Here is a 57,671-nt window from a genome sequence, read left to right on the forward strand (position 1 = left end):
AAATGAAAAAGAGTAAGAAATAGACAATGAAATAAGGCACTTTCTGTTCAAATCGAACAGAAAGTGCCTTATTTTTATCTAAAAAATCAACTCGTCATAAAAAACGTAAGTTTTTCAGTGCCCTCCCATTAAATTGGGTATTATTTCAATACCCAATTTAATGGAGGTGTTTTAGTTTGTCTTATCTTTTTAGGTCGGTTGTAGTACTTTTTTCTATGGTCTTTGTTTAATTAGAGTGGAAAAATGCTGGTAAATCAATGGAGCAATCAACTTGATTTAACGCGACTAATAGTTTTAATCGTGCTTTTTGTCCATTGATACCTGTTGTATAAATGGCGCCGAGATCTTCGAGCATTTTCCCGCCACCGACATAGCCATAAACACCTTGTGCGATACCATTAAAGCAACGAGAAACTACTACGACAGGTATACCATTAGCGAGTAGTTTTTTGATACCTGGTACGATGCTCGGTGGTACATTCCCTTGACCAAGCCCTTCAATTACAACGCCATCATAGTCTGCAAGGCTTATTGCCTCAACGATATCGGCATCCATACCAGCATATGTTTTTAACATCGCGACACGCTTAGTTAGTTGTTGTACCTCGACATATTCACGGAAAATAGCTGAATGGTGAAAGTGGATAGTAGAGACTGTTATTAAACCGATTGGACCATATTGTGGTGATTGAAAAGTCGCGACGTTACTCGTTGATGTTTTTGTCACATTAGCAGCGGCATGAATTTCATCATTCATCACGACAAGAACGCCTTGTCCATGTGCCTTATCTTCGGAAGCGACCCGTATAGCTGCGACTAAATTATATATACCATCTGAACCGAGTTCATTTGAAGAGCGCATAGCCCCCGTTAAAATAATGGGGATAGATGTATTCAAAGTGAGTTCTAAAAAATAGGCTGTTTCCTCCAATGTATCGGTACCATGTGTAATCACCACACCATCAAATGTATTATGATCAAGCGTATTCATAATGATCGTTCTCAGTTGTAACATATGATCAGGCGTCATATGTGGGGAGGGGAGATTGAAGGCATCTATTTCCGTCGTATTTGCGAATTTTTGCAATTTTTCACTTTCCCTTGTCAACGGATTGATGTCATCGGGTACAACAGCACCTGTTTCTTCGTTCACATGCATGGAGATTGTGCCGCCTGTATGGATGATTAAAATATTTTTTTTCATGATTACCCTCCTATAATTGCTAAGGAACAAAGTGTTATAATTAACCTACTAAACCGAGGGGAGTTTTGTCATGATCGTATTATTAACCGTAGCAATTGCTCCTGGTTTAGCTCTTTTTAGTTTTTTCTATCTACGGAATCAGATGAAAACAGAGCCGCGTAAAACACTGCTACAAACATTCATCTATGGGGCAATTTTAACATTTCCTATCATGTTTTTACAGTATGTTTTTAAGGAAGAGCAAGTTTTTACACATCCAATTATTCAAGAGGTTTTTTTTACAGGAATAATTGAAGAATTTTTTAAATGGCTAATTTTATTACTTGTATTATTTAATAATGTTGAATTTGATGATCCATATGATGGCGTCCTTTATGGTGCAGCGATTTCATTGGGATTTGCCACTGTTGAAAATATATTTTACCTCATGTCTTACGGTGTGCATACTGCGTTTTTGCGCGCTATTTTACCGGTATCGAGCCATGCGTTATTTGGTGTTGTAATGGGTTATTATCTCGGTCGGGCCAAATTCGACGTGTCCTCGTCTAGCATACGCTTCAAAAGTTTAGCGCTTCTTGCACCTTTAACTTTACATATCGTTTATAATTTAATCTTTATTTCACAAAAACATTGGGTCTATATTATGATTCCATTTATGTTATTCCTTTGGTGGTTTAGTCTGAAAAAAGTTAAAACAGCTCATATGGCTTTAGTGGAACTAATCGTAAATAAAAATAAAGATTCACCTTATAGATAGTACTTTTTGATTAGTATTGATAAAATAGAAATAATTATTACCATTTTTTTGAGTCTTATTGTTGATTTATGAGAATTATTTCTGTAGCAAAAGATACGAAAAAATGTAATAATATAGTTATAATTTTGATTGCGTAGGAGAGAAAAATATGGAGATAAAGCTAGGAACAAACCTTATACTACAACCTTATGATGAAGAAACGGATGACAGGTTTAAATGTAAGGTCGTCGATCAACGTGATCAAGTCATCCTAATTGACTATCCGATCAATACTGCATCTCATCGTACCGCTTTTTTGATGGAAGGTACACGTTTCCGCGCATCGTTTATTGATGATCAAAAAATTGCCTATTCTTTTAGAACGCATGTAACGGGTCGTGAAAAAGGGAATATCCCTATGATTATGTTATCGATACCAGCTGAAGATCAATTCGAAAAAATTCAGCGTAGAGAGTATGTGCGTGTGATGACGCCAGTTGATGTAGCAGTGTTAAAAAATAATAGCTATGAACAAGTTGTAGCGGAAGATATTAGTGCTGGCGGTTTAGCTATTATGTGCAATGATGCCAAAAAATACAAAGAAAATGAAGTCATCGAAATTATGATTGCTTTGCCTTTTGAAAATCGTGAAGAAGGCGTACGTTATGTAGAAACGACTGCGCAAGTTATTCGTATTATAGAACGTGATGGTACGTATGTTATACCATTGAAATTTACAGAAACAGATGAAATAGACAAGCAGTTGATTATTCGTTTTTGTTTTGAACGCCAACTGTTAATTAGGAAAAAAGAGTCTACAATTTAATTTTTAAAAAGACGTTTAATAGAGAATTTAACAGTAGCATTTTGCATGATTTTTTCGTGCAAAATGTCTTTTTTGTAGATGATAGAAACGAGCGGTGTAGTGCTCAATATGGTATAATGGTTGGGAAGAAAGAAAGGATTGAAGAACTTGGTTAACAATATTCAAATCGCAATTGATGGGCCAGCTGGAGCAGGTAAAAGTACAATTGCTAAAATTGCAGCTGAAAAATTAGGATTCACATATATAGACACTGGTGCGATGTATCGTGCTCTAACTTTGAAAGCCTTGAAAGAAAATATAGATTTATCAAGTGAAGCGCAAGTAACAGCTTTACTTGAAGAAAGCTCGATCGAGTTAAAACCTTCTCAGCAAGGTCAACTCGTGTTTCTGGATGGTGTTGATGTGTCGCAGGAGATTCGTTCAAATGAAGTGACTAATAATGTCTCGAAAGTAGCAGCGCATGCAGCTATGCGAGCAATAATGGTCGAACTTCAATATGCTATGGCTGCTAAAGGTGGCGTGATTATGGATGGTCGAGATATCGGCACAGCGGTATTACCTAAGGCTGAGCTTAAAATCTTTATGTCTGCAACAGTAGATGAAAGAGCAAGAAGAAGATATGAAGATAATAAACAACGTGGTATTAACTCTTCATATGAAGCGTTAAAAGAAGAAATTGCACTGCGTGATAAGATGGACAGTGAGCGTGAGGCTTCGCCATTAGTCCAGGCTACAGATGCAGTTTTTGTTGATACTACGGAGTTAAACATAGAACAGGCTGCTGACGAAATCTTGAAGCTGGCGAGTGAAAGGATGGCATAATATGGACTTTTATCATTTTGCAAAATCCCTTGTTAACACGGCACTAAAGCCACTATATAGAATGGATATTATCGGTAAAGAGCACTTTCCAAAAGAGGGCGGCGTACTGTTATGTTCCAATCATATCCACGAATTGGACCCACCAATGGTAGGTATTACTTCGCCAAGGCCAGTAAATTTCATGGCCAAAGAAGAATTGTTTAACATGCCTGTTTTAAAGGGTATATTACCGAAAGTACATGCGTTTCCAGTAAAACGCGGATTTAGTGATCGACAAGCCCTACGTACAGCTGTCAATCTTTTAAAAGATGGACAGGTAGTTGGTTTATTCCCCGAAGGCACTAGAAATCGTACTGGTACGCTAGGTAAAGGTTTTTCAGGGGCAGGTTTTTTTGCATTACGTGGCAATGCGGTTGTCGTACCGTGTGCGATTATCGGACCTTATAAAGCTTTTAAACGCTTAAAGGTTGTTTATGGAGAACCAATTGATATGGAACCATATCGTGAACGAAAAGCAAAGCCTGAAGAAGTAACTGAAGTGATTATGGCTCATATACAACTTCTGTTAGATGAACATCACCCTGATAATAAAAAGTAAATCGGAAGGGTCATTTCATCTATTGCTTTGTTTCTACTAAAATGCAGGTAACTGATGCGAAGGAGGATTACATATGTCTGAAGAGATAAATGTTAATGGAGTACCGGAAATTCATGAAGGTGATGTTGTGAAAGCAACAGTTGAATCAGTGGAAGATAACCGTGTTATTGTCTCAATCCCTAATGCAAAATACGATGGAATCATTCCAATTAGTGAGCTATCTAGTTTACATGTTGAAAAAGCGTCTGATGTAGTATCAGTAGGTGATCAGTTTGATGTCATTGTGACGAAAATTGAGGAACCAGCTGAAGATGCCGTTGACAACACGGGAAACTACGTATTATCAAAACGCCAAATTGATGCACAAATAGCTTGGAAACAGCTAGAGCAACAATTTGCAGATGGTACGATTATCGAAGCCGAGGTGAAGGACGTCGTAAAAGGCGGACTTGTTGTTAATTTAGGTGTAAGAGGTTTCGTACCAGCATCGCTAGTGGAAGACCATTTCGTAGAATCCTTTGAAGATTATAAAGGAACGATGATTACGTTTAAAATTGTCGAGATGGATCAAGAAAAAAATCGTTTAATTTTGTCTCATCGAGCTGTTGTTCAAGAAGAAAAAGAATTGCAAAAGAGTGAAGTTATCAAAACGATTCAAGCTGGAGATATTATCGAAGGAACCGTTCAAAGAATTGCAACATTTGGTGCTTTTGTAGACCTTGGGGGAGTGGACGGCTTAGTCCATATTTCACAAATCGCACATGAGCATGTTGAAAATGTATCGAGCGTACTAAAAGAAGGACAAAAGGTTAATGTTAAAGTACTGTCTGTTGACCCTTCAGAAGAAAGAATTTCGTTATCGATTAAAGACACATTAGCCGGTCCGTGGGAAAACATCGAAGAAAAAGCGCCTAAAGGGGCAATCTTAAAAGGAACGGTACGTCGTCTCGTTACTTTTGGTGCTTTTGTGGAAATTCTACCAGGTATTGAAGGACTCGTGCATATTTCTCAAATATCACATAAGCATATCAATACACCTCACGAAGTACTACAAGAGGGGCAAGAAATTGAAGCGAAGGTACTTGAAGTTAACGAAGATGAAAAACGTATTGCTTTAAGTATAAAAGCTTTAGTGGAAGAAGAAGACTCAGGAGAAAATGTGACTGACTATGAACTTCCTGAACAGGAAAATGGCTTTTCATTCGGTGATTTACTTGGTGACAAGCTAAAAGATTTTAAATCTGATTCTAAATAAAAAATTTAAAAGACAGGTGCTTCCTCAGACCTGTCTTTTTTGTTCTCTCAACTCTATACGTCAGGTTTAAAAGGGTGACTGCATAAGCGCATAAGTAAAATCGAGTCAACCGGTAAGTAAATCAGGCTAACCGGTAAGTAAATCAGGTCAAGCGGTAAGTAAATCAGGTCAACCGGTAAGTAAATCAGGCTAACCGGTAAGTAAATCAGGTCAAGCGGTAAGTAAATCAAGTCAACCGGTAAGTAACACCTGTATAAGTTAAAAATATAACTTTTAAATCAAACATTCATCATGGTCCGCGCGAAAAAATCGCATGATCACGAAGACTGATGCCGCGAGTAAGGGAGTAATCGATCTTCGATGAAGCAACCCACAGCTACTCCATGGTCCGCGCGAAAAAATCGCATGATCACGAAGACTGTCGCCGCGAGTAAGGGAGTAATTCAAGCTAGTTAGGCTAAGCGGTAAGTAAATCGAGTCAAGCGGTAAGTAAATCGAGTCAAGCGGTAAGTAAATCGAGTCAAGCGGTAAGTAAAGCGGGTCAAGCGGTAAGTAAATCAGGCTAACCGGTAAGTAAAGCGGGTCAAGCGGTAAGTAAATCGGGTCAAGCGGTAAGTAACGCCTGCTTACGACAAATGTCTAACTTTAAAAGCGCATAAAGAGAGATTGGTCGTTATAGAAGCGTTGGTCGCAATTAGAGAAGATCTTATCGTGAAGTAGCTGAAGATGCTTAAATTTGTCGAATAAAGTCAAAATAACTTTATTTAAAGTGGATAAATGACGGTTTTTCTTTTCTTTATGACCTATTTTTGATAAAATGAAGATACTATAAACAATGAGTTGTTAGGTGATGGCGACCCCATCATCTTTTTTATTGTATAATAAGTAATAAATTGAAGTTGGAAGGATGAATTTTTATGCCGAAACCGGTTTTAGCAATCGTCGGCCGTCCAAATGTCGGTAAATCGACTATTTTTAATAGAATTGTTGGAGAACGCGTATCTATCGTTGAAGATATTCCAGGCGTAACACGCGACCGTATCTACAGTTCAGCGGATTGGTTAACACACGAATTTAATATTATTGATACTGGCGGTATCGATATGGGCGATGAGCCATTTTTAGAACAAATCCGTCAACAAGCAGAAATTGCAATTGATGAAGCAGATGTAATTATTTTCATGACGAATGGTCGTGAAGGCGTAACGACAGCTGATGAACAAGTTGCACGTATTTTATACAAAACAAAAAAACCTGTAGTTCTTGCAGTAAATAAAATTGATAATCCAGATATGCGCGAAATGATGTATGATTTCTATTCATTAGGTTTTGGTGATCCATTCCCAATCTCTGGTTCTCATGGTTTAGGACTTGGGGATTTATTAGATGAAGCAGCGAAGCATTTCCCAGATACAGAGGATATTGATTATGGTGAAGGGGTTATTAAGTTTTCACTAATCGGCCGTCCAAATGTTGGTAAATCTTCATTAGTAAATGCATTCTTAGGTGACGAACGCGTTATCGTAAGTGATGTTGCAGGTACTACACGCGATGCAATCGATTCACCATATACTTTTGAAGATCAAGAGTATGTCATTATCGATACTGCTGGTATGCGTAAAAAAGGTAAAGTGTATGAATCAACAGAAAAATACAGTGTTCTTCGCGCATTACGAGGCATTGAACGTTCTGATGTTGTTCTTGTGATCATCAATGGTGAAGAAGGCATTCAAGAGCAAGATAAAAAAATTGCTGGCTATGCTCACCAAGCAGGTAAAGGTGTCATCCTTGTTATGAACAAGTGGGATGCTGTTATTAAAGATGAAAAAACAATGAATGAAAAAACGAAAGAAATCCGTGAGAATTTCCAATTCTTAGATTATGCTCCGATTTTATTCACTTCAGCTACAACAGGTAAACGTGTGCACAATTTACTTCCTGTAATAAATAGAGTATTTGATAACCACGCAATGCGTATTCAGTCATCTATTCTAAATGAAGTAATTTCTGATGCCGTTGCTCGTAACCCAGCTCCAACTGATAAGGGTAGAAGATTACGTATTTATTATGCGACACAGGTAGCGATTAAACCACCTACATTTGTTGTCTTTGTAAATGAACCGGAACTTATGCACTTTTCGTATGAACGTTTCTTAGAAAACCGTATTCGTGATACATTCGAATTTGAAGGTACACCAATCCGTATTATAACTAGAGCACGCGACTAATTAGCGTTGAAGGGGGATTTTGCTATGAGGAAAGTTACTGTATTTGGAGCCGGTTCGTGGGGAACAGCGCTAGCTACTGTCCTTGCCGAAAATGGTCACGACACACTAATTTGGTCACATAGAGAAAACCAAGCTGACGAAATTAATAATCAGCACACGAACGAAAAATATTTACCAGGAACGGTTTTACCATTGACACTAAAATCGACATCTAATATGGCACAAGCTGTAGAACATGCTGAAATCGTTGTTATGGCTGTACCAACTACTGGTATCCGTGAAACATGTCAAAAAATGATGCTTACTTTAAATAAGAAGTTGATTTATGTTCATGTTTCTAAAGGGATTGAACCAGATTCATTAATTCGTATTTCACAAATAATGGCGGAGGAATTGGCATCTGAATATGTTGAGAGCATTGTTGCATTATCTGGCCCAAGCCATGCTGAGGAAGTTGTGAAGCATCATCCGACAACAGTAGCAGCATCTTCACCAGATTTAGAAGCAGCAAAAGTTGTTCAAGATTTATTTATGAATCAATATTTCCGTGTTTACACGAATGAAGATATTTTAGGCGTAGAACTTGGTGGTGCATTGAAAAATGTAATTGCCTTAGCAGCAGGTGTATCGGATGGTATCGGATACGGTGACAATGCCAAAGCCGCATTAATTACACGTGGCTTAGCTGAAATCACACGACTTGGTGTTAAAATGGGTGCTAACCCGCTAACTTTTATGGGCTTAGCTGGTATGGGGGATTTAATCGTGACATGTACATCAGTTCATTCACGCAATTGGAGAGCCGGTAATCTATTAGGTAAAGGTTTAAAACTTCCTGAAGTGCTTGAACAAATGGGAATGGTTGTTGAGGGTGTTCGTACGACGAAGGCAGCTCACCAACTGGCAGCTAAATACGATGTCGCCATGCCGATTACGGAAGTACTCTATTCAGTATTATTTGAAGAAAAGTCTCCAAAAGAAGGCGTAGAGAAATTAATGCTTCGTGTGAAGAAAACAGAAATGGATGCACACTACGATAATTAACGCGTAAATACAATCTATTTCATTTAGCCTCACTGTCACAATTATTTGTGATGGTGGGGCTTTTTTTCATTTAGCCCAGATGTACACCAACTTCTTTATACTTTAATGTTATTAATTCCTTCTAAAAAACCATTTGAATAACCACAAGCGAAACGATTCCAACCTATTTTCACTTCATTTATACGCACTTTTCACCTGAGAGGATAGCGCGAACGGTAACGATTTAGTGAATCTGTACTTTTTTCTGTCTCTTTTTAGGTATATTCATCATGATTAAAAGAAATGGCGAGGACTCCTGCCGAAAAACAAGTAGGAAAGCTTTCGCTATTTCTATTTTTCTAAAACATGAATTGTTTTAATACCCCAACATATATAATAGAACCAAAAATAAAAGGTATATAACTTTGGACTTTCACAGGGAATGTATCAAGATAAGGGAAATGACAAATACAGTTATATGCTAATGGCTGATGCATAATTTTTTGCGACAAAGATGGCTTATCTACAGAGCCTGAGGCGACAGCAGTGACCCGGCGAATAATACAATAACAGAAATGAAGACAATACTTGGAAACTATTTTTCAACATCAAAATATGGAAAGAAACCTCAGGAGGACGCCATTTTAATTGACATTATTTCTCTCTTTATTATTACAAGAGATGGTAATATACCCACCTCTTGTTTTTTATGCTATAATTTCCCTATAATAATGATGAAAGGTGGTTGACCGATTAAGTGAATCAGTTCGTATTATCAGCCGCGATTTCACCGATGAATATGATGTGGATATCCTTTTATTCTATGGGGTTTATGGCATTGTCAATGGCATTGATGTATATAAGTCGTCATAAAATTTCCAATGGCATCATCAGCGGTGTAATAGCGCTCATAGCCTATAGCTTTTTATTGATTGGATTTCTAACGATGATATTCGTTATATTTACATGGTAACTATACATAAAAGAGGGATACGTATGAAAAAATGGATTACTACAATAGTTGTTCTGTGTTTTACCGTAATCATTGCAGGCTGCTCCACATCACCAGAAGTGACAAGAGAGCGTATAACAGCAGATGAGGTTAACTTAACGTATATACAAAAAGCAGTCGATGAATACCGAGAGAAAACGGGTGGATTACTACCGATAAAAAATAAGGACCAGGTTGTCGACAAATATATTAAATATCCAATTGACTTTGAAAAATTAACACGTGATCATTATATCGATGTATTGCCGAATAATTCTTTTGAAAAAGGTGGTATTTATCAGTATGTCATTTGGCATGCGGAGAGTAAAAATCCTGTTGTGAAGTTAATTGATTTGCAACAAGCAGAGATTATTCGTGATCTTGTATTGAAGAAAACAGCGAATGGTTTTGTACCAATTGGTGAGCATATTATCGGAAATTACTACTATTTTAACTATAAAAAAATGGGCTATAAATCGCAACCTGTCGTAAAAAGCCCATATTCTAACGTGAATTTACCGATTATATTGAAGGGGACGGGTGAATTTTTCGTCGATTATTCTATAGATTTACAAAAAATAGTGACAGAAAAAAAACCGATTTTGAAAAAAAATCAGGATATTCGCTTTTTATTAGAAGAAAAACATCCGATTTTACCAGCCTATTCAACAAAATATATCGTCAATTCTGCTGGTGATGTAGAAATTTACGATGATTTTAAAAAATAAATAAAGTTTTTTATTCATATTTCCATTGGAAATATGAATTTTTTTTTGAAAAAAAGGCGTATAAAATTTGTAGTAAATATTGTATAGTTCATATTTACTATGATAGAGATTTCCAAAAAAATACCTTTCCAATCTTTAGGGAATTTTTTTAAAAAGTGATTGTTACTTTACAAATGAGATGTGAAACTTAAAAAAAAGTGTGTTTTCATCAGTGAATAAAAAAGTCAAAAAAACGATATTATGACGTATTATTGCATAATCATTCGTCTTTATTGTAGTCGAAATAAGTCGTTTTGGAAGAAAGGAATACTATATAAATAATTAGTAAATGGGGCTTTGTAGAAAAAAAGGAGAGGGATCTAGAGAAAAAAAGACACGATTAACGATAAAATTATGATTATTTTACTTGAAAAAGAAGATTTTTCTAGCGAAAATAAATATTTTCTTAAAATGTGTTTAAAATAGTGAAAGAAAGGAAATCTATATGATGTGAACGGAAAAATGTGGCAAATGTTGTTGTGACAACGTTTAGATGGTAAGACTAAAATAATTTATACATTATTCGTATAAACATGAATTGTGAGATTGTTTATATATTCATATTTCATCATTTTAGTATGCAGCTCATATACATAACTTGTCTCACTTCATATTTCCGAATTACTTACTAATTTCAAATAAACCCCATCTTCCACTTGTGTGAAAGACCATGATATAGCGCTATTGTTGATAGAGCAGCTTTATAGGAAATAGGTCTAAGTAACTAAAAAAATCATTCAAGGATAAAAGTTGCTTAAAGTTGGTAAAAGAAGTATAAATATTATTGCATAGTAAATAGGGTTTGTGATAATCTTTTCACATGGTTTCAACACAAGCCCCCATTGAGAGGAGGTGAATGGTATGAACAAAACAGAACTAGTAAACTCAGTTGCAGTAGCTGCAGAACTTTCAAAAAAAGACGCTTCTAAAGCAGTTGAATCTGTATTTGAAACAATTCAAGCTGCTCTTGCAAAAGGTGATAAAGTACAATTAATCGGTTTTGGTAACTTTGAAGTTCGTGAACGCGCTGCTCGTAAAGGTCGCAACCCACAAACAGGTAAAGAAATCCAAATCGCTGCAAGTAAAGTACCTGCTTTTAAACCAGGTAAAGCACTTAAAGATGCAGTGAAATAATTGCATTGGCAGTACATAAGAGCAGTTAATCTTCGGATTAACTGCTCTTTTTGCGTATAAAAAAGTCAGATATAAAAGGCATTCATGCTTTGCTTACAGGGCCGTATATGCTAACATCTAACATAGAAATGGATAGCAAACAATGGAGGATACATACAGTGACTAAAACAAATACGCAAGCAGTTGACATAGAAAAAATTCAAGAGGCAGTAAAAATGATTTTAGAGGCAGTTGGCGAGGATCCATCTCGTGAAGGGTTGCTTGATACACCTAAACGCGTTTCGAAAATGTATGCGGAAATGTTCGAAGGCTTACATATGGACCCGAGAGACTATTTTGAAACAGTTTTTCACGAAGGCCATAATGAGGTTGTACTCGTGAAGGATATTCCTTTCTTCTCCATGTGTGAGCATCACCTCGTACCGTTTTATGGTAAAGCACATATTGCGTATATTCCCCAAGATGGCGTTGTAGCGGGTTTGAGCAAATTGGCACGCACAGTAGAAACGGTTGCTAAAAGACCTCAGTTACAAGAGCGTATTACAACAACAGTCGCTAATACAATGATGGAAATGCTTAAACCACAAGGTGTTTATGTCGTGATTGAAGCAGAGCATATGTGTATGACAATGCGTGGAATCAAAAAGCCGGGTGCTAAAACGATTACGACTGTGGCAAAAGGTATTTTTGAAAATGACGATGTGAAACGCAATGAAATATTATCATTCATTCAAATGCCTTAATTTTAAGGTGTATTTATGCTATTATAGAATGAGCAAATTCGAATGATGGGGGAACTGTCTTATGTCACAAAATGATTTTATTGTTATTAAAGCTGAAGAGGATGGCGTTCATGTAATTGGTTTAACTAGAGGGGACGATACGAAGTTTCACCACTCTGAAAAACTAGACAAGGGCGAAGTCATGATTGCGCAATTTACAGAGCACACATCCGCTATGAAAATTCGTGGCAAAGCAATGATTCAATCAGCGAATGGTACTGTTCAAAGCGATTCAAAAAAATAGTAATTAAACGATTAAATCAGTATGATAGATTGATAAAGGATATACATCAGGAATTGATTGGAGATTTTTTTTATGAATGCAGCTAAAACCGAGCTACTCGTAACGGAATTAAAAGATGAAATTTATAGCAAATTACATCATAGAACACTCCAAGAGTACGCAGGTCAACCGATTATTTGGGAGGATCAATTGTTTTATTTGTTACTGCCAAATTTTAATGGCGGGCAATGGACAGCACATCACCAGGTCGCTGCCTCTTGTGTAGCAATGATTCAAACAGCCCTGACGACACATGACCTTGTAATGGAGCATAATGCCACAACGAAAGCACAGCAGTTAACTGTGCTTGCTGGGGACTATTATAGTGGCATGTATTATGCAACGCTTGCTAGCTTACCAAATATCCAGCTCGTGCAAGCATTATCTACGGCCGTAGCGGATATTAGCGAAAGAAAAACAGCGCTATATGAGCCAAATGATAAAACCTTTTCTAAGTGGCTTGAACAATTTGAAGTGATTGTTAGTAAGGCAGTTGAACAATTTTACCATCATTTTAATTTTGGGTCATATACGCCATTGATGAAAAAAGGAATGCTTATAGGACGTTTATTTGATGAATTAAAAGCACTTGAAAATAATAGCTCTACTATTCGCTTTGATGACATCACCAGTGACGAACCGCTAAGTAACGAGCAAGTAATTGCCAAGATTCATCATGTGATTCAACAAGAAGCAACATGTTATACGACACAAATTCATGCTTCAAGTCTATTATCAGATGAATTAAAAATAGTAATGCTTAGTCGAGTTGAAGCACTCATTAGTGAACAACAATTGACGAGAGAAGGTTAATAAATGGCACCACAACAACAATCAAAAGAAGAACGTGTACATGAAGTATTCGAGAATATATCAGGTAGCTATGACAAAATGAATTCAGTCATCAGTTTCCAAATGCATAAAACATGGCGCAAGGATACGATGGAGCGCATGGCAATTAAAAAAGGTTCCAAAGCACTCGATGTCTGTTGCGGTACGGCAGATTGGACAATCGCGTTGGCAGAAGCAGTCGGTAAAGATGGTCACGCTACGGGATTGGATTTTAGTCAAAATATGCTGAATGTCGGCATTGAAAAAACAAAAGATATGCCCAATGTAGAGCTTCTGCAAGGTAATGCAATGGCGCTACCTTTTGAAGATAATAGCTTTGACTACGTAACAATTGGTTTTGGTTTGAGAAATGTGCCAGACTATATGCAAGTATTACGCGAAATGAATCGTGTTGCAAAACCAGGTGCAACCATCGTATGTTTAGAAACTTCACAATCTGAAATACCAGGTTATCGTCAACTATTCAAATTTTATTTTAAATTTATTATGCCGATTTTTGGTAAATTATTTGCCAAGAGTTATAAGGAATATTCATGGCTACAAGAGTCAGCAGATGGCTTCCCCGGCATGAAAGAATTAAAGCGTATGTTTGAACAAGCGGGTATGGAAAAAGTAAGTTATAAAGCATATAGTGGTGGAGCAGCAGCGACACATATAGGCTTTAAAAAAGAAAACTAGGTGGGAGAAGGTTTATTCACGTGGAAAAGATGAAGCTAAAGATGCTCTACTCAGGTTTGAAAACTGAAATTGACATCATCGAAAGAGAATTAGAAACAGCGCTGAATTCGTCTTCACACTTTTTGAATGAAGCTTCTTTGCATCTTTTAAAAGCTGGGGGAAAAAGAATTCGCCCAGTTTTTGTTTTGCTCGCAGCAAAATTTGGACAGTATGATATTCAGCGTATAAAAAATGTGGCTGTGCCATTGGAACTTATCCATATGGCATCACTCGTCCATGATGATGTTATTGATGATTCTGACCTACGCAGAGGAAGACCAACCGTAAAGGCGCAATTTAATAATCGTATAGCGATGTATGATGGCGATTTTATTTTTGCGCGAGCGCTCGACTATATGACGAATATAGAAACGCCTCAAGCACATAAGGTGCTCTCGAATACAATGGTGGAAATCTGCGTCGGAGAAATTATTCAAATTGAAGATAAAAAAATAGTCGATCAAACGATTCGTGATTATTTCCGTAGAATTAAGCGTAAAACAGCTGTATTAATCTCTTCTAGCTGTGAGCTTGGCGCTATTGCGGCTGGCGCACCAGAAGATGTGACACGTCGTCTGAGTCGCTTTGGTTACTATGTTGGTATGTCATTCCAAATAATCGATGATATTTTAGATTTCACTGCAACGGATAAACAACTTGGTAAACCAGCCGGCAGTGATCTCATGCAAGGCAATGTCACACTACCCGCCTTATACGCTTTGGAAGACCCAATGATTCGTCCACTAATAGAACAAACAATTAATGGACCAATCACAGAAGAGCAGCGTCAACAACTTTTAAAAGCGATCCGTAAATCATCAGCTATAAAGCGTGCGGGTGATTTGAGTGATCAATATTTAGCAAAAGCGTTAAAAGAAGTAGAACGTTTACCTGACAATCCAGTGAAAAAGTCACTCGTAGATATTGCCTTATTCATGGGGAAACGTAAATTTTAACATAATATGTACAGAATTAGTTGTACTTTAAAGCCGTCTAATGATAAAATTTTACGGTAGGTATAAAACCTGTAGATAATTTTAAGGAGTGTTTTTAATAATGGCTATCCAACAAACATTTTTAATGGTTAAACCAGACGGCGTTGAACGTCAACTTGTAGGTGATATCGTAGATCGTTTCGAACGTCGCGGTTTCGTTTTAAAAGAAGCTAAACTAATGACAATTTCAGAAGATCTTGCTAAAAATCACTATGCAGAACACGCTGAGCGTCCATTCTTCGGTGAATTAGTAGAATTCATCACTTCTGGTCCAGTATTCGCAATGGTATGGGAAGGCGAGAACGTTATCGCTTTATCACGCCTTATGATGGGTGCTACTAACCCAGCTGAGTCTGCTCCAGGAACAATTCGCGGAGATTACGCTACTACTGTAGCTGAAAACATCATCCACGGTTCTGATTCTTTAGCATCTGCTGAACGTGAAATTGGATTATTTTTCGGTAAATAATTTCTAATTTCTTACAAAGCATTCCACTAATCATTTCGATGATTTGTGCGAATGCTTTTTTTTTAAGGTTCTGTTATATATGTTGGGTGGGGTATCGAAATAATTCATGTTTTAGACATTTAAAAATTGCGAAAGCTTTCCTATAAATCATCTCTATTCAAATCAATTGCTGATACAAAAACACATGAAGCGATTGATGTCTTGCCGAATCCTCGAAAAAACACGACCAAACATTACGTGCAAATATTCGATGATCAAGTAGAAATCATTGTAATGGATAGGAATCAGCGTTTTAAAACAGCCATATGAAATGCAGTGAAAATAGGCTACCATCCCAATATTTAATCAAGTGGTTAAAACGATGAAGAATGGGCAAACCGAGATTTTAAATCGTTTTGCTTGTGGTTATTCAAATCGCTTTTCAGAAGGAATTAATAACAAAACGACATGCATATGACTATAAACGATTGGATCGATTTAGAGTGAAAATCTTATTCATATTAACGCATAAATAAGTTGGTTTGCATGTGGGCTAAATGAAATTAAAAATTCAATTTCATTCACCCCACTATTCGATACAGAGCTTTTTAGGGTGATATCATGTAGATAAATGCCTGAATTATCTTTATTTAGTGATAAATGTATGACATGAAGCCGATTGATAACGCTTTCTTCATGTAAAGGCTATTTCGTAATAATGAGAATTCCTATATAATAGGAGTATGAATAGTGAGAGGGGCAAGGTAAGTGGCTGATTATGAAATTTTCGTTGATCGTGTGAAAAAGAAGACTGGGATTGATTTAGCCCTCTATAAAGAAGCTCAAATGAAAAGACGTTTAACTTCGTTATATGAAAAAAAAGGTTTTGCAAACTTCGTTGATTTTTATTCGGAAATGGATAAAAATAGAGAATTGATGGATGAATTTTTAGATAGAATGACTATCAATGTATCTGAATTTTATCGGAATGGTAAACGTTGGGATGTTTTAGATAAGAAAATATTTCCAAGATTGCTACAATCAACTTCAAGATTAAAAGTATGGAGTGCTGCTTGTTCAACGGGGGAAGAGCCATATTCACTTGCAATGGTACTCTCTAAGCATATTGCATTAGCTCAAGTTACTATTCAAGCGACTGATTTAGATGATAATGCTCTAGCAAAAGCAAAAGCAGCTGTCTATCCAGAACGTTCGTTAGCGGAAGTTCCAGCAGATGTGAAGTCAAAATATTTTGAAGAAGAGGGCTCATTTTTTAAAGTGCAACCTGCTATAAAAAAAGCAGTCAATTTCTCTAAACATAATTTATTAAAAGATACATATGATCGCAATTTTGATTTAATTGTCTGCCGCAATGTGATGATCTACTTTACTGAAGAAGCCAAAGAACAAATTTATACGAATTTTAGTAAGGCATTAAAACCAGGTGGCGTATTATTTGTTGGTAGTACAGAACAAATTTTTAACCCAGCAAAATATGATTTTGAAGTAGAAGATACCTTCTTCTACCGTAAAAAAGGGTAGTAATTAAAAAAGAACGCTTTTCGCATTATACGTGAAAGGCGATTTTTTATAATGAAATATAAATTCTAAAAACATGAAAAAATCAGTTAATTAAAAAATTCACTGAATTTTTTTCACAGATATGTTATAGTGAAAAACATATACTTTAGCGAGTTGAAGGGAGAAAGCGAAAAATGCGATACTTAACAGCAGGCGAGTCACACGGACCGCAGCTAACGACAATTATTGAGGGACTTCCTTCTTTGTTACCGATAACTGCAGAACAAATTAATCATGAACTAAAAAGAAGACAAGGTGGTCACGGACGAGGTCGCCGCATGCAAATAGAAACAGATACCGTAGAAATTACTTCCGGTGTAAGACATGGTAAAACATTGGGATCACCAATAGCTATGGTTGTGACAAATGATGATTGGACACATTGGACAAAAATAATGGGAGCAGAACCTCTACCAGAAGATGTTGATCCAAATGATATTAAACGTCAAATTTCGCGTCCACGACCTGGTCACGCGGATTTGGTTGGTGGTATGAAATATGGTCATCGCGATTTACGAAACGTCTTAGAACGTTCCTCAGCTCGTGAAACAACGGTGCGTGTAGCTGTTGGGGCTGTAGCAAAGGTATTATTACAAGAATTAGGCATTACGATTGTGGCACATGTTGTTGAAATTGGCGGGGTTGTTGCCGATCCAACTTCCACGGCAGGTAAAACGCCAGACGAGCTACGTGCAATTATTGAAGCAGATGCTGTTTACTGTGCTGATCCAATTGCCTCTAAAAAAATGGTGACATTAATCGATGAAACGAAAAAAGCAGGAGATACTCTAGGCGGTGTAGTAGAAGTAATCGTTGAAGGAATGCCTCCTGGTGTGGGTTCATATGTTCATTATGATCGCAAATTGGATGGCAAATTAGCGCAAGCAATGCTCAGTATCAATGCTTTCAAAGGTGTAGAGTTTGGTATTGGTTTTGATGCAGCACATGTACCAGGTTCGCAAGTGCATGATGAGATCATCTGGGATGAAGAACATGGTTACACACGCAAAACGAATCGCTTAGGTGGTTTAGAAGGTGGAATGTCAACAGGCATGCCAATTGTCGTTCGTGGTGTCATGAAACCAATCCCTACATTGTATAAACCGCTACAAAGTGTTGATATTGATACGAAAGAACCGTTTAAAGCAACTGTTGAACGCTCAGACCCGTCAGCAGTTCCAGCAGCATCTGTTGTAGCAGAACATGCCATTGCTTTTGAAATTGCTAAAGCGATTTTAGAACAATACCATGCAGACCAATTTCCACAATTAAAGCAACAAATAGATGAAATCAAACAATACGCGAAGGAGTTTTAATGATGAGAATTCCAGTCGCAACACCTTCTCATAACTATGACGTTGTTATTGGCGCACATCATATAACAACTGCTTTGTATGACTTGCAAGATAAAATTGATGAAGCAGATCAGTTAATCGTCTTTACCGACGAAAATGTTTGGGCATTACATGCCAAACACTTCACGGAAGCTTTTCCTTTTGATTTTACCGTGCATATTCTACAAGCGGGTGAAGCATGTAAAACTTTTGACAGTTATTTTGCAGCACAAACGTTTTTATTGCAGCAAAAGTGTACAAGAAAATCGATGCTCTTTGCTTTTGGTGGTGGTGCAGTAGGTGATTTAACTGGTTATGTTGCAGCTACTTTTATGCGCGGTATACCTTTCGTTCAAATTCCCACGACCATATTAGCACATGATTCAGCTGTTGGTGGTAAAACAGCTATCAATCATCCATTGGGTAAAAATATGATCGGTGCATTTTATCAACCGCAGGCCGTTATTTATGATGTTGACTTTTTAGCAACATTGCCAGAGAAGGAAGTTCGTTCAGGAATGGCGGAAGCGATCAAACATGCACTGATTTCGGATGAACAATGGTTGCAACAATTGATGAAGCAGGATATTACGCATTTAGATACGGCCATTTTAGCTGATTATTTGCAACGAGGCATTCGCGTTAAAGCAGCGATTGTAGCAGCAGACGAAGAAGAACATTCCGTACGAAAATACTTGAATTTTGGTCATACGTATGGTCATGCAATCGAAGCGGCTTCTGGTTTCGGTAAAGTAGCACATGGTGAAGCGGTAATGATTGGTATGGTATACGCGCTATTACTAAGTGAAAAATATGGTGATTTGACACGTCAATTCACGCTGGATTTCCTACAGTTTGCACAGGCGAATGGCTATGTTTTTGAGCCGGTCAGTCATTTTAGTTTTGATGATTTACTCCCGTTTCTTTTAAAGGATAAAAAGGCGGAGTATGGCGTTTTACAATTTGTCTTATTAACAAAGGTAGGCATACCCTATGTACAAAAAATATCCGTGGAAGAATGTCGTGAAGTAGACGCAATTCTTCGTACAATTATTTAAATCAAATCGGCTATTTGGAGGTGTCTTTTATGATACGAGGAATGAGAGGTGCAACGACAATCACATCAAATGATGGGGAGTTAGTTGCGACGGCTACAACACAATTATTAGCAGAAATAATCGCACGTAATAATATTACAGCAGATCGCGTATCCTCTGTAATTATTACAACCACACCGGATATTACATCGGCATTTCCAGCTAAATCTGTTCGTACTTATGAGGGGTGGAATTATGTCCCTGTCATGTGTATGCATGAAATGAATGTGACAAATGCACTGCCATTATGTATTCGTTTATTGGTGAATGTTGAAACATCTGTAAAGCAGCAAGAAATTGTTCATGTTTATCTACATGAGGCGATGAAATTACGACCTGATTTAATTAAATAATACATGCAAGAAGGAAGAGGCGACTGTAGGATGAAGTGGAAAGAATCAGTAAAAGGATTAAAGGCATATCAGCCTGGAAAATCAATCGACGCGGTTAAAAAAGAATTCGGTTTGGATGAAATTGTGAAGCTTGCTTCCAATGAAAATCCATTAGGTTGTTCGCCAAAAGTTACGGCTTATTTACAGCAGTTAACGACAAATTTTGCATTGTATCCTGATGGCTATGCAACAGCTATGCGCGAAGCAACAGCAAAACATCTTGGTGTGGAAAACAACGAATTAATCTTTGGTAACGGTTCAGATGAACTGATTAGCATCATCACGCGCGCTTTACTACAGCCAGGTACGAATACTGTCATGGCTACACCAACCTTCTCACAATATAAATTAAATGCGATGATCGAAGGTGCAGAAGTACGTGAAATTCCATTAAAAGAACGCGCACATGATTTGGATGCGATGCTTGCAGCAATTGATGAGCATACAGCGGTCCTCTGGATTTGTAGTCCAAATAATCCAACTGGTGGAATCGTAGAGGATGCGCCATTACAACAGTTTCTAGCACAGGTACCAAGCGATATTTTAGTAGTATTAGATGAAGCTTATTTTGAATATATTTCACATGATCAACATGTCGATACAATATCATTATTAAAAGAATATAATAATATTATTATTTTAAGAACATTTTCTAAAGCATACGGTCTTGCTGCGTTCCGCGTAGGTTATGGAATTGCAAATGCTGATTTGATTGCAAAATTAGATCCAGTTCGTGGGCCTTTTAACAATACGGTATTAAGCCAAAGTATCATACCCGTTGCTTTAGCAGATCAACAGTATCTTGCTAAATGTCGTGAGGTAAACGCGCAGGGAAAAAAACAATACATCGACTTCTGTCAAAAACATCACTTGGATTTTTACCCAAGTGACACAAACTTTATTTTATTTGAAGTGAAAATGGACAGCGATCTCGTATTCCAAGAATTAATGTCACGCGGTTATATTATTCGTAGCGGTAATGCATTAGGTGTTCCTTCGTATATTCGTGTCACAATTGGGACAGAGCAACAAAACACAGGCTTACTCGCACAGCTTGAAGCAGTCATGACAACATATGGAGTATTCGTTTGAAAAATCGAGTACTCGTTGTCGGACTTGGTTTAATTGGAGGGTCTATTGCACTTGCACTTCAAAAATCACCTGACAACGAAATAATCGGCTTTGATGCCAACGCCGATACTTTACAAAGTGCGAAAGTGTTAGGGGTAATTCATGAAGTTGCGAGCTCTCCCGGGGACATCATGCCGACAATTGACATCGTTATTTTTGCAACGCCGGTCAACGCGACGCTTCAATGGATGGACCAATTAAAAACATGGATTACAAAACCATCACTTATTGTTACTGATACAGGAAGCACGAAAAAACTCATAATGGATAAAGCATTGGAACTGAAGGAATGGGGGATTACCTTCATAGGTGGTCATCCGATGGCTGGTTCTCATAAAAGTGGCGTATTAGCAGCAAAACCTATTCTTTTTGAGAATGCGTATTATATGCTAACACCGTTACAAGGGACATCGTTACAACCAGTTGAAGAGTTGAAAAAACTTCTACAATTAACGAGTGCAAAATTGATGGTTATTGATGCCGTAGAGCATGATCAAATGACGTCAGTTGTTAGTCACTTTCCCCATATCGTGGCAGCATCCCTCGTGCATCAGCTAGCCAATGAAAATGAGGACCATCCATTTACCAAACGTTTAGCAGCAGGCGGTTTTCGAGATATTACACGAATTGCTAGTTCAAATCCGACCATGTGGACAGATATTACGATGCAAAATCGTCAGCAAATTACGCAACAATTAGAAAATTGGCAGGTAGAAATGATGCGTGTAAAAAAAATAGTACAAACAGGTACTAAAGAAGATATTCAACAATTTTTTGCGCAAGCGAAAAGTTATAGAGATGAATTACCTTCAACTTCTGGTGCATTATTTACAACATATGATTTATATATTGATGTACCTGATTATCCTGGTAGTATTGCTGAAATTACAGGTTACTTTGCTGAAGAACAAATTAGTATTACCAATATTCGTATCGTAGAGACACGCGAGGATATTTTTGGTATTCTTGTCGTCAGTTTCACTTCAATTGGCGATCGTCAACGAGCTGCTGAATGTATCCGCAGTCGTAGTCCCTACGAATTTTATATTTCATAAGGAGTGAGTTGTATGGTCAATAAATCGATTGCGTTACACAATAAAGTATTAAAGGGTACGATTACTGTTCCCGGCGATAAATCGGTATCACATCGTTCAATTATGTTTGGTAGTATTGCGCGAGGAATCACAACGGTCAGTGGTTTTCTACCTGGTGAAGATTGCTTACGTACGATTGAAGCGTTCAAACAACTGGGTGTTAACATCGAACAAAATGGCTCGAATATTCGAATAGAAAGTGATGGTATGGATGCTTGGAAGGAACCGGAAGATATTTTATACATGGGAAATTCAGGTACGACGACGCGTTTAATGTTAGGTTTATTGGCTGGTTCGAAAGTACATGCCGTGCTGAGTGGGGATGCTTCTATAGCAAAACGACCAATGAAACGTGTTATTTTACCATTGCGCGATATGAAGGCGCACATAACAGGGCGTCAAGATGGTCAATTTGCGCCTTTAGCGGTAAAGGGTAGCGAGTTACAAGCTATTGACTACACGATGCCTGTAGCGAGCGCACAGGTCAAATCAGCCATACTATTAGCTGCTTTAAATGCTAACGGTACGACAGTTGTCCGGGAACAACATGCGACACGTAACCATACTGAATTAATGATGAAACAGTTTGGCGTCAACATCGATGTTGCTGATTTAGTTATTTCACTACAGGGTGGACAAAAATTAACGAGTTGCCATGTGGAAGTGCCAGGAGATCTATCATCAGCTGCGTTTTTCCTTGTAGCAACAGCCATTGCTAAAAATAGTGAAGTAGTTCTTGAAAACGTAGGATTAAATTCCACACGCACAGGAATTCTTGATGTCCTTCAAGCGATGAATGCTGATATGACAATTGAGCCATATGAAAGTGATGCTGTGGAAAAAGCGGGTAAAATAACCATACGTAGTTCTTCGCTACAAGGGACAGTAATTGGAGGCGATATCATACCACGCCTTATCGATGAAATTCCAATTATTGCTTTATTAGCAACGCAAGCACATGGTACAACAATTATAAAAGATGCGGAAGAACTAAAAGTAAAAGAAACGAATCGGATCGATGCCGTCGTTGATGAACTTAAAAAACTGGGTGCCACTATTACGGCAACCGAAGACGGTATGATTATTGAAGGACCTACAACATTAACTGGCGCAGCGTTACGCACGTATGGTGACCATCGTATTGGCATGATGAATGTTATTGCCTCATTGGTGACGACAGGGACCATTGTAATTGATGATGCTGATTGTATTGCCGTATCATACCCCACTTTTTTTGAGGATATCGCAATATTAACAACAAAATAATCTACAAATACTCGAGATAAAACAAACGAATCGCTATGTCAGCAATAAATGCATGATCGGTTTGAGCAAGAAAAAATGATGCTTCTAGAAATAAAGTAAGTTGAAATCTAAATAAAATGAAAAACGTGTAGGATGTTGTACTGCACTCCAATTAGTAGGTCTATCTAATTGGAGTGCAGTTTTTTCTATGTTACCAGTCATAACGCAAGAAAAATGATGAGCTGTTTGTAGGTACGTAGAAGATAGAGCAAGCTTTATACAGCCAAATATTAACAAAACACACTATATTAAAGGATGCAATCTTCCTTGAAATCACAACTATTATTCGTATAGTTGCACAACCAATCGCCCTTCAACTATATAAAATAATGAGTAAAATGCCTCGAAGTAATTTTGCACAGCCAACTATTTGACAACGAGCCATAATATATCGATTTTATAAGCGTTTTTTCTTGTTAAACGCTTATATGTCATGTAGCATTATGAATGAAATAATAAAAGAAATAGGTGGATGAATGATGGATATCCAACAGAAGATGATTGATGCGATTCAACAAGGTGATTTAGAGACAATCCATGCATTAATGGAAGAATTTAAATTAGCCGTTGATCCTGACATGCAATATGAAGTAGCAGGTTATTTTACCAATCTTGGTTTTGTAAGTGAGGCGGCTGATTTGCTGGAACATTTACAATTTATATTCCCGGATGAAGTTCAAATAAAAATTGATCGTGCCACTTTATTGATGGACGCGAACAATGAAGACGAAGCATTGAATATTTTTATGTCTATTCCAAAAGATGCTGAAGAATACCCACAAGTATTGCTAGCATTAGCGGACTATTATCAAATGCAAGGTTTGTATGAAGTGGCTGAAAAGCATATTAATGAAGCAATCGATCTATTGCCAGATGAACCGCTGCTATTATTTGCGAAAGCAGAGTTATTGATGGAAATGGGACGTTTTTCGAGCGCAGCGAGATTATACGATACATTGTACAAAAAACAAGAAGAAATTGCAGGGATACGTCTAGTAGAACGTCTTGCTGAAGTGCATCGTGCGGGTGCATCGTATGAAGAAAGTTATCATCATTATTTAGAAGCATTAAAAGTAAATACGTCACCAGATTTACTGTTTGGTGCAGCATATAGCGCTTTCCAATTAGAAATGTTTGAAGCGTCTATTCGCCATGCAGAAGATCTTCGTGCTCTTGACCCAGATTATTTCGCAGGCTATTTACTACTAGCACAAAGCTATGACATGCTTGAAGATATAAATAAAGCTTTAGAAGTTATTAAAGAGGGTATAAAACGAGATGAGTATGATAAAGAGTTGTATCTCTTCGCAGGGAAGATGGCCATTAAAAACAACTTACCTGAGGAAGCAGAGCAGCTTTTAAGAGAAGCGGTTGCACTGGATCCAGAATATATGGAGGCGGTGTTGACGTTGATCTCACTACTCTCACAAGACGAACGAGATGAAGAAGTTATCGAAATTATTGAGGGCCTACACCGAGATGATTTTGAATGGACTACTTTGTCGACATTTGCAGCCGTAGCTTACGATCGTTTAGAAATTTTCGATAAGGCAAACGAACATTATGAACATGCTTTTGAAGATTATAAAGAGGATCCTGAGTTTCTTGAGAAATACGTCTATTTCTTAATTGAAGACGGCAAGCGTGATAAAGCTTCAACTGTGCTCAATATACTACAAAAATTACAACCAGACGAGCCACAATGGATTGACTTGCAACAAAGCTTCGACGCTTAGACGATTTGCCCATTCAAGCGAGTGATTTAAACATTACTTACTAAAGGAGGGTTAAAATGAAAACATCAGTAACAAATTTGGAAAAAAAGACATTTGTAAGGTGGTTTCTAAAGCGTTATGATATGAAGAGAAGAGAATGTGTGTGGATTTTAAATTATATCGTCGGTCATGATGATCTTTTAGAACGAATTCACTTTGTAGAAGAAGCTCATTTTTGCCCTAGAGCAATGGTGATGTCGACTACTGACTCCTCTGGTATACCGTTTAGATTTTATAAAGGAAATATTATGACTGCAGATGCAGAAAAATCTTTCCATGATTTGCGCCTTCACCCCGATGAAGATATGTATATCCAATTGAATTTTCCAAAACTCCCTCCAACACCGTCTTACTTAGCCGTTCTTGAAGACAATCCACATATTCCGAAATATTTACAGAGCAATGTGGAGGATCGAGAAGTGGCTGAACAACTGTTGGAAGCAAGTATGCAGGAATTCCATGAAGAATTACTTATGAAGCAAATTGATACCGCGCTCGACACGGGCGATAAAGAACAATTTTTGATACTATCGCAAAAACTGCAAGAAATTCAACGTAAATAATTCACTATAGAAAAGGGACTACCTCACAGTGAACAATCTATATTCTGGTAACGGAATGGATTGGACATTAAGAGGCAGACCCTTTTATTTTAAAGGAGACTGGAAGATATGTACTGGAATGGAAAAGATATAGAGATTTTTACTGCGCAAAAGGAATTTATTGACACAGCAATTGTACCATTAACTAAATTATCAGGAGCGCTTGACCAGATCAAACAAAGTGCTTCATCAGCAGAATTTCTCATGTCATTAACCGCATTTGTTGAACAACAATTTAAAGGGCGTATTGTCATGTTACCACCGTTATTATATACGGCGGCAATGAATCAGGCTGATTTGTTGGAAAAAATCCATGAAGAATTACAAGTTGCAGGATTTAAATACATATTTTTCATGACAACAGATCACAGTTGGACTAGTTTAAATGATCTATACGATCTATTATGGTTGCCATCCATTCCCTTAGAATCTATGGATCAAAAAATGAAACAAGCAGTACTTGGAGATCAATTGCGTCAAATCATCCCTATTTTATCGCAAAAATGGCGCTAGAAAATACTGGTAAATTAGGTATTTCTTTAAATGTTCACAAATTTATCCAAAAGTGTAAGTTGTATTGTTGAAATTCCATTTTTAATGAGATATCATTGAATTGTCCTAGTAATTACTATTTTGTATAAGTTTACCCAATTTTGGGTCAGCCTTTTAAAGCTAGAGGGGGGAAAAGAATGAGTAACAATCGCGTTTCAAGACGTCAATTTTTGAACTACACTCTAACTGGAGTCGGTGGTTTTATGGCTGCCGGTATGTTAATGCCCATGGTTCGTTTTGCCGTTGATCCGGTGCTAGCAAAAAAAGGTGGCGGAGAATATGTCTTAACGGAGAAAAAAGTATCAGATTTAACAGAAAAACCCGAAAAAGTAGATTTTACTTATGAACAGGCAGATGCGTGGTACAAATCAGATGTTACGGACAATGCTTGGGTGTATAAAGATGGAGACAAAATTATTGCTATATCACCAGTATGTAAACATCTAGGGTGTACGGTGAACTGGGATGGCGATCCAGCACATCCCAATCAATTCTTCTGCCCATGCCATGCAGGACGCTACGAGAAAAATGGTAAAAATATTCCGAAAACACCACCACTAGGACCGCTAGATCAATTCCAAGTAAAAGAAAAAGATGGTTTTCTAATGATTGGGAAAGTAATACCAAATACAATGGTTAAACAGTAAGGGGGGAACATTAAATGCTAAATAAACTCTATGATTGGATCGATGAGAGATTAGATATTACACCTATTTGGCGTGATATTGCCGACCACGAAGTTCCAGAGCATGTTAACCCCGCCCATCATTTTTCTGCATTCGTATATTGTTTTGGCGGTTTAACATTTTTCGTAACAGTGATTCAAATCCTTTCGGGGATGTTTTTAACGATGTATTATACACCAGATGTAGTCAATGCTTGGAAGTCCGTTTATTATCTTCAAAATGAAGTAGGTGCCGGAGAAATTATCCGAGGTATGCACCACTGGGGTGCGTCACTCGTTATCGTTATGATGTTCCTTCATACTTTACGTGTATTTTTCACCGGTTCTTATAAAAAACCTCGTGAGCTTAACTGGATTGTCGGCGTATTGATCTTTGCGGTCATTTTAGGATTAGGTTTTACGGGTTATTTATTACCATGGGATATGAAAGCGCTATTTGCCACGAAGGTTGGGATTGAAATTGCAGCCTCCGTACCAATAATTGGCGAAGCTATTAAAATATTATTGGCTGGGGATACAACTATTCTCGGTGCGCAGACATTGACACGATTCTTTGCGATTCATGTATTCTTCTTACCAGCTGCATTGCTTGGGTTGCTAGCAGCTCACTTTATCATGATTCGTAGACAAGGTATTTCAGGACCATTATAAGTGTCACTAATTATCTTCCAGAGGAGGCGACAATATGCATAAAGGAAAAGGGATGAAATTTGTTGGGGACTCACGCGTTCAAGATAAAAAAGGGCAAAAAGTGTATCCACCTGACTATTCCGCGTACCCTGGTAAAAATGAACCTTTCTGGCCTGACTTCCTACTTAGGGAGTGGATGGTTGGTGCGGTTTTCTTAATCGGTTTCTTAGTATTAACGGTAGCACATCCTTCACCATTAGAAGGACAAGCGGATCCAACGAATACAGGATATATTCCACTTCCAGACTGGTACTTCTTATTCTTGTATCAGCTATTGAAGTATGAATTTGCTTCAGGTCCCTACAATATTATCGGTGCCATGGTCGTTCCAGGTATCGCATTCGGTGCTCTATTATTGGCACCATTCTTAGATAGAGGACCTGAGCGCAGAGCCTATAAACGTCCATTACCAGTACTTTTCATGCTATTAGCATTAAGTGCAATGGTGTACTTAACTTGGGAATCAGTAGCTAATCATGACTGGGCAGCAGCTGAAAGACAAGGTAAAATCACATCAGATACTGCTTTTGATAAATCAGATCCAGGCTATGAAGTCTATGCCAAGCAATCTTGTATTGGTTGCCATGGTGACCAGTTACAAGGGGGAGCCGGTGTAGCATTTGATGGCTTAAAGCTAACGCCTGAACAAGTTGCAAAAGTAGCTAAAGAAGGCTATAAAACGATGCAACCTGGTGCTTTCAAAGGCTCTGATGAAGAGTTAAAAAAACTAGCGAATTTTATTGCTGAATACTCAAATAAATAAATGATAGAAAGAGCCGCTTTAGGGGCTCTTTTTTCTATCATTTCAATTGTCACTTTAAATTTTTGGGTGAGACGATATAATATAGTAAATCATACAAAGGGGGATTCGAAACGATGTGGTATTGGATTTGGCAAATATTAACGAATAAATTATTTTTATTAGCTTTATTAGCAGTAAATATTTTTGGTACGATTTATGGATACATATGGTATGGAGATCAACTGGCAGAAACGAAACCCCTTTTTTATATATTTGTGCCAGATAGTCCGACAGCTACCCTATTTTTTTCACTCGCAATAATGGGTTGGTTATTAAATCAACATTGGCGTATATTTGAAGTATTAGCCCTTGTAACACTTGTGAAATATGGTCTATGGGCTGTAGTGATGAATTTATTGGCACTCAATGAACTGGGCACGATTGGCATAACAGGTTGGATGCTTGTATGCAGTCATTTCCTCATGGCTGTACAGGGTGTATTATATTTACCGAAATACGATTTCAAAGTGATTCATATTATGATTGCAGCTATTTGGACACTACATAATGATGTCATTGACTATGTATTTGGGCAAATGCCACGCTACTCAATGTTATCTGACTATTACGCGGAAATAGGCTATTTTACATTTTGGATGTCTATATTATGTCTATTATTAGCTATTTACACTTGGCATAAAAAGCGTATGAGTTGCTCGAATTATCATTTCACCTTAAAATAAAACTACGTACAAAAGTAGGAGGATGGTTAGATTGTCATTAATGATGTATATCGTTTATTTTGCTGTATTAATGCTCGTACCATTATATGCGCAACGCAAAGTCAAAACAACGTATGTTCGCTATTCAAAAATAGCATCAACTTCAGGCAAAACAGGTGCACAAGTAGCACGTGAAATACTAGACCATAACGGTTTAGGCAATGTTCGTGTAGAGGCAGTAGATGGTTTTCTAACAGACCATTATGATCCATCGACAAAAGTAATTCGTCTGTCTTCAGATAATTACTATAATGCCTCTGTTGCAGGTACTGCAGTTGCAGCCCATGAAGTGGGACATGCAATTCAAGATAAGGAAGCATACTCGTTTTTAAATATTCGTGCTAAGCTCGTACCAGCAGCGAATATTTCTTCGAATGCCTCGTGGGTTTTCATTATGATCGGGATGATTGCAACATATCAACCGCTCATGTTAATTGGTATTATTTTATTAGCAATTGGTGTTGTATTCCAACTCGTTACATTACCAGTTGAGTTTGACGCTTCAAAACGTGCGATGAACCAAATTGTAGAATTAGGTATTATTCGTAATGAAGAAGAAAAAGATGCTAAAAAAGTATTAACTGCAGCAGCATTAACATATGTAGCTGCCGCTGCCGTAGCAGTAATGGAATTAGCTCGTTTACTATTAATCTATACAGGTATGGGAAATAGAGACTAAATAATCCAGAAAAATGCCATCTGATTACAAATCAGATGGCATTTTTTAGATTAAAATAATAATTATCTGATTTTATTCGTAATAAATTGTAATATTTTTGTAATGGTACTGTCGCTTCTTCGTAATTTGAATCGTGTATTGTAGTGTTTATAAGAGAAACAGTAATCATACGAACGACCAAAATAAAAAATTAGTAGGAGTGTTTATATATATATGCGTAAAAATAAAATAGTGACAGCAATCATAACGGGTGCACTTGCACTTACAGTAGCTTTCACAGGTGTTACACCACAAGAGGCCTCTGCCGCTTCAAAATCGACAAAGGTTTCAAAAAGCTATTATACAACTGCAGCACTCAATATGAGAACAGATGCTGGCGCTAAGAAAAAACGCATTTTAACAGTTCCTAAAGGTAAAAAATTACATGCTACGGCAAAAAAATCAGCTTCAGGTACTTGGTATAAAGTATCATATAAAGGTAAAAAAGGCTGGGTATCCGGTTCATATTTATCATCGAAAAAAGGAAAGAAAATTAAAAAAGTATCAAGCACATCAGGTAATTCAATCATCAACGCAGGTCGTAAATATATCGGAACACCGTATGTATGGGGCGGTTCACGTCCAGGCGGCTTTGATTGTTCAGGGTTCACTTCATATGTATATAAACAAGCAGGTATGAAATCATTACCACGCACAAGTCGTCAACAACAAGCAGCAGTAAAACGTGTGAGTTCACCTAAAGTAGGAGATTTAATCTTTTTCTCTGCAAGTCCAGGTGGTAACTATATTACACATGTTGGTATTTACGCAGGCAATAACCAAGTATTACATGCAGCAGGAAACAGCGTGAAATTCCAATCACTTAGCGGTTATTGGAACCAACGTGTAGTCAGCTATGGTACAACACGTTAAGAATTATTTGACTGAGGAGATCAAATAATTGTTAAGAGCAGCACATCCACAAATGTGCTGCTCTTTTTTGTGGTTCTACAATAAATAACGTTGGTGAAGAAAAAAGGGTTCTATTATATATGTTGGGGTATTAAAATGATTCATGTTTTAGACAATTATAAATAGCGAAAGCTTTCCGCCGACAAGTAACGCACTCTTTATTTTCACCGTAGGTGAAAATAAAGGATTGCTTACTACTTGTTTTTCGGCAGGAGTCCTCGCCATTTCTTTTAATCATGATGAACATACCTAAAAATAGATAGAAAAAAGCACAGGTTCACCCAATCTTCTATACTTAAAATGCTGAATAATAAGTAAGAGTAGAAAGGTGAGCTGTGCTATATGAAGTCCATCATGAATATTCCAGGATTAAAACGATGAAGAATTGGCAAACTGAGATTTTAAATAGCTTCGCTTTTGGTTATTCGAATGGCTTTTTAGAAGGTATTAATAACAAAACGAAAGTAATGAAACGAAATGCATATGGTTATAAACGGTTTGATCGATTTAGAGCAAAGATCTTACTAACATTAAAGTATAAAGAAGTTGGTTTACATCTGGGCTAAATGAAAAAGGTGAATGAAATTGAAAATCCAATTTCATTAAACGTAACATTTTCCATTCACCCAACATTTGACACGGAGCCGAAACAAGCACCTATCTTAAAAAAGAGATGCGGGAACTTCGCTAACGTTATTTTTATGCATAGAAATAGAAAACAAGTGAGTTTCTCATTAGAATAACTGCTGACTAAAACCAGATTCAAAGGAGAGAAAGCCATTTTCATAATATGCAGGTTATTACTATGATGAAGAAACGAACAACTACTATTTACAAGCCCGTTACTATAACCCAACAAACGGTGCATTCTTAGCAGAACATCGACTAAATTCCGCACGTCCTGTGCGAACGTCGATGGCACTCACATCGTGTGAGGCCCACATCCAGGTTATGATGACGAACCATTATCGCAGAACGGATATAGTTATGCGAATGGCAATCCGGTGATGAATGTGGATCCAGATAGAGAAAGAGCTAGGTTAGTTATTAAAGGCGGTAAATGGGTTTGTCAAACAACAACGGCGGCAGGTAAATGGGTTTGGAGTAAGGGGAAAAAAGTTTGGCAAGGTGCAAAAAACTTCTTCAAGCCTAAAAAAATTAGTACAAATATAGGCAGTTTAGATGCCAATAAAAAAATACACATATTAAAACCAAAACATGATTGGCATAAAGTAACGAAGAATCCAGACGAATTTGGATCTGTATCAAAAATTATGATGAAAGTTATAAAAAAAGGAAAACATTCAAAGTATAAGAGTGTCAATAAAGCTACTATGAAAATACAAGGACAAACAGTCGTTGTGACATATAAAAGAGTAGGTGATAAATTACTTATTTCTAATGCTTGGGTAGCAAGGTAGATTGTAAAGCAGAATAAAGAGGTGAGAAAGTGGATTTAATCGTACCGGAAAGTGATTACTTTGAAAATAAAAAAGAGTGGCAACGTGCTTTTGAAGTGTTAAAGCAAGCAGTGGAAGAACATCCGAATGAATCTAAGTATCTTTGTAAATTAGCATTTCTTTGTTGGTATCATACTTCTGAATCGGATGGAGATCGAGAAAATTTGAAGGAGAGTTTATTAGACCGTACTTTACTGGCATGTTTTGTAGAAGGAAAAAAGAAATTTAGTGAAGAGGTTAATTTCCTCGTTGTATTTGGTCAAATGATGCACCTTACCCCGTATCTTTTTGAACATGAGAGTTTTGATTATTTCGCTATTGAAAAGCTGGCGTTGGATTATATTGAGAAAGCATGTATATTGGAACCTGATAATATTTTTATAAAATTATTATTTCTAGATACTCGAGAAGTAACCGAAAAAAGTTTAAGTGAGAAACTTTTTGAGGGCTTTAAAAAGCTACTGAATATAGAGAAAGTACAAGAAAAAGAATATAATAAGTTAAACAATAAAGTAGCGCATGACATCTCGAATTTTGGTTTTTCAGGGCTGATGTTAGAGTTTTGCAAGGATATGAATCTCCCAAAATAGTTAGTGAATGGTTAATTATAGAAAGGGATATTTAGCCCACCACTGAAGAAAATTTCAGACTTTAATTTGAACTAAAGCATTATCAGTGGGTGTTCCTTTAAAAAGAATACTCTTGATAATGCTTTTGGTTCTGTTGCAAAGTTTCTCAATTAGCATGATATCAGGTAGAATTAAGTGAAAATAAACGATAGGAGATTTCAAATGACTCATTTTAAGGGGAAACAATTCAAAAGAGATATTATTACAGTAGCCGTTGGCTATTATTTGAGATATAACCTGAGTTATCGAGAAGTTTCTGAAATTATGGCTGATCGAGGAATTGATGTTTGTCACACCACGGTCTATCGGTGGGTGCAAGAATATAGTCAAATTATCTATTGTTTGTGGAAGAAAAGAAATCACGCTGTAGGTGATTCTTGGCGAATGGACGAGACCTACATTAAAGTGAAAGGGAAGTGGTGTTATTTATACCGTGCAATCGATTCTTCAGGACTGACTTTAGATAGATCGTTACGAAAAAAACGTGATAGTCGGGCAGCGTATGCATTTTTTAAACGCTTAATCAAACATTTTGGGAATCCTAGAGTACTTGTGACGGACAAAGCTCCTTCATTAACGTGTGCCTTTAATCAACTTAAAATAGCAGGATATTTTGATTCAACGACACATCGAACCAATAAATATTTGAATAATATCATTGAACAAGATCATCGGCCAATCAAGAAAAGACACAAACTCTATCAGTCCATAAGGACTGCCTCATCTACGATTAAAGGAATTGAGACGATACATGCCTTATACAAGTCTAGCCGAAAAGAATTCAATCTTTTTGGTTTTTCAGTGACACAAGAAATAAATCAACTACTCGGAGTTTCTGCCTAAAGGACGAAACCTAATGGCAAATCATTTGTTATTTTAAACTTTGCAACAGAACCAGTAGATGTAAATTAGGAAAGTACATCTACTTATTTTTTAGAATAGGAAGTGTTATTTACTCGTTTGAAGAGTTAAGTCCATTAAGTAATCTATGAAAAGTAACTGTTCTTTTGTATCTTCATTCTTTGTTTTTGATAGCAATTTTGAGAGTGTAGAATTTTCATTTGGTTCAAATGCTGTCACATCTATTAACTCATCTGGTGAGATGGATAAAGCACGAGCAATGTTTTCAATATCACTTTTATTTAATGCCTTCTTCCCACTTAACAGCATTTCAAAAGTCTGATTACTGATATTAAGTGAGGTCATAAAATCAGTTTTGGACAGCTGTGATTCTTTTAATTTAAGCTCAATATTCTTTCCAATATGGATAAATAGAGAAGTCATTTAAACACACCTTTCATATTTTTTGAGTCTTATTTTAATAGTATACCTTAGTAAAGAAGAGTATCTAATATTTAGTTTAAGCTGATCTTAATGAGAATAATGAATAAACCTATTGCCGAATACAAAACCGTTCATCCAGAGGCTAAACCATTAAAATATGGACCAGAAATGAAACGCCAATGGCGAATCACATTGGATGAACAAGTCATCCCGTTAGATGATGAATTACGTTAAATGGGCTACTTTAGAAGTGAAAATTAATTAGTTTTTTAAAAGGAAATAACGAAGAGAAAGTAGAGAGAAGTATTAAAGTTCTCTCTACTTTTTAATTTGTTAAAATTACCAAATTTCCAATATATTTATGCTAAAATATAAAATAGTGTAATTTTGTTGTTAAAGCTATTTTTTTGCGATTTAATTTAAGAGAATAGACGGCTTACCAAAGTCGAATAGATGTACCGAACAATAAAACGACGATTACATTGAACAATGATTTATGGAAACTAGTGACGCAAATGAACGATGCGAATTTACTTAGTTCACTGACGTACACAACAAAAGCGCAGCAACCATTTAAAATTGCATATGACTATACGAAGGCTGGCAATATTGCGCAAGCCGATGTCAATGGTCAAGTAAGCAGCTTTGTTTATGATGCCAATGACCAATTAGAAGAAGAAACACTGCCAGATGGTACGATGAATACGTATGAATATGACGAAGTTGGGAATCGTACAGCATCTAAAGTGAATGGCGAGAAAGCAACTTTCACGTATAATGATGCGAACCAAATTGCGATGAAAAATGAAACAGTTTATACGTATGACAAAGATGGTAATTTACTGCAAGATGAACACTATGAACACTATAAAAGGAAGGTGAGCCAAAAGCGCAACGTCCTGTTGCAAGGCTCACCCAACTTGCGTCCAGCAAGCAGCAGCAACAGCGTTTAACAAAGGTAACGACGCTAGACGACCAAATCATTGCATCGTACACATACGATGAAAACGGTCTACGTTTAACGAAAACAGTTGGCGACACAACACATGAATACTTCTATAACGACGAAGTATTAGATATGGAAGTCGTAAAAGTAAAGGATACTGTAACAGAATATCGTTCATATGAATGGAATGGCTATACACCGCTTGGTATGATTATCAAGAAGCAAAATGAATCAGGTACATTTGAAACGAAAGCGTATCAATTCATTACGAACCATCGTGGAGACGTACTAAGTATTCGTGATAAAGATGACCAAGAAGTCGGTGCATACACATATGATGCCTATGGAAATGTGTTAACGGTCGAAGGGGACCTAGCGAAAGAAAACCCAATTCGTTATGCAGGTTATTACTATGATGATGAGACGAAGAATTACTATTTACAAGCACGTTACTATAACCCAACAAACGGTGCATTCCTAGCATTAGACCCTCATCCAGGTGATGGTGACGAACCATTATCACAGAATGGTTATAGCTATGCGAATGGCAATCCAGTGATGAATGTGGATCCAGATGGGGAATGGGCATTTTTATGGTGGATGGCTAAAGGTGCTCTTTTGGGTGGTTTTGTATCTTATATACAATATGAAGTAGAAGTTAGATTAGGAATTCAAAAGAGAAGTAAATCTAATGCTATTGCAAAAGTCAGTTTTGGTGCTTTAAGTGGAGCTGTACTGGGTGGTATAGGAGTGTCAGCAAGAGGAATAAAACACGTTAAAGGTCTTTTGAAAATAGCTAAGAAGAAAAAATACTTATCTAAAAAAGAATTAAAGATAGCTAATTATATAATTTATGGACAATATAATTTATTAAAAAAAGTTGTTAATCATTTTAATACAACCCCCGGTAAAAGAAGCTGGAAAGACGTTATTTATAGCAATTCAAAAAAATATTTTTAGAAAGGAGAATTGAAAAGTAACAATGAGGATTTTAGTAATAGTTTTAAGTTTGGTAATAATATGTACAACATTATTTTCATTTATTCGTGCTTTGAAAAATACACCAGCAAATAAAGATAGAATCATGATGATTTATATGTTTCTAAACCCATTAGATATTTTTTCATTAATATTTTACGTGGGTGTATTTGGTTTAATTGCTGGGCTATTACTTTTGTAATTTGAGTTTATTTTATATGTACAAAAAATTTGGATAGGCAACACTTATTTAAACAGAACTTATACTTGCTGATATGAGACCTAATTTTATAACTGAAAATAGTTTGGAATATAGCATGAAGTGTAGTGATTCAAATTGAAGCATTATCAATGGGTATTCCTTTAAGAAGGATGTTCATGGTAATGCTTTTTCCGTAGCTACTTAAAGAATCTAGGCCCTTGATGTACACAACAAAAGCGCAACAATCATTTAAAGTTGGCTATGAATATACGAAGACTGGTAATATCGCACAAACTGATGTCAATGGTCAAGTGAGTAGCTTTGTATATGATGCCAATGACCAATTAGAAGAAGAAACACTGCCAGATGGTACGATGAATACGTATGAATATGATGAAGTTGGGAATCGTACAGCATCCGAAGTGAATGGTGAGAAAGCAACTTTCACGTATAATGATGCGAACCAAATTGCGACGAAAAATGAACCAGCTTATACGTATGACAAAGATGGTAATTTACTGCAAGATGAACACTATGAACACTATAAAAGGAAGGTGAGCCAAAAGCGCAACGTCCTGTTGCAAGGCTCACCCAACTTGCATCCAGCAAGCAGCAGCAACAACGCTTAACAAAGGTAACGACGCTAGACGGTCAAATCATCGCATCGTACACATACGATGAAAATGGCTTGCGTTTAACGAAAACAGTTGGCGACACAACACATGAATACTTCTATAGTGGTGAAGTATTGGATATGGAAGTTGTGAAAGTAAAGGATACTGTAACAGAATACCGTTCATATGAATGGAATGGCTATACACCACTTGGTATGATGGTGAAGGCAAAAAATGAATCTGGTACATTTGAAACGAAAGCGTATCAATTCATTACGAACCATCGTGGAGATGTACTAATTAAGGAACATCGACTAAGTTCCGCACGTCCTGTGCGAACGTCGATGGATCTCACATCCTGTGAGGCCGTGATAGTGAAGATCAAGAAGTCGGTGCATACACATATGATGCTTATGGAAATGTATTAACGGTCGAAGGGGATCTAGCAAAAGAAAATCCAATTCGTTATGCAGGTTATTATTATGACGAAGAAACGAAGAACTATTATTTACAAGCCCGTTACTATAACTCAGAAAATGGTACATTCTTAGCATTAGACCCGCATCCAGGTGACGATGACGAACCATTATCTCAGAATGGATATAGTTATGCGAATGGCAATCCTGTGATGAATGTGGATCCGAATGGGAAAATAGCATGGTGGATAGCTTCTGCTCTTATAGGAGGAGCTGTTAATGCTTTACCTATGTTGGGAAGTTACTTTTACAAACATAGAAGTGTGAAAGGGTTTAATTGGTGGAGATTTGGTTTTGCTTTTGTAACAGGTGCTGCAACAAGTGTGTTAGGCGCTAGATTATTTAATTATTTATTGAAAGTAGAACCCAGTAAAATTTACCGATTTATTGCAATGGCAAGTTACGCACCAAAAGCTTATATCCTTAATACATTATCCAAAGGTAAATATCCTACATTAAGAGGAGTGGTACAAGCGTATACTACTTCAAGTATAGTTAAAGAACTTACTAGATTGAAGAAGAAATAAAAGGAGGTAGAATGATGCTTGTATTGAAGGTGATTTTATGGTGTTTAGTTGCGATTTTATTTTATAGTAGTTTCAAGTATAAGAAATCTACTCACGAAAAATATTTCGAAAAATTCATGACTAAAATAGGTACAGGTTTACCTGGAGGAACTGCGGATTTTTTTGGGGTGGTTGTCGATGTATTTTTCTTAATAATTGATTTTACTTTAGGTAAATTACCTTGGTATGCGACTAAAATCTTTATTTTTTTAATAGGAATCATCTTTTTAATTTTGGTATTATTATTGTGAGGAAGCTGCGTTCACGTATAATGAGGCGAACCAAATACAAGCACGTTACTATAACCCAACAAACGGTGCATTCCTAGCATTAGACCCTCATCCAGGTGATGGTGACGAACCATTATCACAGAATGGTTATAGCTATGCGAATGGGAATCCCGTGATGAATGTGGATCCAAATGGAGAAAAATCTCTTAAATCCCGTATTCGTTCCTCTGTAAAAAAGCACCTAAATGGGTTCAGAATACTTTAAAAAAATGTTTCCAAATAAAAAAAATTGGGTTGCTAAGCAAGTTGCAATGAAATCAGTACAATGGGGAGTAATAGGTGGAGTAACTGGACAAGTTATGGTGTCAGTTTCATATTTAGGAAAACCTAAAGTATTAAAAGAGTATGGCCCTATAGGGTTCGGAGGAGGATTTTTAGTGGGTAGTCATATGGGCGCGATTTCCAGTATCTTGCCTACAACTGCAAGATATAGTATTGGTGTTTATTTATTCGGGTAGTGGAAGTAGAGGGGTAAAATGGAGACTTTAATAGGTTTTGGATTGATAATTTTTTTTCTAGTTAATTTTTTTGTAATGATTAACCAGATATATAAAGAAATTAAAGAGAATAAAAAAAGCTTCTTTAGAATGCTAATTTTTGTTCCTCTTGAGTTATTACTAGGAACTTATGGTTTTTATGTAGCCATTGTTATGGGGTCATTAATAATTGGAATAATTTTAGTTTTTTATAATTAATGAATGACAGATAAAGAATGTTGAAGTAAAAGAAGCGACAACATTTAAAGAAAATAGCGCGATGATGTTGACCATATTAAAATCCGTGCAGATCAAATTTCACATGATTACCAAAGTGAGATCGATGTACCAAACAACAAAATGATGATTACATTGAACAATGATTTATGGAAACAAGTGACACAAATGAACAATGCAAATTTACTCGGTTCATTGACGTACACAACAAAAGTGCAGCAACCATTTAAAATTGCATATGACCAACTAAAAGAAGAAATATTGCCAGATGGTACAATGAATACGTATGAATATGATGGAGTTGGAAATCGTACAGCATCCGAAGTGAATGGTGAGAAAGCAACTTTCACGTATAATGATGCGAACCAAATTGCGACGAAAAATGAAACAGCTTATACGTATGACAAAGATGGTAATTTACTGCAAGATGAACACTATAAAAGGAAGGTGAGCCAGTACACAAGTGGAAGATAAGTCAAAATCGCAACGTCCTGTTGCTGACTTATCCAACCTACATCGTGTAGGCAGTGTTGCAAGGCTCACCCAACTTGCGTCATGCAAGCAGCAATTCATTACGAACCATCGTGGAGACGTACTAATTAAGGAACATCGACTAAGTTCCGCATGTCCTGTGCGAACGTCGATGGATCTCACATCGTGTGAGGCCGTGATAGTGAAGATCAAGAAGTCGGTGCATACACATATGATGCCTATGGAAATGTATTAACGGTCGAAGGGGACATGGCAAAAGCGAAGAAGATAAACGCTAGAAACGACGTCCTGTCGTAGCGTTTATCCAATCGTCGTCCAGACGACAGCGTTATGCAGGTTATTACTATGATGAAGAAATGAAGAATTACTATTTACAAGCTCGTTACTATAACCCAACAAACGGTGCATTCTTAGCAGAACATCGACTAAATTCCGCACGTCCTGTGCGAACGTCGATGGCACTCACATCCAGGTTATGATGACGAACCATTATCGCAGAATGGTTATAGCTATGCGAATGGGAATCCGATGATGAATGTGGATCCAGAAGGAGAAAAATGCTTGGTACAATTCAAGAACATTTTTAAGTAGTTCCATAAACGCAGCAATATTTATTACGCTAACAGCAGTATTTGGTTGGAGTTCTGGTTTGGTTATTAAATTGGGTAAAAAGAAAATAAGTGAATCAAAAAACATATTTTCAGTAAAAAGTTAAGAAACCTTTTAAGGAATAAGGGTATTTCTCTTGTTATTACAGGTTATATTATGAATGTTGTTGAATGGGCAATTAATATAACTGGATTTTTTAGTAATCCAGGAAGTTATATTTTTAATTATTTAGATAATAGAGATAGAAAGCCGAGAAATGGTTATTTTAATGGATTCTAAGAATTAGAGGTGAGAGTTATTATTCAATTATTTTTAAAAACACGAATTTTTAGCATAGTAATGTTTCTTATTACTTTTATAGTAGGATTGGTAGCTTCATATATTTATATAGGGGGACCTAAAACTATAATTATACCAATTAGTATAATTATCGGTTTTTGTATATCGGAACTCTTAACGTATATATCGTTCAAAAAAAATATTTTTAAGTGAGGCGAATTCATCATTCTCTTCAGTTATATTTATCTATGAGTTAATTACGATGTATGAGAGAAATTCAAATGAACGATGCGAATTTCCTCCGTTCTATGACGTACACAAAGAAGGCTCGACAACCATTTAAAATTGCATATGATTCCAATTATCAATTAACAAAAGAAACACTGCCAGATGGTACAATGAATACGTATAAATATGACGAAGTTGGGAATCGTACAGCATCCGAAGTGAATGGTGAGAAAGCAACTTTCACGTATAATGATGCGAACCAAATTGCGACGAAAAATGAAACAACTTATACGTATGACAAAGATGGTAATTTACTGCAAGATGAACACTATAAAAGGAAGGTGAGCCAGTACACAAGTGGAAGATAAGTCGAAATCGCAACGTCCTGTTGCTGACTTATCCAACCTACATCATGTAGGCAGTGTTGTTGGCTCGCCCAACTTGCGTCCTGCAAGCAGCAATTCATTACCAATCATCGTGGTGATGTACTAATTAAGGAACATCGACTAAGTTCCGCACGTCCTGTGCGAACGTCGATGGATCTCACATCTTGTGAGGCCGTGATAAAGATGACCAAGAAGTCGGTGCATACACATATGATGCCTATGGAAATGTATTAACGGTCGAAGGGGACATGGCAAAAGCGAAGAAGATAAACGCTAGAAACGACGTCCTGTCGTAGCGTTTATCCAATCGTCGTCCAGACGACAGCGTTACGCCGGTTATTACTATGATGAAGAAACGAAGAATTACTATTTACAAGCTCGTTACTATAACCCAACAAACGGTGCATTCTTAGCAGAACATCGACTAAATTCCGCACGTCCTGTGCGAACGTCGATGGCACTCACATCGTGTGAGGCCCACATCCAGGTTATGATGACGAACCATTATCGCAGAATGGTTATAGCTATGCGAATGGCAATCCGGTGATGAATGTGGATCCAGATGGGGAGTTTGCTAAATTTATTGCTCAAGTCCTACTTGCCTTAGCAAAGCCATTAATAAAAAAATATGGAGGACCTGCTTTAACTAAAGCAAGAAAGTATATGGTTAAAAAAGCCTCTCAATATTTAAAAAAATTCAATTCCAAATATAAAATTGAATCTAATGGAGGCGTATTAATTAAGGTTATTGAAAAAGGAAAGGGAAGAGTTTTTTCTATAGATTTCCATAAATTTTCGAAGGTAGCCTATCTTAAAAAGTGGGGGAAGAAAACTAACAAACAATATGGAGAAGGTATGGTATGGCAACACTTTTAGACAACTTTTATGAGGGGTGCTCCAAGGCTTATGGAGCACAGAATCAGCTTGACATGGAGCCTCTCTGTGCATGACTTTTTATGACAGAAATCCAGCTATATTAGGCTGCATTAGCCAAGAAAGGCTATCATGCACATTGCTCCATATAAAGCGCTTCTTAATTGAGCGGATTAGAAATCGCCCTCTAAACCTTATAATTTCTGTCCAACTAAGTGTTACCTATCCATATTTGGCATTATCATTATAAATCTAATGTGCACTATATTATAGGTGAACTCATACCGAGAAATGTGTATATAAAAACATCAAAAGATTATAAGGTGGTATGGTAGTGAAGATTACATTAAATGATTTTTTATTTGGAGAAGACTTTTCATATATTTTTAAATCTAAAAAAAAGGGCATAACTCGTTTCTATTGTCACGTCGATTCCGAGGGAAACAATCTGAGTGCCATTGATATTGATATTGACATTGACCTAGATAGTTACAGTGATGTTGATAGTTATATTGATATTAAAAACGATATTGATAGTATATGTTTAAAAATTTTTTTAGAGAAATTAAATGTATACCCATTGTATATTCACGGAATTAGCGGTTCAAATGAAATTAATATATCTAATAAAGAAGAGATGACGAAATTGAGTAATGGAAATTATTATTATGTGGTAGATATTAATAATATAGAAGAACTCAAAACCCATTTTTCTGAGGCTTATTTAGATGCATTTAATAACGAAAGTATCTTATTTTCTAATGAACGAACATTAGAAATGGACTTTCATAGCGATATTGGTTTAGCTAGATTTATTTTAGACTATACTGAAGATAATTATAAATATCATTTATGGGTAAGTCATGACGGTATAGGTTTTGACTTCATATCTAATTTTTCAGATCACCCATATCAAAATCTACCTATTATTAAAGAGGAAGACGAAGACGAACTATGACGCAGTGGGGAATCGTACAGCATCTGAAGTGAGTGGCGAGAAAGCGACTTTTACGTATAATGATGCCAATCAAATTGCGACGAAAAATGAGACGACTTATACGTATGACAAAGATGGTAATTTACTGCAAGACGAACATTATAAAAGGAAGGTGAGCCAGTACACAAGTGGAAGATAAGTCAAAATCGCAACGTCCTGTTGCTGACTTATCCAACCTACATCGTGTAGGCAGTGTTGCAAGGCTCACCCAACTTGCGTCATGCAAGCAGCAACAACAACGTTTAACAAAGGTAACGACGCTAGATGATCAAATCATCGCATCGTACACATACGATGAAAATTTCTTACGTTTAACGAAAACAGTTGGCGATACAACACATGAATACTTCTATAGTGGTGAAGTATTGGATATGGAAGTCGTGAAAGTAAAGGATGTTGTTACGGAATACCGTTCATATGAATGGAATGGCTATACACCACTTGGTATGATGGTGAAAGCAAAAAATGAATCCGGTACATTTGAAACTGTAAAGGAAGGCGAGCCAGTACACAACGTCCTGTTGTTGGCTCGCCCAACTTGCGTCCTGCAAGCAGCAATTCATTACGAACCATCGTGGAGACGTACTAATTAAGGAACATCGACTAAATTCCGCACGTCCTGTGCGAACATCGATGGCACTCACATCGTGTGAGGCCCACATCCAGGTGATGACGATGAGCCATTATCACAGAATGGTTATAGTTATACGAATGGCAATCCGGTGATGAATGTGGATCCAGATGGGTATTTAAGTATCAGATTGAGAGACGTTAAATATACAATTAATGCAATCGTTGTTACTATTCCAGCTTTAAAAGTACTTCGTATGGCATTAAAAAATAGAGCAACTAAGAAGTTTAATAAATCTTTAAAAACGCCTCATATTAGAAAAGCTTTAGAAAGTAGCATTGATAGTGGCCTAAGTCAGGTAAATGTCAGAAAAAAAAAGAAAAACTATTACAGTCACAATAATTAATACTATAGTTGCTTTAACAGGTGGATATTCAGTGGGCGATGCTGTAGTAGCAGCAGCAATTAAAAAAGTTTTTAAAAATAGAACCTATAAAAAGAAAGGTAGAACATTTTACTTTTTTGGGAAAAAACAAACTTATGATTATCTGAGAATTTATTAGGAGATGGTAGTATTTTTTCTTTACTATGGAATATAAGTATAGTTGTAACTTTTTTAAGCGTAATTACTCATTTTTTCAATAATAAAAAATGGTTGGATATATTTAAGAGAATTATATATACATTAAGTATAGTTTTAATAATAGGGGTAGTCATAGTTAATTTTTTGGCTGAAAGTAATTTATTATTTTCTATAAAAATATGTAATTTATTATTTTTTGGTTGGAATGGCAACAGTAAATTGAACAAAAATTATATGGGCTGTAATTTAAATTCCATGGGCGTTAAATACCCTAAAGTTCCATGAATACGGATGTTGTTAAACCAATGAACGTAATCATTCAACTCAATCTCCAACTGGTCTACAGTAGAAAAGTTAGACTGGTTTGCGAATTCTGTTTTAAATACTTTAAATGTCGCTTCTGCTACAGCATTATCGTAAGGACACCCCTTCATACTAAGCGAACGTTGGATATTAAATGTTTCAAGTGCATCGTCAATCAACCTGTTATCAAATTCTTTTCCTCGATCCGTATGAAACATTTGTATATCATTCAAATTTGCAGAAATACTTGCTAATGCTTCATAGACAAGACTTGCAGTCTTGTTTTCTCCAACACTATGGCCTATGATTTCACGATTAAAAAGGTCTACAAATAAACATACATAATGCCATTTCCCATTGACACGAACATATGTTAAATCACTGACAACGACAGCTAATTCTTTTTCTTGAATAAATTCACGCTGTAGCTCATTTTTTACGAGTGCCTCATTTGAACATGATTTATTCGGTTTAAATTGTGCCACTGTGTAGTTTGAAACCAAACCTAACGCACGCATTATGCGACCAATACGGCGCCGTGATACATGTTTCGGTTTATCTAATTTTAATAACTCTCTTTTGATTTTACGCGTACCATAGTTATTACGACTTGCTTTAAAAATGCGTTCAATCTCTTTTGAAAGCGCTATGTTCTCTGTTTTTCGCTGTGAAGTGGCATCTAAATTTATTTGGTAGTAATAAGTGCTTCTTTTAATCTCGAGGACGGCACACATTGCTGATACCGAATATTTGTGAGCATTATTACGAATCACATTTATTTTCGTCCCATGATCAGCGCGGCTTGCTTTAAAATATCGTTTTCCATTAATAAACGTTGATTTTCTTTGCGTAGCTTCTCCAATTCAATTTCTGCGTCTGTTCGATTATCTTTAGCAGCAAATGAATCTGTAGCTCGATGATTCTTAATCCATTTATCTAATCCCGAAGGGGTTAAATCATACTCACGAGCGATGTCAGCACGTGATTTCCCATTTTCATAAAGCTTCACCATTTGCAGTTTAAATTCGGGTGTAAAAGTTCGACGTTGACGTGGCATAGTAGCACACTCCTTTTAATTGTTAGTCTAAGTTTACAAGCCTTCATTTATTCTGTCTAACTTAGTGTAGCCTATCCAGGTGTATTAATTTTAAATATGTATGATGTTGAGAAAAATAATAAAAGTTTAGTGCTTTGGATTGTCTTTTATACAATAACAGTCTTTATTGGACTTATATTGACTGTAGTATAGATATATGGACACATCTTGGTTAAGTCAGGATAGCAACGAAATTGCAAAGAAAAATGAGACGATTTCAAAATAAAGTAAACGCCAAATACAACACACCTTCAACAAATTCAGCGGTCATGAGACAATCTAGCGATGATGTTGACCATATTCAAATCAGTGTAGATCAAGTTTCACATAATTACCAAAGTGAGATCGATGTACCAAACAATAAAACGACCCTTACATTGAACGATGATTTTAGAAATAGAGATAAATCAAACAATCTAAAAAACCATCGTTTTCGAGAAACATAGACTCAAATATGTATATTATAATTTTAAGGCCCATTTTTTAAAAAAATTGTAACGAAATAGATGTTAACGAGTTATATATGTAAAGGAGGTAGATTAGTGTCATTCGAAGAGCTTTATCAAAAATATTTTCAAGAGATTTATTTCTATGTGAAATCACTCAGTAGAAATGAAAAAGTTGCAGAAGAGATTACACAAGAAACTTTTTTTAAGGCTTTTAAACATTTAGATTCATTTGATGGCTCAAAAGATATTCGAGCATGGCTTTTTACAATAGCCAAAAATGCATATTACTCTTCCTATAAAAAAAGTAAAAGAGAAATTAGTGGAGAATTCCAATCGGAACCTATTGTAGAAACAATCTTTATGAATCAATTAGTAAACAGTGATGCTGCTTTTAAAGTTCACCAATTTATTCATGAGATGGACGAACCCTATAAAGAGGTTTTTACACTTAGGGTTTTCGGGGAGCTTCCGTTTGAAAAAATTGGACTACTATTCGGAAAAAGCGCTAGTTGGGCTAGAGTAACCTATTATCGAGCGAAGAAGAAAATAGCACAAAAAATGGAGGAGAATGATGGATGAAGAATGTAGAATGTCCGATTATTCAAGACATACTGCCTTTGTATGTCGATAAAATTACAAGTGTAGAAACAAATCAATTAGTGAAAACCCATTTACAAAGTTGTGATGCCTGTAAACAGGAGTACGAAGCAATGATGAATACGTTACATATTCCAAATGAAACAGCGATTGAAGGATTTCAAACTGTAAAAAAGGAAATGAAACGAAAAAAGCGTGCATTATTTCTTATCACATTAATAGCAACTCTTTTTATTACACTAGGTGCCGTTTTTGCTGTTTTTGCATATCAAATTCCACTAAACTACGAAGATATTTCACTTGAAATCGAAAAAAATAATGATGAATTTCTAGCAATTTATTCTGGCCCAGATATCATAGGTGTGAGAATTTCTGAACCAATCGAAGTAAATGTTGAAGGTGTAACGAAAAAAGTTATTTTAGTGTGCTATACGAAATCAGTAGGTTATAGCATAGTCAATGATGATTTAGACAACATCAATTTGAGAGTAGCTAAGGCAGACGGTATAGATGCGATTTACTATGGAGAATACAATCGTTCGAATGTTTCTTCTGAAACGGCAAAAAATGTCATTCAAAATGGTCATCTTATTTGGGAAGAATAAGCCCATTATAGATTTTATAATTGAAAAACGAAGTTTAAAGTCCAACATTAAATTGACTAATGTTGGACTTTATTCTGATTGTAGAAAGAAGGAAATAAATTATGAAAACATCCAGAGGACGCGAATTATTAACTGACAATCAACGAACTGAACTCATGCAAATCCCAACGGATGAGTGGATTTTAGGGACATACTATACGTTTTCAGAGCGGGATTTAGCCATCATTTTAAAGCGAAGACGTGAGGACAATCGCTTAGGCTTTGCTGTGCAGCTGGCGGTTTTGCGCTTCCGGGTTGGTCTTATACGCATCTTAAAAGCATTCCACATAGCGTTATCCAGTACATCGCTCAACAAATCAATGTCCCAGCAGCAGCCATTCATTCTTATGGGCAAAGGGAAAATACGTTATGGGATCACTTAAAGGAAATTCGCAAAGTGTACAGTTTTCAAGAATTCACAAGTAAGGAATATCGGCAGCTTTCCAAGCATTTGCTGTCTCTAGCCTTAGAGAACGGAGATTCGATGTATTTATTAAATGCATGCTTTGAATACTTACGCCAACAGAAAATCATTTTCCCTGCTTTAACAACGCTTGAACGGGTTGTATGGGAAACACGTAACCGAGCTGAAGAAAAAATATTTAATCGGATTTATCATGCATTAACACCTACGCAAATAGAAAAATTAGAAACCTTGATTGTACCAGCGAGTGCAACCGAATCGAATAAAACACCACTTGGCTGGCTAAAAGAGCCGATGGGGTTCCCTTCACCAGATACCTTTTTAAAAGTTATTGAACGGCTAGAATTTATACGAGATATGGCGTTAAATGACCGTTCATTACATACGATTCATCGAAACCGGTTAAGCCAGCTCGCTCGACTTGGGACATGCTATGAGCCGTACGCATTTCGCAATTTTAAAGAAAACAAACGCTACGCCATTTTAGTTGTGTACTTGCTACAGCTGGCACAAGAATTAACCGATAAAGCCTTTGAAATTCATGACCGACAAATTTTAAGTTTATTATCAAAAGGACGCAAAGCTCAGGAAGAAATACAGCGGAAAAACGGAAAAAAATTGAATGAAAAAATTATTCATTTCACAAATATTGGACAGGCACTTATTAAGGCAAAACAAGAGAACCTGAATGTTTTTGATGTATTGGAATCCGTTTTAGAGTGGGACACATTTGTTACGTCCATTGAAGAAGCGAAGGAGCTTGCACGACCATCGGATTATGATTATTTAGATTTGCTACAAAAACGTTTTTACGCTCTTCGTAAATACACACCAACGCTGTTACGTGTACTTGATTTTCGTTCAACAAAAGCTAAGGATCCTTTACTAGAAGCTGTTGAGCTATTACGTGAGATGAACGATGCTGGGAAACGAAAAGTACCCATCGATGCACCCATCAATTTTATTTCTACACGTTGGAAAAAGTATTTATATGAGGAAGACGGCTCCATTAATCGTCACTATTATGAAATGGCGGTTTTAACCGAATTACGTGAGCATGTACGAGCTGGTGATATTTCCATTGAAGGCAGTAAACAATACCGTGATTTTGAGGGATATTTATTTACAGCAGAACAGTGGCAGGCCGACAAACAACAAACGCGACTCGCTGTTCCCATTGCTTATGAAGAATACTTGCAAGAGCGAATGACAAGCTTAGAAGAACGGTTGAAATGGTTAACCACGAATTTAAAAGATTTAGATGGCGTTTCACTTGAAAAAGGACGCTTATCGTTAGCACGATTAGAAAAAGATATTCCCGCAGAGGCACAAGCGTATAGCGCAAGTTTATATAAGCTGTTACCACGTATCAAATTAACCGATCTCTTAATGGACGTTGCACATTTAACAGGCTTTCATGAGCAATTTACACATGCTTCATCAAATCGGAAACCCGACAAAGAGGAAACGGTGTTACTCATGGCTGCTTTAATCGGCATGGGGACGAATATTGGTTTAAGTAAAATGGCTGATGCAACACCAGGTGTAACCTATAAACAGTTAGCCAATGTCGCTCATTGGCGTATGCACGAAGATGCAATGAATCGCGCACAAGCGAACTTAGTGAATTATCAGCACCGGAAAAAGCACAACCATTTATCGCTTTACAAGTGACCAGTTTTCATCGTATTACACTAAAATCATTCATACCAATTCAAGAGATGCGATTCATGTATTAGATGGTTTATTACATCATGAAACAGATTTAACGATTGAAGAGCATTACACTGATACAGCGAGCTATACCAATCAAATTTTTGGTTTAACGCACCTATTAGGCTTCAAGTTTGCCCCAAGAATTCGAGATTTATCGGATGCCAAACTATTTACTTTTAAACAAACGAAAGAGTATCCCAAATTAAATGCGCTCTTACGTGGTCAAATAAACACAAAAATCATTCAGGGAAATTACGAGGAATGCTTGCGTTTAGCACACTCTTTACGTGAAGGAACGGTGTCTGCCTCGCTCATCATGGGCAAGCTAGGCTCTTATGCAAGACAAAATAGTTTAGCGACAGCTTTAAGAGAAATGGGACGGATTGAAAAAATGATTTTCATTTTAAACTATATTTCAGATGAGTCACTACGAAGAAAAATTCAAAAGGGCTTGAACAAAGGCGAGGCAATGAATGCACTAGCACGTGCAATTTTCTTTGGGAAACAAGGCGAACTGCGTGAACGAACAATGCAGCATCAATTACAGCGTGCCAGCGCCTTAAATATCATTATTAACGCCATTAGCGTATGGAATACGATTTATTTAACAGAGGCACTCGAACACCAAAAGAGCCAAGGTCATTTCAAAGAAGAACTATTACCTCATATTTCTCCACTCGGTTGGGAGCATATTAATTTCTTAGGTGAATACCACTTCAGATCAGAAAGTAGCCACAATCCAAAGGAACTTCGCCCATTACGAATTCCTTAACGTTGTTAAAATAGGCGTTTCCGTCAGAAAAAATCCCTTAACGTTGTAAATCCGCATTTTTCTGACGGGACCCCTATAAGGGTATAATTACCACAAGTTCAGATAAAAAGCTAAATTAAAACAAACGTTTTAAATCCTACAAATTCAAAGAAAATCATACATTTATTATACTTATATTTTTATTATTTTCATTGTGTATAAAGTATCAAATTTGTTTTTTTGTAAAAAATAGGATATATTTGGTTCGTTAAAAATATAAAATAAACGAGGTGATAAAAATGAGGATTGTTATACAACTAAATATAAAAAATATACCACAGCAATATCGAATGGTTTTGTTGGCATTTGTTAAAGAAATGATTCGTAAAGGCGATGAAGTGGTTTATGAGGAATTATATGGAGGAGAGAAAAAACCAAAGGCATTAACATATAGTATGTATATGAAAAATTTCAAACTAGAAAATGGTATGTATGAAATGGACGGTGCTACATTCATTTTTTCTACATCGGATGCTACTATCGGTGTAGCATTTATTAATGGGATTACATCTACAAAGACATTTAAGCATAAGGGTAATGTTTTTAATATTCAATCTATATCACTAGCTAATGAAGCTAATATTCAATCTTCTGAGGTGAAATTTAAAATTTTAAATGCGCTCCTTATTGAAAATTCAGAAGGTAAACCATTATTAATTGAAGATCATGATTTCGAAAAAGAATTAAATTATATTATAAATCAAAAATTTCAGTATTTATATGGTCGAAACCTTCATAGTAATATTCAAATTATAGATTCTCAATTGAAAAAAATCGTTGTTCAAGAAACGAATCGTCACGCAGATGGAAGGAATTTATATTATACGGGTCAAAAAGGTACCTTTACGCTACGTGGTCATGTAGAAGATTTAAAGTTAATTTATAAAGATGGAATTGGTTTAAGAAGTTCAAGTGGATGGGGGACATTGGAATATGTGAATGAGAGGAGGAGAGTGCATGAATAAAATAATTCAAATCAATGATTGGTTATTTAATATGGGAGCCACAGCTTTATTGCGATTAGATAAATCTAATTCAATAAAAGTAGATGCGAATCGATTAGAAGTACCAATTGAATGGATAGAAGGTTTACCAGAACGACTATTTACTTATTTAATTCAGAAGTATTCTCGCGGAGAAAACACAGTGAATTGGCTAGTTAAAATGAAGGATTATGCAAAAAGTAATAGCAATGAAGAATCAAAGAAAGAACAAGAGAGATACAAAGATGCGACTAAACGATTTCTGTCAACTGTTAAAGAGAGTATGCAGAAAGTAATAAAGTATTTTCCAGATGAAATAGATATTACTGAAAATTTAGAGAAAAAGTGTGAACTCGCAGTTGAAATGAAAGACTTTGAAGAACTAGTTAAGACAATAGATGAAATAAAATTAATTTTATTAAGAAGTGATATTAATGAAAAACTCACATTGAATTATGTAAAAGCAATGATTTTGGCACCAGCGTCAGGCCAAGTGTCCTTTCTGAATGTTACTAAAAATAAGATGACAAGAGAAGAACAGCAGAATTTATTTTTTAGAGATTTTATTGAACCTATAATTCTAGAGAATACGTTGCGAAATTTATTAAAAGAAGCAAATCAAGAAGAACTCCAGTCTTTTTTACATCAAAGTGAATATCTAATCGCAAAAGAGTGGAGAAAGGAACATAAGAAAGTAAAAGAAGTTGAAATTAGTTGGTTTGAAAGGTATCCCAAGTGTGCCGCCCTTGGTAATGAATGGGGAACATTACCTTATGAAGAAAAAATGTTTATGCCTCTCGGATCTACTAGTTTAAATGATCGTTGGGATGGGCAAGAAAGCAATATTCAAATGATTAGTCCACTTGCGCGATTACTGTTATTTTTATCTCCTTTAGGATGTGTGAACTATAAAAAGAAAATGCATAATACAATGGATGAAAATGTTTTTGCTTTTCTTCATATAGAGGGAGATTGTTTAGAAACATTAGAACGAAATAATAGTTTTTCTTCTATCATTAAAGCAGAAAATTCATTGGTAGATGCTTTACAAGGAACGCATAAAAAACAGTTAAAGGTTGAAGATGAAAAGCGTATGGCGACAGTTCTAGTGGAGTGGTGTACAGAAAGTAAAGTGAAAAAAACATTATTAGAATATCGTTGGATTGAAGAAAAATTTTATCTATACGTATTAAATGAGGATTATATTTCGAAAATTTTTCCTTCTAGCTTTAGAGAACAACTGATTCAGCAACATTTACGAAATTATGATACAAAGATGATTCTTCAAAATGAATTATATGAACAGTTACGTAAGGGGAATTTACGCAATACATTCAGTGTGAAACAAGGATTGATTATAAGAGAATTAATGATGGGAGGAAAGAATATGTCTACAGAAAAAGGAAAGAATTTAACGGATCAGATGTATAATACAGGATTTTCATTAAGAAAAGCATTAACTGGAGATGGATCAACTGAACAAGTTACTGAACAATATAAAGCTCCAATCAGTAAAAAATTAGATTCAACAATATATCGGATTTTAAATGCGGCAAAATCAGGGAATCGTAAACTCTTTTTTGAATTGGTTATTCGATTAAATATCTTAGCTGGAAGAAAAGTAAGTAAAGAATTCACGCAATGCTTAGATAGTACCATTGTAAATGATGCGAAATTTTCGACAATTTCATTAGCTTTTGTTGCAGGATTAATGGGTGTAAATTCAAATAAGGGGGAGAAAGAAAATGGGGAAAACAATTAGTTTAACAATCGTAACAGAGGCGAGTCCATTAAATTATGGAGAAGGTTTTGGTAATGTCTCGGAGTTGAAAAAAGTGAATCGAGGCGATGGAAATACATATCCAGTCGCATCTCGACAAGCTTTACGTTTTGATGTAGTACGATTAGGCAATGAACTTTTTGGCTGGAATCGTGATACAGTTTCTAAGACAAAGGGAACAGTCCAGTTCAAAGATGAAGTGACAATTGAAGATTCTGTAGAAATGGATTTGTTCGGTTATTTAAAGACAGGTAAAAAATCTTTGAAACGCGCAGCGGTAGCTCGTTTAAGCCATGCAATTGCTTTAGAACCGTATACAGGAGATTTTGAATTTTTAACAAATATGGGATTAGCCGAACGTATAGGTGAAACTGCAAATTTGGCAAATATTGAAAATCATATTAGTTATTACACATATACAATAACTATCGATTTATCAAAAGTAGGTATTGATGTAAATAATGAAGTGGAATTGGAAGCAAAAGCAAAATATGAACGTGTATCTCAATTACTTGATATTATCAAGCTTTTATCACGTCATATTCGCGGTCGTCAAGAAAATCTAACACCAAAATTTGTGATTGGTGGTCTATACCCGATGGCTAATCCATTTTTCCAAGGACATATTAAATTAGTTGGAACAAATTTAGAAACAGCTGCATTAAAAGAAACAATGAAACTAACATTTGGTGGAAAAGCGGTTGGAGATTTTACACGCATGGGCTTAACATCAGGCACATTTGCAAACGATGTGGAACTACGTGAAGAGTTTGATGAGAAAGTACAATCTGTTGAAGAATTTTTCGTAGAAACAGCGAAGCAAGTGGCATCGTATTATGGAGTTTTAGATGAAATTACTGAAAATTAAAATATTTCAAGAAACAGCATGTTATTTAAAGCCATTTGCATTCAAAGTAGGAGAAACGTATCCACTTGTGCCTTTTTCTACGATTAAAGGAATGCTACATGCTGTTTTACATGCAAAAGAATACATTCCTATGAAGATTTCCATTCAAGGACAGTATGAGAGCATTTTTATTGATTATCAAAAAAAGTATATGTATAAAAAACGTGAAGTTCCTGCATTGCTGATTACGAGCGGTTTAAAGGAAAGCGTTGAATTTGATAAAAATTTAGTAACAACAATGCCAATGTATCAACATTTATTATTTAATGTGGAACATGTTATTCATGTGGAGGCAGAAGAAGCAATATTAGAACAACTTCATCATAATTTACATCATCTTGACACAACATTAAGTTTAGGGCGTTGGGAAGACCTTGTAAGGATAGATGAAGTTGAATTCACAGAAATTTCTAAAGGTAAAGTGAATGCTACACGATTTACTCAATATATTCCTATCGAACAAAAAGAAGATTATGAATTAGGATTGAATAATCCGTTTTATCGCTTGCCTCGAAAATATGAAATTGTGAGAGGTAGACGGGAATGGGATTATATTGAAACGATGTTAATTCCAAAAGGTACAGAAATTGAAGACGAAAAGACAGTATTTGATGATGAAGGGCTACCCATTTTTCTCTTGGAGGGATGACGATGTTTTATGCTAAATCAAAGCCGGAAGTGTTATCGATTGTTGAACATACAGAGGACGTTGTTCAAGCAATCCAAGTATTAAAAGATGTGACATCAAATTTTTTACCGTTGAATGAAAAAGACTGGGAGTTGCTGAAGTTAGCAGCTCTTTTTCATGATACAGGAAAATATAGTGAGGGGTTTCAAAATCGTATTAGTCAATCAATAGATAAAGCAAAGAGAAAACCAGATGGGCTGATTAATTACCCTCATAATTATTTATCGCTGTTATTTATTCCTTTTGATAAACTACGTGCTGATGGATATACAAAGAAAGACTTAATTTTATTAGCACTTGCTGTTGGTTTTCATCACGAAAGAGAAAAATTACCAAATAAGAGCAATATAATGGCTGTCTATAAAAAACAAATCTATCCTAATTATGAAGAAATAAAGAAAGATTTCTCAAATCTATTGAGTGAAAAACCTAATGAGTCAATGGTGACTCACTTAGAAAAAAGAACGCTAATTTATAGACAGTTAAATTCTGAGCTGAAAAAGAAATATACATTAATCAAAGGCTTACTTCAAAGAGCTGATCGCTCAGCCTCGGCTAAATTACGACATGAAAATATTAAAGAATTTGTTGAAAAAGCTGTCGATTCAAATGTAGGATACCAAACAGAACAATTTTTAAAAAAGAATTTTACAAATTTAAGACCGTTGCAACAGTTGGCATTAGATAATCAACGGAAGAATATTGTATTAATTGCGCAGACAGGTAGTGGGAAAACGGAAGCTTCACTTTTATGGATAGGTCAACGAAAAGGATTTATCACCTTACCATTACGTGTTAGTTTGAATGCTATGTATGATCGAATAATTGATACAAATGGAATTAATTATTCGCATGTTGGTTTACTACATTCCTCTGCGATTGATCATTTAATGTTGCAAAAGAAAGATGAAAATGACAAAACATCATTTGAAGAAACATTATTACAAATTGGTCATACACAAAGGTTAGCTGAAAAACTAACTTTTTCTACGATTGATCAGTTATTTAAGTTTCCGCTTTTATATAGAGGATTTGAAATCGAATTATCTACATTAGCATACTCAAAGGTAGTTATTGATGAAATTCAAGCATATGACCCCAAAATTGTTGCGATTTTATTACAAGGTTTAAAGATGATTGATGATATAGGTGGAAGCTGGATGATTATGACAGCAACTTTACCAGCTATTTTTATAGAAGAATTAAATAGACTAGGATTGCTTACTGAAAATACACTTCAACAAACGTTGCTTTTAGCAGATGATCGTTCTGAAGATGTAGAGGTGCCAAGAAGGCATCGAATCTCACTTGAGAAGAAGACATTAAATGCATTAACAGAAGATATGATTGAAAAAAGTAAGGATTCTAAAGTTTTGGTTGTCGTAAATACTGTAAAACAAGCACTTAGTTTATACGATAGTTTAAAAAGCATAATGGGTGAATCTGTGAATTTATTACATTCACAATTTATTCCATTACATCGTGGGAAAAAGGAAACTGAAATACTGAAATTTGCTCAATTAACTAACGAAGACAATGGTCTATGGATTTGCACTCAGATTGTAGAAGCTTCATTGGATGTGGATTTTGATTACTTATATACAGAAGCTGCGACACCAGATGCATTATTTCAACGTTTTGGCAGATGTAATCGCAAAGGAAAGAGGTTTGATGGAGGGACACCAAATAGTCCAAATATTTTTATAGTAACAGATTTAGACGGTATTAGTGGAATGGATACGGTTTATGAAAAAAAAATTGTAGAAAATGGTTTGCGTTTATTAAAAGCTCTAAGAGGTTCATTAATAGATGAAGAACAAAAAATAAGAATTGTACATGAAGTGTTTAGTAGAGAATTTTTAGCAGGTACAGATTATTTGAAAGTATTTGAAGAAACAATTAAAGATTTAAAAGAATTGCCACCTTTTGAACTTGATTCAGCAGGAGCACAACATGTATTACGAGATATTAAATCTGTTCCTTTAGTTGCAGGTCAAGAAAACTATGAAAAGGTACTTATCTTAATTGAGAAATATGAAGAAGAAAAACGAAAAAAAAATTATGCAGTTTTAAAACAATTAAATATAGAAATACAGCAGTATCTATTATCTGTAAATCAGTACAGATTAAACTATCAGCAAGAGAAGGAACAGTTTAAATTGAGTAAATTTTCACAAATTGATTTTAGTTATGTTTATTTCTCTACAGACGTATTTTATACAGAAGAAAGAGGATTAGATTTAAAGTTAGATGAAAATATAAGTAATATTTTTTAAGGAGTGACAATAGTGAAGCAAAAAATAGGTGGTCTTCATATACAATATTTTGAAGTATGTCCAAGGAAATTATGGCTATATAGTAAACAAATTTCTTTTGAAACAGAACATGAAAAAGTAATTGAAGGTACATTGCTTCATGAACAATCCTATGCGAGAAAAGAGAAGGAATTGCAGTTAGATAGTGCGGTTATAGATGTATTAGATGAAGAGTATGTTCAAGAAACAAAGCTGTCTAGTAAAATGCAAAAAGCAGATGAATTACAACTTCTTTATTATTTATATTTATTAAAATCTAGAGGGATTGAAAAGAAGGGCAAGATAGCTTATACAAAAGAAAGGAAAGTAGTAGAAGTCCTATTAGATGAAATGAATGAAAAAAGAATAAAACAGGTTATCGCTAACATTTATACAATATTGGAAGCTGAGAATGCACCAAAGTTAAAAAAATTACCCTATTGTAAAAATTGTGCTTATTATGATTTTTGTTATGCATTAGAGGAGGAATGAGTATGCAAAGAGATTTGTTTATGTTTTCGAATGGAACAGTTAAAAGAAAAGATAATACAATTTATTTAATAGCTGAAGATGGGAAAAAAAGGGCGCTGCCAATTGAACAAATTGAAAATTTACATCTCTTTGGAGAAGTCTCTTTAAATACGGCATTTTTTAATTATGCAGGACAAAGAGATTTGGCAGTACACTTTTATAATTATTATGGTTTTTATACGGGTAGCTTTTTAGCAAGAGAGAAAAAAGTTTCTGGCC

At 36.0% G+C, this 57,671-nt stretch carries 64 protein-coding genes and 7 pseudogenes (1 of these 71 running past the window's edge); 68 read left to right on the forward strand and 3 right to left on the reverse strand.

What is annotated here, in order from left to right:
- Window positions 1-226 precede the first annotated feature (226 nt).
- On the reverse strand, window positions 227-1,204 hold the full coding sequence (locus tag DEX24_RS13220) for an asparaginase (protein ID WP_109306890.1): 978 nt from the start codon (window positions 1,202-1,204) through the stop codon (window positions 227-229).
- A 70-nt stretch (window positions 1,205-1,274) separates the two neighbouring features.
- Here DEX24_RS13220 and prsW point away from each other — a divergent pair, with 70 nt between their 5' ends.
- From prsW to DEX24_RS13405, 38 genes and pseudogenes are all read left to right on the forward strand, one after another.
- On the forward strand, window positions 1,275-1,961 hold the full coding sequence (gene prsW / locus DEX24_RS13225) for a glutamic-type intramembrane protease PrsW (RefSeq protein ID WP_109306891.1): 687 nt from the start codon (window positions 1,275-1,277) through the stop codon (window positions 1,959-1,961).
- A 148-nt stretch (window positions 1,962-2,109) separates the two neighbouring features.
- On the forward strand, window positions 2,110-2,766 hold the full coding sequence (locus DEX24_RS13230) for a flagellar brake protein (RefSeq protein WP_109306892.1): 657 nt from the start codon (window positions 2,110-2,112) through the stop codon (window positions 2,764-2,766).
- Between the two features lie 147 nt (window positions 2,767-2,913).
- On the forward strand, window positions 2,914-3,588 hold the full coding sequence (cmk, locus tag DEX24_RS13235; protein WP_109306893.1) for a (d)CMP kinase: 675 nt from the start codon (window positions 2,914-2,916) through the stop codon (window positions 3,586-3,588).
- Window position 3,589: 1 nt separating this feature from the next.
- A complete protein-coding gene (locus tag DEX24_RS13240; RefSeq protein WP_109306894.1) occupies window positions 3,590-4,186 on the forward strand; it encodes a lysophospholipid acyltransferase family protein in 597 nt (198 codons plus the stop codon).
- A gap of 73 nt (window positions 4,187-4,259) precedes the next feature.
- Window positions 4,260-5,441, forward strand: a complete 1,182-nt coding sequence (gene rpsA / locus DEX24_RS13245; protein WP_109306895.1) for a 30S ribosomal protein S1 — start codon at window positions 4,260-4,262, stop codon at window positions 5,439-5,441.
- Between the two features lie 917 nt (window positions 5,442-6,358).
- Entirely contained in the window at window positions 6,359-7,669 is a 1,311-nt protein-coding gene (gene der, locus DEX24_RS13250) for a ribosome biogenesis GTPase Der (protein ID WP_109306896.1), read from the forward strand.
- A 24-nt stretch (window positions 7,670-7,693) separates the two neighbouring features.
- Window positions 7,694-8,713 carry an NAD(P)H-dependent glycerol-3-phosphate dehydrogenase gene (locus DEX24_RS13255; protein ID WP_109306897.1) on the forward strand — a complete coding sequence of 340 codons (1,020 nt, stop codon included), beginning with the start codon at window positions 7,694-7,696 and terminating at the stop codon, window positions 8,711-8,713.
- 736 nt (window positions 8,714-9,449) lie between these two features.
- Window positions 9,450-9,665 carry a DUF2768 domain-containing protein gene (locus DEX24_RS13260; RefSeq protein WP_246131533.1) on the forward strand — a complete coding sequence of 72 codons (216 nt, stop codon included), beginning with the start codon at window positions 9,450-9,452 and terminating at the stop codon, window positions 9,663-9,665.
- A 23-nt stretch (window positions 9,666-9,688) separates the two neighbouring features.
- Window positions 9,689-10,411 (forward strand): hypothetical protein, encoded by a 723-nt coding sequence (locus DEX24_RS13265; RefSeq protein ID WP_109306898.1) that lies wholly within the window; start codon window positions 9,689-9,691, stop codon window positions 10,409-10,411.
- 900 nt (window positions 10,412-11,311) lie between these two features.
- Entirely contained in the window at window positions 11,312-11,584 is a 273-nt protein-coding gene (locus DEX24_RS13270) for an HU family DNA-binding protein (RefSeq protein ID WP_109306899.1), read from the forward strand.
- A gap of 158 nt (window positions 11,585-11,742) precedes the next feature.
- Entirely contained in the window at window positions 11,743-12,327 is a 585-nt protein-coding gene (gene folE / locus DEX24_RS13275) for a GTP cyclohydrolase I FolE (protein ID WP_281288206.1), read from the forward strand.
- Between the two features lie 61 nt (window positions 12,328-12,388).
- Window positions 12,389-12,610: a trp RNA-binding attenuation protein MtrB gene (gene mtrB, locus DEX24_RS13280; RefSeq protein ID WP_109306900.1), complete on the forward strand. Its 222-nt coding sequence runs from the start codon at window positions 12,389-12,391 to the stop codon at window positions 12,608-12,610.
- Window positions 12,611-12,682: 72 nt separating this feature from the next.
- The gene (locus tag DEX24_RS13285) at window positions 12,683-13,462 is read left to right on the forward strand and encodes a heptaprenyl diphosphate synthase component 1 (protein ID WP_109306901.1); all 780 of its coding nucleotides are present in this window, start codon (window positions 12,683-12,685) and stop codon (window positions 13,460-13,462) included.
- A 3-nt stretch (window positions 13,463-13,465) separates the two neighbouring features.
- Entirely contained in the window at window positions 13,466-14,179 is a 714-nt protein-coding gene (locus tag DEX24_RS13290; RefSeq protein WP_109306902.1) for a demethylmenaquinone methyltransferase, read from the forward strand.
- A gap of 20 nt (window positions 14,180-14,199) precedes the next feature.
- Complete coding sequence (hepT, locus tag DEX24_RS13295; protein WP_186819630.1) at window positions 14,200-15,174, forward strand: heptaprenyl diphosphate synthase component II; 975 nt, start codon at window positions 14,200-14,202, stop codon at window positions 15,172-15,174.
- A 100-nt stretch (window positions 15,175-15,274) separates the two neighbouring features.
- Entirely contained in the window at window positions 15,275-15,682 is a 408-nt protein-coding gene (gene ndk / locus DEX24_RS13300) for a nucleoside-diphosphate kinase (RefSeq protein ID WP_109306903.1), read from the forward strand.
- 337 nt (window positions 15,683-16,019) lie between these two features.
- Window positions 16,020-16,139: a transposase gene (locus DEX24_RS17875; RefSeq protein WP_428841353.1), complete on the forward strand. Its 120-nt coding sequence runs from the start codon at window positions 16,020-16,022 to the stop codon at window positions 16,137-16,139.
- Between the two features lie 290 nt (window positions 16,140-16,429).
- Entirely contained in the window at window positions 16,430-17,203 is a 774-nt protein-coding gene (locus tag DEX24_RS13310; protein ID WP_109306905.1) for a CheR family methyltransferase, read from the forward strand.
- Window positions 17,204-17,376: 173 nt separating this feature from the next.
- Window positions 17,377-18,558 (forward strand): chorismate synthase, encoded by a 1,182-nt coding sequence (gene aroC / locus DEX24_RS13315; protein ID WP_109306906.1) that lies wholly within the window; start codon window positions 17,377-17,379, stop codon window positions 18,556-18,558.
- Window positions 18,559-18,560: 2 nt separating this feature from the next.
- On the forward strand, window positions 18,561-19,634 hold the full coding sequence (gene aroB, locus DEX24_RS13320; RefSeq protein WP_109306907.1) for a 3-dehydroquinate synthase: 1,074 nt from the start codon (window positions 18,561-18,563) through the stop codon (window positions 19,632-19,634).
- Window positions 19,635-19,663: 29 nt separating this feature from the next.
- On the forward strand, window positions 19,664-20,026 hold the full coding sequence (gene aroH / locus DEX24_RS13325) for a chorismate mutase (protein ID WP_109306908.1): 363 nt from the start codon (window positions 19,664-19,666) through the stop codon (window positions 20,024-20,026).
- Between the two features lie 30 nt (window positions 20,027-20,056).
- The gene (gene hisC / locus DEX24_RS13330; RefSeq protein ID WP_109306909.1) at window positions 20,057-21,157 is read left to right on the forward strand and encodes a histidinol-phosphate transaminase; all 1,101 of its coding nucleotides are present in this window, start codon (window positions 20,057-20,059) and stop codon (window positions 21,155-21,157) included.
- Window positions 21,154-22,251 carry a prephenate dehydrogenase gene (locus DEX24_RS13335; RefSeq protein WP_109306910.1) on the forward strand — a complete coding sequence of 366 codons (1,098 nt, stop codon included), beginning with the start codon at window positions 21,154-21,156 and terminating at the stop codon, window positions 22,249-22,251. Before hisC ends, DEX24_RS13335 begins: the two co-directional genes overlap by 4 nt.
- Before the next feature lie 12 nt (window positions 22,252-22,263).
- Window positions 22,264-23,556: a 3-phosphoshikimate 1-carboxyvinyltransferase gene (gene aroA, locus DEX24_RS13340; protein ID WP_109306911.1), complete on the forward strand. Its 1,293-nt coding sequence runs from the start codon at window positions 22,264-22,266 to the stop codon at window positions 23,554-23,556.
- Between the two features lie 515 nt (window positions 23,557-24,071).
- Window positions 24,072-25,331 carry a tetratricopeptide repeat protein gene (locus tag DEX24_RS13345; protein ID WP_109306912.1) on the forward strand — a complete coding sequence of 420 codons (1,260 nt, stop codon included), beginning with the start codon at window positions 24,072-24,074 and terminating at the stop codon, window positions 25,329-25,331.
- A 56-nt stretch (window positions 25,332-25,387) separates the two neighbouring features.
- The gene (locus DEX24_RS13350) at window positions 25,388-25,933 is read left to right on the forward strand and encodes a ReoY family proteolytic degradation factor (RefSeq protein ID WP_109306913.1); all 546 of its coding nucleotides are present in this window, start codon (window positions 25,388-25,390) and stop codon (window positions 25,931-25,933) included.
- A 108-nt stretch (window positions 25,934-26,041) separates the two neighbouring features.
- A complete protein-coding gene (locus DEX24_RS13355) occupies window positions 26,042-26,485 on the forward strand; it encodes a DUF2487 family protein (protein ID WP_109306914.1) in 444 nt (147 codons plus the stop codon).
- A 176-nt stretch (window positions 26,486-26,661) separates the two neighbouring features.
- Window positions 26,662-27,171: a QcrA and Rieske domain-containing protein gene (locus DEX24_RS13360; protein WP_109306915.1), complete on the forward strand. Its 510-nt coding sequence runs from the start codon at window positions 26,662-26,664 to the stop codon at window positions 27,169-27,171.
- 14 nt (window positions 27,172-27,185) lie between these two features.
- Complete coding sequence (gene qcrB / locus DEX24_RS13365) at window positions 27,186-27,860, forward strand: menaquinol-cytochrome c reductase cytochrome b subunit (protein WP_109306916.1); 675 nt, start codon at window positions 27,186-27,188, stop codon at window positions 27,858-27,860.
- Window positions 27,861-27,894: 34 nt separating this feature from the next.
- Window positions 27,895-28,662 carry a menaquinol-cytochrome c reductase cytochrome b/c subunit gene (locus DEX24_RS13370; RefSeq protein WP_109306917.1) on the forward strand — a complete coding sequence of 256 codons (768 nt, stop codon included), beginning with the start codon at window positions 27,895-27,897 and terminating at the stop codon, window positions 28,660-28,662.
- A 113-nt stretch (window positions 28,663-28,775) separates the two neighbouring features.
- Complete coding sequence (lhaT, locus tag DEX24_RS13375) at window positions 28,776-29,384, forward strand: lipoprotein heptaprenylglyceryl N-acetyltransferase LhaT (protein WP_109306918.1); 609 nt, start codon at window positions 28,776-28,778, stop codon at window positions 29,382-29,384.
- A 40-nt stretch (window positions 29,385-29,424) separates the two neighbouring features.
- On the forward strand, window positions 29,425-30,102 hold the full coding sequence (locus DEX24_RS13380) for a zinc metallopeptidase (RefSeq protein ID WP_109306953.1): 678 nt from the start codon (window positions 29,425-29,427) through the stop codon (window positions 30,100-30,102).
- A 213-nt stretch (window positions 30,103-30,315) separates the two neighbouring features.
- On the forward strand, window positions 30,316-31,014 hold the full coding sequence (locus DEX24_RS13385) for a C40 family peptidase (RefSeq protein ID WP_109306919.1): 699 nt from the start codon (window positions 30,316-30,318) through the stop codon (window positions 31,012-31,014).
- A gap of 407 nt (window positions 31,015-31,421) precedes the next feature.
- Window positions 31,422-31,619: pseudogene (locus DEX24_RS13390) on the forward strand (transposase); the annotation flags it as partial.
- Window positions 31,620-31,842: 223 nt separating this feature from the next.
- Window positions 31,843-32,111 (forward strand): annotated as a pseudogene (locus DEX24_RS17880) (RHS repeat-associated core domain-containing protein); the annotation flags it as partial.
- 144 nt (window positions 32,112-32,255) lie between these two features.
- Window positions 32,256-32,474, forward strand: a complete 219-nt coding sequence (locus tag DEX24_RS17885) for a polymorphic toxin type 35 domain-containing protein (protein ID WP_428841354.1) — start codon at window positions 32,256-32,258, stop codon at window positions 32,472-32,474.
- 29 nt (window positions 32,475-32,503) lie between these two features.
- The gene (locus DEX24_RS13400; protein ID WP_109306921.1) at window positions 32,504-33,103 is read left to right on the forward strand and encodes a hypothetical protein; all 600 of its coding nucleotides are present in this window, start codon (window positions 32,504-32,506) and stop codon (window positions 33,101-33,103) included.
- Window positions 33,104-33,304: 201 nt separating this feature from the next.
- Window positions 33,305-33,985, forward strand: a complete 681-nt coding sequence (locus DEX24_RS13405) for an IS6 family transposase (RefSeq protein ID WP_109306922.1) — start codon at window positions 33,305-33,307, stop codon at window positions 33,983-33,985.
- 105 nt (window positions 33,986-34,090) lie between these two features.
- Here DEX24_RS13405 and DEX24_RS13410 read toward each other — a convergent pair whose 3' ends face one another.
- The gene (locus tag DEX24_RS13410; protein ID WP_109306923.1) at window positions 34,091-34,426 is read right to left on the reverse strand and encodes a helix-turn-helix domain-containing protein; all 336 of its coding nucleotides are present in this window, start codon (window positions 34,424-34,426) and stop codon (window positions 34,091-34,093) included.
- 99 nt (window positions 34,427-34,525) lie between these two features.
- Between DEX24_RS13410 and DEX24_RS17705 the strand changes: the two genes are divergently transcribed.
- From DEX24_RS17705 to DEX24_RS17710, 20 genes and pseudogenes are all read left to right on the forward strand, one after another.
- Window positions 34,526-34,660: a hypothetical protein gene (locus tag DEX24_RS17705; protein WP_282956635.1), complete on the forward strand. Its 135-nt coding sequence runs from the start codon at window positions 34,526-34,528 to the stop codon at window positions 34,658-34,660.
- Between the two features lie 248 nt (window positions 34,661-34,908).
- On the forward strand, window positions 34,909-35,379 hold the full coding sequence (locus tag DEX24_RS13415; RefSeq protein ID WP_109306924.1) for an RHS repeat domain-containing protein: 471 nt from the start codon (window positions 34,909-34,911) through the stop codon (window positions 35,377-35,379).
- Between the two features lie 125 nt (window positions 35,380-35,504).
- Window positions 35,505-36,332 (forward strand): RHS repeat-associated core domain-containing protein, encoded by an 828-nt coding sequence (locus tag DEX24_RS13420; protein ID WP_249033886.1) that lies wholly within the window; start codon window positions 35,505-35,507, stop codon window positions 36,330-36,332.
- A 441-nt stretch (window positions 36,333-36,773) separates the two neighbouring features.
- Complete coding sequence (locus DEX24_RS13430; RefSeq protein ID WP_109306926.1) at window positions 36,774-37,181, forward strand: RHS repeat domain-containing protein; 408 nt, start codon at window positions 36,774-36,776, stop codon at window positions 37,179-37,181.
- A 59-nt stretch (window positions 37,182-37,240) separates the two neighbouring features.
- Window positions 37,241-37,594, forward strand: coding sequence for a hypothetical protein (locus DEX24_RS13435; RefSeq protein ID WP_109306927.1), 354 nt, complete (start codon window positions 37,241-37,243; stop codon window positions 37,592-37,594).
- A 32-nt stretch (window positions 37,595-37,626) separates the two neighbouring features.
- A pseudogene (locus DEX24_RS17515) lies at window positions 37,627-37,755 on the forward strand (RHS repeat-associated core domain-containing protein); the annotation flags it as partial.
- Window positions 37,756-37,794: 39 nt separating this feature from the next.
- Window positions 37,795-38,169 carry a hypothetical protein gene (locus DEX24_RS17520; RefSeq protein ID WP_249033887.1) on the forward strand — a complete coding sequence of 125 codons (375 nt, stop codon included), beginning with the start codon at window positions 37,795-37,797 and terminating at the stop codon, window positions 38,167-38,169.
- Between the two features lie 14 nt (window positions 38,170-38,183).
- Complete coding sequence (locus DEX24_RS13445) at window positions 38,184-38,459, forward strand: hypothetical protein (RefSeq protein WP_109306928.1); 276 nt, start codon at window positions 38,184-38,186, stop codon at window positions 38,457-38,459.
- Window positions 38,446-38,634: pseudogene (locus DEX24_RS13450) on the forward strand (RHS repeat-associated core domain-containing protein); the annotation flags it as partial. The gene DEX24_RS13445 and the pseudogene DEX24_RS13450, both read left to right, overlap by 14 nt.
- Before the next feature lie 49 nt (window positions 38,635-38,683).
- Entirely contained in the window at window positions 38,684-38,956 is a 273-nt protein-coding gene (locus DEX24_RS13455; RefSeq protein ID WP_109306930.1) for a hypothetical protein, read from the forward strand.
- A 390-nt stretch (window positions 38,957-39,346) separates the two neighbouring features.
- Complete coding sequence (locus DEX24_RS13465; protein ID WP_146192998.1) at window positions 39,347-39,685, forward strand: hypothetical protein; 339 nt, start codon at window positions 39,347-39,349, stop codon at window positions 39,683-39,685.
- A gap of 338 nt (window positions 39,686-40,023) precedes the next feature.
- Window positions 40,024-40,255: pseudogene (locus tag DEX24_RS17890) on the forward strand (RHS repeat-associated core domain-containing protein); the annotation flags it as partial.
- 617 nt (window positions 40,256-40,872) lie between these two features.
- The gene (locus DEX24_RS13475) at window positions 40,873-41,187 is read left to right on the forward strand and encodes an RHS repeat domain-containing protein (RefSeq protein WP_170112950.1); all 315 of its coding nucleotides are present in this window, start codon (window positions 40,873-40,875) and stop codon (window positions 41,185-41,187) included.
- A 337-nt stretch (window positions 41,188-41,524) separates the two neighbouring features.
- Window positions 41,525-41,778 (forward strand): annotated as a pseudogene (locus tag DEX24_RS17525) (RHS repeat-associated core domain-containing protein); the annotation flags it as partial.
- Window positions 41,758-42,081: a hypothetical protein gene (locus tag DEX24_RS17530; RefSeq protein WP_249033888.1), complete on the forward strand. Its 324-nt coding sequence runs from the start codon at window positions 41,758-41,760 to the stop codon at window positions 42,079-42,081. The pseudogene DEX24_RS17525 and the gene DEX24_RS17530, both read left to right, overlap by 21 nt.
- Window positions 42,082-42,412: 331 nt before the next feature.
- Window positions 42,413-43,036, forward strand: a complete 624-nt coding sequence (locus tag DEX24_RS13485) for a hypothetical protein (RefSeq protein WP_109306935.1) — start codon at window positions 42,413-42,415, stop codon at window positions 43,034-43,036.
- Window positions 43,037-43,040: 4 nt separating this feature from the next.
- Window positions 43,041-43,214, forward strand: a complete 174-nt coding sequence (locus DEX24_RS17255) for a hypothetical protein (protein ID WP_170112951.1) — start codon at window positions 43,041-43,043, stop codon at window positions 43,212-43,214.
- On the forward strand, window positions 43,204-43,668 hold the full coding sequence (locus tag DEX24_RS13490) for a hypothetical protein (protein ID WP_109306936.1): 465 nt from the start codon (window positions 43,204-43,206) through the stop codon (window positions 43,666-43,668). Before DEX24_RS17255 ends, DEX24_RS13490 begins: the two co-directional genes overlap by 11 nt.
- Before the next feature lie 138 nt (window positions 43,669-43,806).
- Entirely contained in the window at window positions 43,807-44,052 is a 246-nt protein-coding gene (locus tag DEX24_RS13495) for a hypothetical protein (protein WP_109306937.1), read from the forward strand.
- 31 nt (window positions 44,053-44,083) lie between these two features.
- Complete coding sequence (locus tag DEX24_RS17710) at window positions 44,084-44,209, forward strand: hypothetical protein (RefSeq protein ID WP_281288210.1); 126 nt, start codon at window positions 44,084-44,086, stop codon at window positions 44,207-44,209.
- Window positions 44,210-44,459: 250 nt separating this feature from the next.
- On the opposite strand, the gene DEX24_RS13500 is transcribed toward DEX24_RS17710, so the two are convergent.
- A protein-coding gene (locus DEX24_RS13500; RefSeq protein WP_109306938.1) for an IS3 family transposase occupies window positions 44,460-45,589 on the reverse strand; the annotation gives its coding sequence in 2 pieces (ribosomal slippage) (window positions 44,460-45,343 and window positions 45,343-45,589; 1,131 coding nt in all).
- 581 nt (window positions 45,590-46,170) lie between these two features.
- On the opposite strand from DEX24_RS13500, the gene DEX24_RS13510 reads away from it, so the two are divergent.
- The 10 genes and pseudogenes from DEX24_RS13510 to cas1b all read left to right on the forward strand — a co-directional run.
- Complete coding sequence (locus DEX24_RS13510) at window positions 46,171-46,656, forward strand: RNA polymerase sigma factor (RefSeq protein WP_109306940.1); 486 nt, start codon at window positions 46,171-46,173, stop codon at window positions 46,654-46,656.
- Entirely contained in the window at window positions 46,653-47,279 is a 627-nt protein-coding gene (locus tag DEX24_RS13515; protein ID WP_109306941.1) for a zf-HC2 domain-containing protein, read from the forward strand. Before DEX24_RS13510 ends, DEX24_RS13515 begins: the two co-directional genes overlap by 4 nt.
- Window positions 47,280-47,380: 101 nt before the next feature.
- Window positions 47,381-50,230: pseudogene (locus DEX24_RS13520) on the forward strand (Tn3 family transposase).
- Between the two features lie 278 nt (window positions 50,231-50,508).
- Window positions 50,509-51,234, forward strand: coding sequence for a CRISPR-associated endoribonuclease Cas6 (cas6, locus tag DEX24_RS13525; RefSeq protein ID WP_109306942.1), 726 nt, complete (start codon window positions 50,509-50,511; stop codon window positions 51,232-51,234).
- Window positions 51,227-53,014, forward strand: coding sequence for a hypothetical protein (locus DEX24_RS13530; protein WP_109306943.1), 1,788 nt, complete (start codon window positions 51,227-51,229; stop codon window positions 53,012-53,014). The genes cas6 and DEX24_RS13530 overlap by 8 nt, the downstream gene beginning before the upstream one ends.
- Window positions 52,998-53,900: a type I-B CRISPR-associated protein Cas7/Cst2/DevR gene (gene cas7i / locus DEX24_RS13535; RefSeq protein ID WP_109306944.1), complete on the forward strand. Its 903-nt coding sequence runs from the start codon at window positions 52,998-53,000 to the stop codon at window positions 53,898-53,900. Before DEX24_RS13530 ends, cas7i begins: the two co-directional genes overlap by 17 nt.
- Complete coding sequence (gene cas5b / locus DEX24_RS13540) at window positions 53,881-54,588, forward strand: type I-B CRISPR-associated protein Cas5b (RefSeq protein ID WP_109306945.1); 708 nt, start codon at window positions 53,881-53,883, stop codon at window positions 54,586-54,588. Before cas7i ends, cas5b begins: the two co-directional genes overlap by 20 nt.
- Window positions 54,589-54,590: 2 nt before the next feature.
- Complete coding sequence (gene cas3, locus DEX24_RS13545) at window positions 54,591-56,903, forward strand: CRISPR-associated helicase Cas3' (protein WP_170112952.1); 2,313 nt, start codon at window positions 54,591-54,593, stop codon at window positions 56,901-56,903.
- Between the two features lie 12 nt (window positions 56,904-56,915).
- A complete protein-coding gene (gene cas4 / locus DEX24_RS13550; RefSeq protein ID WP_246131557.1) occupies window positions 56,916-57,413 on the forward strand; it encodes a CRISPR-associated protein Cas4 in 498 nt (165 codons plus the stop codon).
- A 2-nt stretch (window positions 57,414-57,415) separates the two neighbouring features.
- Window positions 57,416-57,671 carry the beginning of a type I-B CRISPR-associated endonuclease Cas1b gene (gene cas1b, locus DEX24_RS13555; protein WP_109306947.1) on the forward strand. 728 nt of this gene lie beyond the right edge of the window, so the window shows 256 of its 984 coding nt (coding positions 1-256); it begins with the start codon at window positions 57,416-57,418; its stop codon lies beyond the right edge, outside the window.

The organism is Kurthia sibirica (genome assembly GCF_003143975.1).
Lineage (GTDB): Bacteria > Bacillota > Bacilli > Bacillales_A > Planococcaceae > Kurthia > Kurthia sibirica.

Bases quoted from the DNA above. Each gene is read 5' to 3' on its own strand.
- DEX24_RS13220 (WP_109306890.1), bottom strand. From the start codon at position 1,204: ATGAAAAAAAATATTTTAATCATCCATACAGGCGGCACAATCTCCATG.
- prsW (WP_109306891.1), top strand. From the start codon at position 1,275: ATGATCGTATTATTAACCGTAGCAATTGCTCCTGGTTTAGCTCTTTTT.
- DEX24_RS13230 (WP_109306892.1), top strand. From the start codon at position 2,110: ATGGAGATAAAGCTAGGAACAAACCTTATACTACAACCTTATGATGAA.
- DEX24_RS13240 (WP_109306894.1), top strand. From the start codon at position 3,590: ATGGACTTTTATCATTTTGCAAAATCCCTTGTTAACACGGCACTAAAG.
- rpsA (WP_109306895.1), top strand. From the start codon at position 4,260: ATGTCTGAAGAGATAAATGTTAATGGAGTACCGGAAATTCATGAAGGT.
- der (WP_109306896.1), top strand. From the start codon at position 6,359: ATGCCGAAACCGGTTTTAGCAATCGTCGGCCGTCCAAATGTCGGTAAA.
- DEX24_RS13255 (WP_109306897.1), top strand. From the start codon at position 7,694: ATGAGGAAAGTTACTGTATTTGGAGCCGGTTCGTGGGGAACAGCGCTA.
- DEX24_RS13265 (WP_109306898.1), top strand. From the start codon at position 9,689: ATGAAAAAATGGATTACTACAATAGTTGTTCTGTGTTTTACCGTAATC.
- DEX24_RS13270 (WP_109306899.1), top strand. From the start codon at position 11,312: ATGAACAAAACAGAACTAGTAAACTCAGTTGCAGTAGCTGCAGAACTT.
- mtrB (WP_109306900.1), top strand. From the start codon at position 12,389: ATGTCACAAAATGATTTTATTGTTATTAAAGCTGAAGAGGATGGCGTT.
- DEX24_RS13285 (WP_109306901.1), top strand. From the start codon at position 12,683: ATGAATGCAGCTAAAACCGAGCTACTCGTAACGGAATTAAAAGATGAA.
- DEX24_RS13290 (WP_109306902.1), top strand. From the start codon at position 13,466: ATGGCACCACAACAACAATCAAAAGAAGAACGTGTACATGAAGTATTC.
- ndk (WP_109306903.1), top strand. From the start codon at position 15,275: ATGGCTATCCAACAAACATTTTTAATGGTTAAACCAGACGGCGTTGAA.
- aroC (WP_109306906.1), top strand. From the start codon at position 17,377: ATGCGATACTTAACAGCAGGCGAGTCACACGGACCGCAGCTAACGACA.
- aroB (WP_109306907.1), top strand. From the start codon at position 18,561: ATGAGAATTCCAGTCGCAACACCTTCTCATAACTATGACGTTGTTATT.
- aroH (WP_109306908.1), top strand. From the start codon at position 19,664: ATGATACGAGGAATGAGAGGTGCAACGACAATCACATCAAATGATGGG.
- hisC (WP_109306909.1), top strand. From the start codon at position 20,057: ATGAAGTGGAAAGAATCAGTAAAAGGATTAAAGGCATATCAGCCTGGA.
- aroA (WP_109306911.1), top strand. From the start codon at position 22,264: ATGGTCAATAAATCGATTGCGTTACACAATAAAGTATTAAAGGGTACG.
- DEX24_RS13345 (WP_109306912.1), top strand. From the start codon at position 24,072: ATGATGGATATCCAACAGAAGATGATTGATGCGATTCAACAAGGTGAT.
- DEX24_RS13350 (WP_109306913.1), top strand. From the start codon at position 25,388: ATGAAAACATCAGTAACAAATTTGGAAAAAAAGACATTTGTAAGGTGG.
- DEX24_RS13355 (WP_109306914.1), top strand. From the start codon at position 26,042: ATGTACTGGAATGGAAAAGATATAGAGATTTTTACTGCGCAAAAGGAA.
- DEX24_RS13360 (WP_109306915.1), top strand. From the start codon at position 26,662: ATGAGTAACAATCGCGTTTCAAGACGTCAATTTTTGAACTACACTCTA.
- qcrB (WP_109306916.1), top strand. From the start codon at position 27,186: ATGCTAAATAAACTCTATGATTGGATCGATGAGAGATTAGATATTACA.
- DEX24_RS13370 (WP_109306917.1), top strand. From the start codon at position 27,895: ATGCATAAAGGAAAAGGGATGAAATTTGTTGGGGACTCACGCGTTCAA.
- lhaT (WP_109306918.1), top strand. From the start codon at position 28,776: ATGTGGTATTGGATTTGGCAAATATTAACGAATAAATTATTTTTATTA.
- DEX24_RS13380 (WP_109306953.1), top strand. From the start codon at position 29,425: ATGATGTATATCGTTTATTTTGCTGTATTAATGCTCGTACCATTATAT.
- DEX24_RS13385 (WP_109306919.1), top strand. From the start codon at position 30,316: ATGCGTAAAAATAAAATAGTGACAGCAATCATAACGGGTGCACTTGCA.
- DEX24_RS13405 (WP_109306922.1), top strand. From the start codon at position 33,305: ATGACTCATTTTAAGGGGAAACAATTCAAAAGAGATATTATTACAGTA.
- DEX24_RS13410 (WP_109306923.1), bottom strand. From the start codon at position 34,426: ATGACTTCTCTATTTATCCATATTGGAAAGAATATTGAGCTTAAATTA.
- DEX24_RS17705 (WP_282956635.1), top strand. From the start codon at position 34,526: ATGAATAAACCTATTGCCGAATACAAAACCGTTCATCCAGAGGCTAAA.
- DEX24_RS13420 (WP_249033886.1), top strand. From the start codon at position 35,505: ATGGAAGTCGTAAAAGTAAAGGATACTGTAACAGAATATCGTTCATAT.
- DEX24_RS13430 (WP_109306926.1), top strand. From the start codon at position 36,774: ATGTACACAACAAAAGCGCAACAATCATTTAAAGTTGGCTATGAATAT.
- DEX24_RS17520 (WP_249033887.1), top strand. From the start codon at position 37,795: ATGAATGTGGATCCGAATGGGAAAATAGCATGGTGGATAGCTTCTGCT.
- DEX24_RS13445 (WP_109306928.1), top strand. From the start codon at position 38,184: ATGCTTGTATTGAAGGTGATTTTATGGTGTTTAGTTGCGATTTTATTT.
- DEX24_RS13455 (WP_109306930.1), top strand. From the start codon at position 38,684: ATGGGTTCAGAATACTTTAAAAAAATGTTTCCAAATAAAAAAAATTGG.
- DEX24_RS13475 (WP_170112950.1), top strand. From the start codon at position 40,873: ATGAACGATGCGAATTTCCTCCGTTCTATGACGTACACAAAGAAGGCT.
- DEX24_RS13515 (WP_109306941.1), top strand. From the start codon at position 46,653: ATGAAGAATGTAGAATGTCCGATTATTCAAGACATACTGCCTTTGTAT.
- cas6 (WP_109306942.1), top strand. From the start codon at position 50,509: ATGAGGATTGTTATACAACTAAATATAAAAAATATACCACAGCAATAT.
- DEX24_RS13530 (WP_109306943.1), top strand. From the start codon at position 51,227: ATGAATAAAATAATTCAAATCAATGATTGGTTATTTAATATGGGAGCC.
- cas7i (WP_109306944.1), top strand. From the start codon at position 52,998: ATGGGGAAAACAATTAGTTTAACAATCGTAACAGAGGCGAGTCCATTA.
- cas5b (WP_109306945.1), top strand. From the start codon at position 53,881: ATGAAATTACTGAAAATTAAAATATTTCAAGAAACAGCATGTTATTTA.
- cas3 (WP_170112952.1), top strand. From the start codon at position 54,591: ATGTTTTATGCTAAATCAAAGCCGGAAGTGTTATCGATTGTTGAACAT.